The sequence below is a fragment of the Candidatus Omnitrophota bacterium genome, assembly GCA_028707125.1.
Lineage (GTDB): Bacteria > Omnitrophota > Gorgyraeia > Gygaellales > JAQTUX01 > JAQTUX01.
In genome coordinates, this window is sequence record JAQTUX010000001.1 from 541,126 (window position 1) to 596,492 (window position 55,367).

Here is a 55,367-nt window from a genome sequence, read left to right on the forward strand (position 1 = left end):
AGCGTGGGCGGGAAGGTCAAGTTCAGCTGCGTTGACGGGCCGGAGTTTGACGCCGGACAGGTTGATTGGCAGGAGTTATCAAGCCGCAACAGTATATATAACGAAAAAGAGAAACATATTTGCCGCCTTAGAAACGCGGGGTAAAAGCGCGATGAAAAAAGAACCGGTCAAGGCAAAAGAGAGAGACAGCGCCGCCAGGGTCAGGGATTTTGAAGAGGTTGTTCAGGTTTTCTCTGAGGCAGAGGCCCTGCGAGAGGCGGCGCGGTGTATCCAGTGCAAGGAGCCGAAATGCGTCTCGGGCTGTCCGGTGGGGATCGACATCAAGACATTCATAGGCCAGATGGCGAAGAAAGATTATGACGGGGCATATTTTACTATACGCCGGAAGAACAATTTTCCGTCTATATGCGGAAGGGTCTGCCCTGCCGAATATCAGTGCCGTAAGGCGTGCGTCTTTACTAAAAAAGGAGAGCCCTTCGCGTCCCGCGAGGCCATCGGCATTCATTTTCTTGAGAGGTTTATCGGAGATTACGGGGCCGGTAAGGCGCTGCGGGTAAAGGCGGCCGGCGATGATGCTCTCTCCCGGGTTAAGGTGGCCGTTGTCGGGTCAGGCCCGGCAGGATTGTGCTGCGCCGGAGAACTGGCGCGGCGCGGCATTAAGGTCGTGGTCTTCGAAGGGCTGCATAAAACAGGCGGTGTCTTGCGCTACGGCATCCCTCCTTTCAGGCTTCCCAGGGATATCCTGGACCTTGAGATCGACTCTCTGAAAAAACTCGGCGTTGAGATCAGGACGAATACCATTATAGGCAGGGTAAAGGCGGTTGACGAGCTTTTCGCCGAAGGGTTTTCCGCCATATTCCTCGGCCTGGGGGCCGGCATACCGTCATTTTTAGGGATACCCGGTGAAAATCTCTGCAATATCTATTCGGCGAATGAATTTCTCACCAGGGTAAATCTGATGTCCGCGCATAAATATCCCGCGTATCATACGCCGGTCAATATAGGCAGGCATATAGTAATTATCGGCGGCGGCAATACCGCGATGGACGCGGCGCGCGTTGCCATAAGGCTGCAGCATATGAACGGGATCGAGCCGGATACAACGATAGCATACAGGCGCACTGAGATAGAAATGCCGGCGCGCCGGCTGGAAATAGAGCACGCCAGGGAAGAGGGCGTTAAGTTCCGGATGCTGGTGAAGCCGGAGGAGTTTATGGGCGATGAAAAGGGCTTTGTGAAAAAGATGCGCGCCTCGCGGTGTGAGCTTGGCGAACCCGACGCCGGCGGGAGGCGCAGGCCCGTGGTTATCCCCGGGAGTTCTTTTGAGATCGGCTGCGACATGGCGGTAATAGCCGTGGGATTAGGCGCCAACAAAATACTTACCGGCGTTACGCCGCGGCTGAAGACCGATAAATACGGCGATGTAATAGTCGATCCTGAGACCATGCAGACCTCTATCAAGGGTGTTTTCGCCGGAGGCGATATCGTGGGAGGAGAGGGGACTGTTATTGAGGCGATGGGTATGGCTAAAAAGGCCGCCGGCGCCATCATTGATCATCTGGGCAGAAAAGCAGATTAGAAAGGAGAAGGGCATGAAAAGCGGCATTATTAAAGAAATTATGGATGATGTTATAAGCAAGAATCAGGGCGAGCCGGAGTTCCATCAGGCCGTAAGAGAGGTGGTGGAATCGTTGGCCTCTTTTATGGAAAAGAACCCCAGGTATAGAGACGCCAAGATCATTGAAAGAATGGTGGAGCCGGAGAGGGCCATAATCTTCCGCGTGCCGTGGATAGATGACAGGGGAGATATCCGGATCAACAGGGGCTATCGTATTGAAATGAACAGCGCCATAGGCCCCTATAAGGGGGGCATACGGTTTCACCCCAGCGTAAACTTGAGCATTCTCAAGTTCCTCGCCTTTGAGCAGGTCTTAAAGAACAGCCTGACCACGCTTCCCATGGGCGGCGCGAAGGGCGGTTCTGATTTTGACCCGAAGGGCAAGTCGGATAACGAGGCGATGAGGTTCTGCCAGAGTTTCATGAGCGAGCTTTTCAGGCATATCGGCCCTGATACCGATGTCCCGGCCGGAGACATCGGCGTTGGCGGCCGCGAGATCGGCTATATGTTCGGCCAATATAAGAAATTAAGGAATGAATTCACCGGCGTCCTGACCGGTAAAGGTTTATGCTGGGGCGGCAGCCTTATACGGCCGGAGGCCACCGGTTACGGCTGCGTTTATTTTGTTGAGGAGATGTTAAAGACAAAGGGGGAATCGCTCAAGGGCAAGGTGTGCGCGGTGTCCGGTTCAGGCAACGTCGCCCAATATACGGTAGAGAAATTATTGCAGCTTGGCGCCAAGGTCGTCACTATGTCGGATTCGGACGGGTTTATATATGACGAGGGGGGCATTGACCATAAGGAATTGAAGTGCGTGTTCGACCTGAAAAACAACCGCCGCGGCCGCATAAAAGAATGCGCCAGGGAATTCAAGTGCAAGTATTTTGAGAAGCAGAGGCCCTGGCAGGTAGAGTGCGATATAGCCTTTCCTTCGGCGACCCAGAACGAGATCTCCGGCGAAGACGCCAGGTCGCTCGCGAAGAATGGTTGCATAGCGGTAGGTGAAGGCGCTAATATGCCTACGACCCCTGAAGGGATAAGCGTGTTCCAGAAGGCCCGGATATTATATGCCCCCGGAAAGGCGGCGAATGCCGGAGGCGTGGCTACGTCCGGACTTGAAATGACCCAGAACAGCATGAGGCTGTCGTGGCCGCGCGAAGAAGTTGACAGGAGGCTCCACGACATAATGATATCTATTCACGAAAATTGCGTTCGCTACGGCAAGGAAGGCGGCTATGTTGATTACGTAAAAGGCGCCAATATTGCCGGGTTTGTCAAGGTGGCCGACGCCATGATAGCCCAAGGGGTGGTTTGACCTAACAAAGGAGGGTAGAATGCGGAAGAAGATCAGGATTGCGATCCTGGCGGTTGTTTTCCTTTTTGGATTTTGCCTGGTCAGGGACTTTTTCATCAAGTCGTTGATCGGCACCATAGCAAGCAGCGTTACCGGCGCCCCCACCCGGGTAGGCGGCCTTTCGCTAAGCGTAATAACGCAGTCGGTCAAAATATCTAACTTCAGGATGTATAATCCCGAGGGTTTTCCTGAGGAGATACTTGTTGATATACCAAGGATGGGCGTTGCCTGCAATTTGTGGGCGCTCATATTCGGCAAGATCCATATCAGGAATCTGGACTTGCAAATTAAAGAGATAGGCGTGGTGAAGAATAAAGAGGGTAAGCTGAACGTTGATTCATTAAAAATAGCCGAGGCAAAACCCGCGGAAAAAGAGAAAAAGAAGCCGGGCAGGCAGCTGGCCATGCGGATAGACACCGTAAGTTTAGGTATGGGCAGGGTGGTGAGCCGGGATTACAGCGTGGAGGGCCAGCCGGTTGTCAAGGTTTATGATATTAATTTAAATAAGACCTATAAGGATATTAACAGCGCGCAGCAGCTTGCCGCCTTGATGATATCGGAGCCGCTAAAGGCGGCGGGTATCCAGGGGCTTAAAACCTACGGGGCTTCCATGCTTACCGGAGCGGCGGCTTTGCCGGTCGCGGCCGCGTTTGCCTTTGCCGGCAAGGACCACGTTCAGGAGATCTTCAGCGTTACAATGGACAGGGCCTACGATGCCGGATTGCGGGCAGTCAAAATGGCGGGGAATATCATAAAAGAAGATAAGGCCGGCGGGATCATAAGCGCGGAGGTTAACGGGGCGCGGGTAACTTTTAAGTTGAAGAAGCTTTCGGAAAGATCAACCGAGGTCACTATTTCCGCGCGCAAATTAGGGTTTCCTCAGCCCGAGACAGCCTCAGGGATCATGTACCAGTTGAACAAACAGCTTAAATAGTGGCCAGGGCGCGTTAATGACGATAATTACCAAGCACCTCAATCTTAAGACAAAAGGCGCGGGGGACCTGATAGACATCACTGCCCGGATCCAGGATAATTTAGGGGACAGCGGCCTTAAGGAAGGCAATGTCACGGTCTTTGTGATCGGCTCAACCGCGGCTATAACTACACTTGAATATGAACCCGGTTTGATCTCCGATCTGAAAGAGTTATATGAACGGCTTGTGCCGTCCGGTAAAACTTACGCCCATGATGAGGCCTGGGGCGACGCCAATGGTTTCAGCCATTTGCGCGCGGCATTGCAGGGGCCGTCTTTGACGGTCCCTTTTGTTTCTGGCAGGCTTATATTGGGCACCTGGCAGCAGGTGGTCCTGGCGGAGTTTGACCATAAGCCGCGGCAGAGGAAGATAGTCCTGCAATTCGCGGGAGAATAAAAAATGGGGGTAAAAAATGGCAGTGGAAAAAACGGGTGAGAAATACAGGTGCAATGTCTGCGGCAATGAAGTAGTGGTGACAAAGGCGGGCGGCGGAGAACTCGTCTGCTGCGGAGAACCGATGGAGAAGTTAGAAGGGGTTTAAGGAGGCCTTGCCATGAGCGGTATATTCGGGGTTATTTCCAAGAATGATTGCGCGCAAACCTTGTTTTACGGCACGGATTATCATACGCATCTGGGGACGGAGTACGGCGGCATGGCAATACTGGGCGATGGGTTCAGCCGCCATATCCATAATATTTCACAGAGCCAGTTCAAGTCAAAGTTGTACGAAGATTATAAACATATGCATGGCAATAAAGGCATCGGGGCCATAAGCGATTCGGATGAGCAGCCCATATATCTGAATTCTAAATTCGGCCCGTTTTGCATCGTTATGGCCGGCATGATAGATAATAAAGAAGAGCTGGTGCGGGATCTATTGGCCAAAGGGGTGTCCTTTAGCGAGATGAGCAAGGGAAGCGTTAATTCCGTTGAGCTTATCGCGAAATTGATAAACCAGGGGCGGGATATTGTTGACGGGATAGAAAGGATGTTTGAGGCAATAGAAGGCTCCTGTTCGTTATTGCTGCTTAATAAAGACGGCCTTTACGCGGCGCGGGATAGATGGGGTTACACTCCGTTGGTCCTGGGCAAGAGAGGCGATTCCTGGGCAGTGACAGCAGAGACGGCCGCCTTTCTCAATACAGGGTTTTCCATAGAAAAGTTCCTTCTGCCGGGCGAGATCATTTTGCTTAATGAGGACGGCCTGGCCCAGCGGAAGCCGGGCGGCAGCAGGAGCCAGATCTGCGCATTCTTGTGGATCTATACCGGTTTTCCCGCCTCAAGTTACGAAGGCATAAATGTCGAGGCGGCAAGGGAAAGATGCGGCAGGTTTCTGGCTGAACGCGATAACGATATTGAGGTGGATGTTGTTTCGGGCGTCCCTGATTCAGGCATCGCCCATGCCATCGGATACGCGATGGAATCCAAAAAGCCGTACAGGCGGCCTTTGGTCAAATATACTCCCGGTTACGGCAGGAGCTATACCCCGCCTTCGCAGGAGGTGCGCGATCTGATCGCCACAATGAAATTGATCCCCAACAGAGAAATAATTGAAGGCAACAGGATCGTTGTTTGCGAGGACTCAATAGTCAGGGGGACGCAGTTGAAGAATTGTACGGTCAAGAAATTATGGGAGTGCGGGGCTAAAGAGGTGCATGTGCGGCCTGCCTGCCCTCCGTTGATGCATCCCTGTAAGTTCTGCCTTTCTACGCGCAGTATCAATGAGCTTGCGGCGCGCCGGGCCATAAGGGCTTTGGAAGGCAGCGACATTGAAGATGTATCGGAATACATTGACCACACCAGCGATAAATATAAAAAGATGGTGGACTGGATCGCCAGGGAGTTGTCGTTGACCACCTTGAGATATCAGACCATAGACGACATGGTAAAGGCGATCGGTTTACCCAAAGAGAGGCTTTGCCTGTATTGCTGGACCGGAGAATGCCCGCAGCCGAAAGCAGGAAAAGATCCGATATGCCAGGAAGAAAAGATATTAGAAAAGTATTGATCGTAGGGTCCGGCCCCATCATTATCGGCCAGGCCTGCGAGTTTGATTATTCCGGCACCCAGGCCTGCAAGGCCTTGCGCGAAGAAGGTTACGAGATCGTGCTGGTGAACTCCAATCCCGCGACGATCATGACTGACCCGGGCATGGCCGAGCGCACCTATATTGAGCCGTTGACGGTGGAAAGCCTGGCCAGGATCATTGCCAGGGAGAGGCCGGACGCGCTCCTGCCGAACCTGGGAGGCCAGACGGGTTTGAATCTGGCCTCGGCCTTGCATAAGGCAGGGGTGTTGGATAAATACAAAGTAAAGATAATCGGGGTCCAGGCGGACGCGATAGAGCGCGGAGAAGACCGCGAGGCGTTCAAGGGCACCATGAAGAAACTGGGTATCCCGGTGCCGCGGTCAGAGATCTGCGTTTCATTTGAAGAGGCGTTAAAGGTCGCCGGGCGGTTAGGTTACCCGGTAGTGATCCGGCCGGCATATACGCTCGGTGGGACAGGCGGCGGGATCGCTTATAATAATGAAGACCTTGACTTCCTGGTCAACCGCGGGTTAAGCGCGAGCCCGATCCATCAGGTTTTGATCGAGGAAGCGGTTATCGGCTGGGAAGAGCTGGAATTGGAAGTCGTGCGCGATGAAAAAAATCAGAAGATCACCGTATGTTTCATTGAGAACATTGACGCCATGGGCGTGCATACCGGAGACAGTTTTTGCGCCGCGCCGATGTTGACTGTGCCCCAGGGCCTGCAAAAAAGGATGCAGGATCTTTCCTATAAGATAGTCGAGGCCATCGGAGTCGTGGGCGGCACGAATATCCAGTTCGCGCATAACCCGGAAGACGGCCGGCTGGTGGCCATTGAGATCAACCCGCGCACGTCCCGTTCCTCAGCGCTTGCTTCCAAGGCTACCGGCTTTCCCATTGCCAGGATCTCCACCAAATTGGCTGCCGGCATTACCCTTGATGAGATCCCTTATTGGAGAAAAGCGACGCTGGAAAAATATGAGCCGTGGGGTGAATACGTAGTCATCAAGTTCGCCCGCTGGACGTTTGAGAAGTTCCGCCAGGCCAAAGATATCCTTGGCACGCAGATGAAGGCAGTGGGAGAGGTGATGAGCATCGCCAAGACGTTTAAAGAGGCGTTTCAAAAGTCCATACGTTCCCTTGAGACAGGCAGGTACGGATTGGGGTTTATCGGGGATCTTCACGATCTGCCGCTTGAAGAACTGAAATTACGGCTGGCCTTTCCCTCCAGCCAACGCGTCTTCCTGATGTACGAGGCGCTGCGCAAAGGCATTAGCGTGGATGAGCTCCACAACCTTACCTATATAGGCAGCTGGTTTATCAAAGAGATGAAGGAGATGGTGGAATTTGAGGAAGGGCTGCTTAAGCGCGGCTGGGAGAAATGCTCTGACGCCAATTTGAGAAAGGCCAAAGAATGGGGTTTCAGCGATAAGTACCTTGCAGGGATATTCAAGGTAAAGGAATCTGATGTGCGCGGCCGCAGAAAAAAACTGCTCGGCAACGCCCGTTTTGAGCCGGTGCCTGTCAGCGGCGTAAAGGATGCCGCCTATTATTATTCTACTTATACCCCCGGTAAGGACCTGGTGCCGGTTTCCGGCAAAAAGAAGGTGCTTATCCTGGGAGGCGGGCCCAATCGTATAGGGCAGGGTATTGAGTTTGATTATACCTGCGTGCACGCGGCGTTCGCGCTGCGGGATGAGGGTTTTGAGTCGGTCATGATTAACTGCAACCCGGAAACGGTCTCTACCGATTATGATACTTCCGATAAGCTTTATTTTGAGCCGTTGACGGTGGAGGATGTCCTGGCTGTCTGGGAAAAGGAAAAGCCCGTCGGCGCGATCGTGCAGTTTGGAGGGCAGACCCCGCTTAATATCGCGGCAGAACTTGAGCAGAACGGAGTCAGGATACTGGGCACGAGCACCGAAGCGATATCCTTTGCCGAGGACAGGGAGCTCTTCAGGCGGAAGATGATCGAATTGGGCATCCGCCAGACCGAAGGCGCGACAGCGTTTTCCCTGGAAGAGGCGGTAGCGATCGCGAGGCGCGTCGGGTATCCGGTGATGGTCAGGCCGTCGTTTGTTCTGGGCGGGCGCGGCATGGAAGTGATCTATGATGAACAGATGCTGGTCAAATACGCCAAAGAGGCGATCCAGGTAAGCCCCGAATACCCCATGCTCATTGACCGCTTCCTGGAGAACGCCGTTGAGTGCGAAGTGGACGCGCTTTCCGACGGAAATGAGACATTCGTAGCGGCAGTGATGGAGCACATTGAGCACGCGGGGATCCATTCCGGAGATTCCGCCTGCACCATTCCGCCGCGGACCATAAAGAAAGAACATTTAGAAACGATCAGTATATGGACGGAGAAGATCGCCGGGGAATTGAAGGTGTCCGGCCTGATCAATATCCAGTTCGCCATTTGCGAGGATAAGGTCTATATACTTGAGGCGAACCCGCGCGCCTCGCGCACAGTGCCTCTGGTTTCCAAAACCGTCGGCATACCGCTGGCGCGTATCGCCACGCTTTTAATGCTGGGCAGGAAGATCGGCGATTTTCCCCAACTGCGGCACCGGAAGATCCCCTATGTCTCGGTAAAAGAGGCGGTATTTCCGTTTAATATGTTCCCGGAGGTTGACCCTGTGCTCGGGCCTGAGATGCGCGCGACCGGAGAGGTTATGGGTATCGGCCAGGATTTCGGCACGGCCTTTTTTAAGGCGCAGGAATCAGCGGGCACAAAACTGCCCACGGAAGGCACGGTATTGATCACGGTAACGGACGCGGCCAAGCGGGAGCTCTTGCCTATCGCCTTAAACCTTTCGCGCATGTCGTTTAAGATCCTTGCCACGGAAAATACGCACCGTTTTCTGAAAGAGAACGGCGTTGAGTCAAGCTTTATCAAGAAACTGCATGAAGGCAGGCCGAATATAGCCGACGCGGTCAAAAACAAAGAGATAAACCTGATCATAAACACTCCCGCGGGCAGGACCAGCGCCTACGACGACAGCTATATCCGCACTCTGGCCATCCAGTATAAGATCCCCTATGTGACAACTATGGCAGCTGCCCGGGCAACCGTGGACGGGATCGGGTCGGTGAGAAAGGGCCAGGACCAGCCGAGATCGCTGCAGGAATACCACCAGATGTTGAAAGAAGCGCAGAAGGCAAGCGTAAAAAGATAAGGAGGCCGATAATGCCGCAGGTAAAAGAAATCACCGCGAATGAGCTTGACACAAAGGGATTTATTAAAGAAAAGGCCGCGGAGATCGCGCGGGCCGTGGGCAGCGGTGTCGCCATTAACGCCCTTTCCGGAGGGGTGGATTCCGCGGCGGTAACCATGCTCGGGCATAAGGCGCTCGGCGAAAAGTTAAAGACCTATTTTATTGATAACGGTATCATGCGCGAAGGCGAGCCGCAGCAGATCGCCTCCATATTCAAAAAACTGGGGGTTAATGTGGAGGTAGTGGACGCTCAGGATGATTTTTTTAGCGCGCTTAAAGGCATCAGCGATCCCGAGGATAAGCGCGAGGCGATCACCCAGACATTTTATAAGAAGGTTTTCGGCAATTTAGTGAAGAAAAGCGGGGCAAGGCATCTTTTACAGGGGACCATCTTGACGGATATAGACGAGACGGTCGCCGGCATCAAGCGCCAGCACAATGTCTTTGAACAGCTGGGCATTGACCCGCAGGAGGCATTCGGATACAAGATCATTGAACCGCTGGTTCAGCTGCGCAAAGACGGCGTGCGCAAGGTCGCCGAATCACTGGGGCTGCCCCCATCTATTTACAACCGTATGCCGTTCCCCGGGCCGGCGCTTTCCGCGCGCGTCATCGGAGAGGCCACGCGCGAGAGGATCGCCTTGGCGCGTAAGGCCACTTCTATTTTGGAAGAAGAATTGTCTTCGGTGAAGGCATTCCAATACATGGCCATACTGCATAACGACCGCGTTACCGGCACGCGCGATAATAAAAGAGAGTTCGGCCGGCAGATAGAGATACGCTGCTGGGACAGCATTGACGCGCGCCAGGCACGGCCGACGCGGCTGCCTTTCAGCGTGTTAGAGAAATTAGCGCAGAGGATCGTCAGAGAGGTGCCGGGAGTTGTCAGCGTTACCTACAATATCGCCGCCAAGCCGCCTTCCACAATGGAAGCGGTATAAAATAGGAATTCCCCGCCTTGTCTTAATATAATAAAATCGCTGTTATTATTCCTTAAATAGTGCTACAATATCCTTTGAAACATACCCTGCACTACGTTGACAGAGGGATAAAATAGCTATCTCGGTATAAAAGCCGGGAAAAGGAGGATGTATAATGCATAGTGGAAAGATCAAGAAAGTGGTGCGCGAGAGAGGGTTTGGTTTTATCAGCGATACGGACGGAAGAGAGGTGTTCTTTCATCAAAGCGGCCTTATGGGCGGCGCCAGCTTTGATTCCCTGAGCGAAGGCCAGGCAGTTGACTTTGAAGTTGAGAATTCCCCAAAGGGGCCGCGCGCCATCAACATACAGATAACCGCCGCTTCCTAGACCAAAATCCGTTATGTTTGATACAAAGAAGAAAAGATACAGGCTCAGGATCGTGGTGCCTGCTTACCCGGCGTTTAATATCTATTCCCGCATTGCCAAGGGGACTACAGCCCTGGGTCCGGTATGCGTAGCCAGCGTTGTGAACGGAATGGAAAAATGGGATGTTGAGGTTATTGATGAGAATAACCTTCGCAAATACGGGCCTGCCGGCGATTCAGGCGGGGCAGACCATGAATTTCTGCAAAACCTGCGGCCCGCGGATGTAGTCGGGCTCTATGGCGGACTGACCAGTACCATACCGCGGCTGTATAAAATAGCCGGATTTTATAAGGATAAAGGGATCGTGACCATTGCCGGAGGGCAGCATTTTGTGGAAGATAACATAGCCGAGGCGTTAAGTTCCTCCGTTGATTATGTGGTCAGAGGCGAAGGCGAAGAGACCATTAAAGAGCTTTTATCGGCCCTACAGGGCGGGCGCGGCATAGATGAGGTGAAGGGCATTGCCTATTTGCAAGACGGAAAGGTTGTTTGTACTCCGGAGAGAGAGCCCTTGTGTGATTTTGATAGCCTGCCTTTACCGGATTTCTCATTGGTGCGATACGCCAGGATCAAAATGTATCCCGTGGGAAGGATACGGGGCTGCGGAATGGATTGCGAGTTCTGCGCCGTCAAGGGCGCGCCGAGGCACGCGTCTCCCGAACGGCTGCTGGAAAGCATCAGCAGCCTTTTAGAAACGCATGACGCGCGGCATTTTATGATAGTTGACGACCTCTTCGGGCAGCAGCGGGATGAGACGATAAGGTTCTGCAACATGCTCAGGGATTATCAAAAACGCGTAGGCAAGCGGCTGGACCTGGCAGTCCAGATACGGCTGGATAAGGCCAAAGACACAGAACTGCTTTCCGCTATGCGCCAGGCAGGCATTAACACGACAGCCATCGGCTTTGAGTCGCCGATCGAAGGCGAACTTAAGGCGATGAATAAGCGCATAAAGCCCGAAGAGATGGTCTCCCTTGCCAGGGTATTTCATAAATTCGGGTTCCTGGTGCACGGCATGTTCATCTTCGGATACCCCTTGAAAGAAGGCGCGGATTTCAAGATGGGCGCCGCGGAACGCATAAGGCATTTCAGGAATTTTATCAGGAAGGCCAAGATCGATACCATACAGATCTTACTGCCCGGCCCAATACCCGGGACAGAATTAAGGCGCCGGCTGGAGAAACAGAACCGGGTTTATCCGAAGGAAGACGTGGGCTGGGAATATTATGACGGCAACTTTCCTCTGTTCGAGCCGGACGCGCCCCTGAGCGCCGAAGAGATGCAGGCCTCCACAAAAAAGATCATGGGCAAGTTTTATCAGTTCAGATATGTGTTTATGATAGCCCTGAACATACTTTCTTTTCCCGGCTTGATCTTCTTCCTGCATAATATTAAATCGGGCTGGAGAAGATGGTATCGGCCCTGGCGCAATCACCTGATCCGTTTCGGCGGCTGGCTTATTATGCGAGGGTGGGTCTCGCAGTTCAAGAAGAGCGACTTTTCCCGGAAATTACGGCGGGCGAAAGAGCATTTAAAAATAGCGTAAGATCCCATTAAAAAGGACCGGCTATGCAAAAGGTAAAGACGTCGCATAAAAACAGGAAGTGCAAGTTCGCGCATTGTAAGCATATCCTGAGCATTTACAATCACGAGGCGTATTGTCATATTCATCTCGGCCAGTTAGTGCATGAGTGTAAACATAAGGCCTGTAAATCAGCATGAAAGACGAGACAGCAAATAAGGGCGTTGTGCCGCAAGTCCCTGATCAAGAGGGGGCGGGTTTCTACGGATTGGGTATCGCTCCGAAGATACTCGGTATCCTTGAGCACATAAAGTTTAAGGTGCCTACCCCCATTCAGGTAAAGGCCATACCTATGGCGATCCAGGGCAAGGATGTTATCGGTGTTGCCCAGACCGGCACCGGTAAGACGCATTCGTTCGCCATACCTATGGTGCAGCGCCTTGTCCAGGTAAAAGGTGTGGGCCTGGTGATCGCGCCCACGCGCGAGCTGGCGCTTCAGATCGATGAGTCATTTCAGGCGCTGGTGCGCGCCTTCGGTATGAGGACGGCCTGCCTTATAGGCGGGGCGCCGATGGACCCTCAGGTGCAGGCGCTTCGCAAGGGGCCCCGCGTGGTGATCGCCACTCCGGGACGGCTTATTGACCATATGGGCCAGTGGAATTTTATCCCGGAAGAGGTAGTGATGCTTGTGCTTGACGAGGCAGACCGTATGCTGGATATGGGCTTTGCCCCGCAGATCGAAAAGATCCTGCGCCACCTGCCCAGGCAGAGACAGACAATGCTGTTTTCCGCGACTATCCCCAAGGAGATCATGGCGATGGCCGCTAAACATATGAAGCTGCCCGTTTCCGTGGAGATCGCGCCTTCAGGCACTACCGCCGATCGGGTTACCCAGGAGATATTCATCGTTAAGAAAGAGGCCAAGACGCGGCTCCTCGGCAAGCTGCTGGCGCAGTACAAGGGCGCCGTGCTTCTATTTTCCCGCACCAAGCACAACGCCGCGAAGATCAGGCGCTCCATACAGGAGATGGGTTACAGGGCGGCGGAGATCCATTCCAACCGTTCATTAAATCAGCGCCGCGAGGCGCTTGAGGGCTTCAAGTCGGGCAAATACAGGGTGCTTGTCGCCACTGATATCGCCGCCAGGGGTATTGACGTCAGCGGCATTGAACTTGTCATAAATTACGACCTTCCTGATGAGCCGGAAAATTATGTGCACCGCATCGGGCGCACGGCAAGGGCGGGGCATAAGGGCCACGCGATCTCTTTTGCCACGCCCGATCAGGCGCGCGATGTGCGCGATATTGAGAAGGTCATCCGCACTACCTTGCCGATATCGAAACATCCGGATATCTCGGCTGAGCAGTTTGTCCAGTCCTCGCATAAACCTTCGGGGCAGCGCCCCGGCCGCGGCAATTTCTATAAAGGAAAGCACCCAGGTAACCGCCACAAGTTCCATCGTTTTTAAAGGAGGGAATATGCAGATCTCGGAATTAGTGGGGAAGCTGGTGCTTTTTAAGTTCTCCGAAGAAATAAGGCATGGTATGTCGCTCTTTCAGATCTACAAAGACGAGTTGTGGGCAATGGTGACCGGGGTTGATGATATCGGGGTGTGGCTGGAGAACTCCGCCTATGAGTTGGGCGTGTGGTGGGATGAGCAGGGTAACATGGTCCCGCCGGATAAACAGGTTAAGGAAAAGGTCAAATCGCATATCTTTATCCCCTGGCGTTATATAGAAGCGTTGATGAGCGTTGAAGACGAACGCTTCCAGAAGGTAAGGAGTGAACGGCTGCCGGGGTTCAAAGACTACAGGTAGCCGCGCTAGATGCATAAGGCGCAGGGATTGTTACTCAAAGAGAAAAGGCAACACACGTTAATAGTGGAAACCGCGGCAGGCAGCGTTACCGGCGTCCCTACCAGTGTAGGCGGCCTTTCGTTGAACATATAGTAAGGCAGCCCCTTTAATTCCCAGGAGGATAAGATAAATTGAAGAAAAGCCAACTGATCATGGTGTGGCTGCTACCGCTTATCGTGATAGGCGGGTTATTTTTCCCGCTGCTTGGATATCTGGTAGTGGCGATGATGGCGTTTCTTGTTGTCATGGCATTTTTCCGAGGCAGATATTGGTGCTGGAACCTCTGCCCGAGGGGCGCGTTTCTGGACATCGTTATATCTAAAGCGAGTTTAAAGCGGCCTGTGCCGGGGGTTTTCGCGAAGGAGTGGTTCCGTTGGCTGGTATTCGCCCTGTTCATGGCGTTTTTGACCTGGCGTATCCTTAGCGCGGGCGGGAATATTATCGCGGTAGGCGCGGTCTTTGTGTCAATGTGCCTGATCACAACGGTTATTTCAATGGTCCTTGGCGTGGCCACAAGGCACAGGAGTTGGTGCGCTATCTGTCCCATGGGCACGCTCCAGGGCAGGATAGCGAAAAAAGGCAAATGAGCAGCAGTGACAAAGGCAGGCGGCGGGGAGCTTGTCTGCTGCGGACAGCCGATGGAGAAAATAGAGGGATAGGCGGAGGGTTGATGAAAGGGTACTGGAGGTTGTTGCTGGTCTTATTCGCGGTCACCTTCTTATCAGGAGGAGAAATGAAGAGCCCCAAGGATAAGGACAAAAAGATCCCTGTTTTTAATGCTTTGACAGGCAAGGTTGAGGAGGTAGAGAAGGTATATAAGAGCGATGAGGAGTGGAAAAGGATACTTACCCCTCAACAGTATGAGGTGGCCAGGCGCAGGGGCACGGAACAGCCCTTCAGCGGGACCTGCCCCGTACCGCCGAAAGGGGAAAGCGGCATCTACCAATGCGTCGGCTGCGGGACAGACCTGTTCAAGTTTGACGCTAAATATGAGTCCGGCACCGGCTGGCCGAGTTTCTGGGAGCCGGTTTCGGAGTTGAATATACGCCTTGAACCCGACGAGAGTTTAGGCATGCGGCGCACAGAGGCCCTTTGCGCGCGCTGTGACTCGCACCTGGGGCATGTTTTTGACGACGGGCCTCCTCCCACGGGCAAGCGTTACTGCATTAATTCCCTGGCGTTGAAGCTGGCGCCTGTCAAGGCGCAGGATAAGGAAACAGCCGTATTTGCCGCCGGATGCTTCTGGGGCCCGGATGAGGTTTTCCGCACCACGCCCGGAGTGATATCTACGAGGGCCGGTTATACGGGAGGCAGGACAAAAGACCCGGCCTATGAAGATGTGTCTACCGGCCGCACCGGCCACGCCGAATCTGTAGAGGTGGAATTTGATCCGCGGAAGGTCTCTTATGAGCGGCTGCTGGATATATTCTGGTCTATGCATGATCCGACCACGCCCAACAGGCAGGGCCCGGATATCGGCACCCAGTATCGCTCGGTGATCTTCTACCGCGGCCCGCGGCAGAAACTGGCGGCTGAAAAGTCAAAAGAGAAATTGGAGAAGTCGGGTAAATACAAAGATCCGATAGCCACGGAGATCGTTGCCGCCGGAGAATTCTATCCGGCTGAGGAATATCATCAGAAATATTTCCAGAAACGCGGCATGAAGCCGGTTTGCCATATCCCCGCGAAATAGCTGACGGCGGTTCTCAAAGGAGAGCATATGCAGATCTCGGAATTAGTGGGGAAGCTCGTGCTTTTCAAGTTTTCCGAAGAAATAAGGCATGGTATGCCGCCCAAAATATCCTTGATATAGCAAGGTATTACGTATATAATGCGACGATGAAATATAAACACGCTTTATTCCTGAATCCATATATCGAAGGCTCCGCTACGACAGCCATGAAGATGTTCCCTCCCACGGGCCTTGAATATGTCGCTACCAGCGCCAGGGATCTTGTTGATAAGGTGACCCTGCTGGATTTAAGGTATGAGAACGGCCTGTCTGAGCCCGGCAGGCTGATGGATTTTATAAACAGGGAAATAGATATTGTATGCGTTGGTATCGGATGGGACCGCCAGATCAAAGAGATCTTCGGCCTTTTGAACCGGATGCCGGCGGATATACCCCTGGTAGTAGGCGGGTATACGGCGACGGAAAAGGTTGAGGAGATATTCGCGAATTGCCCCGGGGTAGATATTGTCGTCAGGGGAGAGGGTGAAGAGACCATACGGGAGATATTTAAAGACGCGCCCCTTGATAATATCGCGGGCGTTTCCTACAGGGCCAACGGCAGGATAGTCCATAATAAAAACAGGACGCTGCCGGATATAGAGGACATACCTTCGCCGGACCGCGCCTTGAGGCGTAATCAATATCGCCTGACCTTGAACGGCGTTGATATAGCGGGATTGACCTTTGACACGGTCTTGAGTTCCAGGGGCTGTCCCTATAATTGTAAATTCTGCACGTTTACGTTAAACCCCCTGGGCCAGAAGAGGGCCTACTCGGCGCGCAGCGCGGAGTCGGTTGTCAACGAGATAGAAGGCATAAGCGCGAATGTGATACTCTTCAGCGATGAGAATCTCTGCGTTGACGCCAAAAGGGTGGAAGATATCTGCGACCTGATAATAGCCCGCAAGATCAGAAAACGCTTCGCGGCCCAGGTCCGCATTGATATAGCCAAATACCCTTCCTTATTGGAAAAGATGGTTAAGGCGGGGTTTAAGGCGCTTTTGATAGGGATAGAGTCGCCGCATGACTGGATATTGGCCCAGCTGGATAAAGGGTTTGACTCCGACGCCATAAGGAGGGCGTTTGTCGTGCTGAGAAAATACCCTATCTTCTATCACGGGTATTTCATTTATGGCAACATAGGCGAGACCGAAGAGGAGATGCTTGGCATATCAAAGTTCGCCAAGGAGATAGGGATCGACTCTATTACCTTCTTGAAATTGAGGATAGAGAGGTTCTCTCCGCTCAGGGCGATCGCGGAGAAGGCGCCCGGTTATCACGTTACCGAGAGGGGCGAATTATATTCCGACACCTACAGCCACGCGGCGCTGAAAAAGATCGGCAGGAGGATAAAGTTCTCTTTCTATACCCCGTCCAGGTTCCTGAAGATGCTGAAGAGGTGTTTTGAGATAAGGTTTTTTACTTTTAGAGAAATAGCGTCATTATTACTTGTCTTGCCGCTGGTGTTAAAGAATGTCATAGCCAGAGAACTGCAAAAGGGCAGGTTCCTGGATTCCTTAAGGCGCACATTCATACATAACGCGAAATAAAGGGAGAGATATTTTGGCTACACCGCTTCAAAAATGGGTAGAGGAACAGGCGAGGCTGACCAAACCGGACAAGATCTACTGGTGCGACGGTTCGGAAGAGGAGGCGCGCCGGCTCATCGAGATAGGCATAAAAGAAGAGAAGGTCGGAGGCCACCCTGTATTCCGGGAGCTTGATCAGAAAAAATGGCCCAACGCGTATCTGCACTACAGCCATCCGACTGATGTCGCGCGCACGGAACATCTGACCTTTGTCTGTCATCCCGGCAAAGAGATCGCCGGGCCCAATAATAACTGGATGGATCCCAAAGAGGCAAAAAGGATCCTCTCCGGATTATCAGACGGCTGTATGAGGGGCAAGACGATGTACGTGCTTCCTTATATGATGGGCCATCCTGAGTCGCCATACGCGAAGGCCTGCGTTCAACTTACAGATTTATCTTATGTCGCGGCGAGCATGCGCATAATGACGCGCATGAGCAAAACAGTCATAGACAAGATCGGAAACCGCGATGATTTCGTGAAGGGGCTGCATTCCGTCGGGGATTTTAATCCCCAGAAACGTTTTATTATGCATTTCCCGGATGAGCACCTGGTCTGGAGCATCGGTTCCGGCTACGGCGGCAATGCCCTGCTGGGCAAGAAATGCTTTTCCTTGCGGCTTGCCTCCTGGCTGGGGTTCCAGGAGGGCTGGCTTGCCGAACATATGGTGATCATCGGCATCGAAGACCCGAAAGGGAACATAACTTATGTCACGGCGGCAATGCCTTCAGCCTGCGGCAAGACAAACCTGGCGATGCTTGAATCGGTTTTGCCGGGATATAAGATCTGGACGCTGGGCGATGATATCGCCTGGCTCAACGTCGGCGCCGACGGCCGGCTCTACGCGATTAATCCGGAAACAGGGCTTTTCGGGGTAGCGCCCAGCACGTCAATGAAGACCAACCCGAATATGGTGCGCACGCTCAAGGCCAGGAAATTCTACCCGACGTTATTTACCAATGTCGCCTTAAAGCGGGATACCAATGAGCCGTGGTGGGAAGGCGCGGATGAACCGATGTCTTCCGATATGCTGGATTGGCAAGGCAGGCCCTGGGATCAATCCAGCGGTACGAAAGCGGCGCACCCTAACGCGCGCTTTACGGTCTCGGTCTACAATTCTCCGGCCTTATCCAAAGAGTTTGACAACCCCAAAGGCGTGCCTATTTCAGCGATCCTTTTAGGCAGCAGGAGGACGCATTTAATACCGCTTGTAGTTGAAGCGTTCAATTGGCAGCACGGCGTGTTTATGGGCGCCAGGACAGGTTCTGAGACTACTGCCGCGGCCATACACAAGGAAGGCGTATTAAGGCGCGACCCGATGGCGATGCTGCCGTTTTGCGGCTACAATATGGGCGATTACTTTAAACACTGGCTTAATATAGGTAAGCGCCTTACAGATCCGCCCAGGATATATTCGGTCAACTGGTTCAGGACAGATGACAACGGAGAATTCATCTGGCCCGGATTCGGAGATAATATCCGTCTGCTGGAATGGATAATAGACAGGGTGAATAACCGCGTTGACGCGAAAGAGACGCCCCTGGGGTTCATTCCGCGTCTTAATGACCTGAATTTAGGCGGCCTGAAGATCCCGCGGGCAAAACTTGAGAAGCTTTTCCGGATCGATGCTTCCGAATGGAAAGAAGAACTTAAGGATGTAGGCGCCTTTTTTAATAAGTTCTCCGGCCATATGCCCGAGGAGATATGGCGGGAATATAAAACGCTGGTCGATAGATTCACAACCAAATAAAGGAGGGAAGATATGAAGATCCTGATAGCGGTAATAATCATAGTGGTTGTCGCCTTGATCCTGAAGAAGAAAGGCGCCTGTTGCTGCGGGACCAAGAAGCCGGAAGGCCAGAAGTAGATCTACGAGCGCATAGTAACTTTAGCTGTCGGCCCATCAGAAATGATGGGCCTTTTTTTCCATTGTCCGATGAAGGTTATTGAGTTATAATGATTCCCGCGCAGGATAAGGCATGAAAGGGGAAGGCGATGATTAGAAAATTAGTTTTATTGCTTATTTCGGCAGGATTGTCGTTGAATTTGTGCGGCTGCGCTGTCCTGGTAGCCGGCACTGCCGGCGGGGCAGGCACGGCATATTGGCTTACAGGCAGGTTGTCGGAACAGGCAGGCGCGTCAATGGATGAGGCCGCGGCGGCTGTGAAGTCGGCGATGAGGTCTCTTGGGCTTGAAGTGGTCAAGCAGGCCATAAAACAGGACGTTGTGCAGTTTATCGGCAGATACCGCGACGCAAAGACGGTATGGGTGGACCTTCACAGGATCTCGGATACCGTGACCAGGGTGGAAGTGCGCGTGGGGGCGCTCAAGAGAGATAAGGCGGCAGCCGCGGAGATATTAAGCGAGATCAGGGCGAATATCAAAGGCAGAGGGGGCAGGTTATGATCAAAAATATCATGTTATCTTTTATACCGGTATTCGTCGCTGTTGACGCCATAGGCGTCTTACCCCTTTTTATCTCATTTACCCAGGGGATTACGAAAAAGGAGAGGTGGCTGATCATACTTCAGTCGATGTTGACGGCCATATGCCTGGCGGTATTTTTTATCTTTCTCGGCAAGACCATTTTCAAGTTCCTGGGTATCACCATGAGCGACTTTATGATAGCCGGCGGCACTATACTTTTTTGCATAGCCATAATAGATATTGTCAATCCGCAGAAGAAGCGCCGCATACCTAACGGAGAAATGGCGGCCGTTCCCCTGGGCACGCCTTTGATCGTGGGGCCGGCGGTCCTGACAACCTCATTGATCATCATCGGAGAATACGGCCTCATACCTACTCTTGTATCCGTGACGGTCAACGTCTTGCTGGCAGGGCTTATATTCGCTTCTTCGGATGTTTTAATAAGGGCCATAGGCAATTCCGGGGCAAAGGCGCTTTCCAAGGTAATGAGTTTACTTCTGGCCGCCATAGCGGTTATGATGGTTAGAAAAGGTGTATTTCAAATAATACTATCCTTGACATAGAGGGAGGTTGCAGCATGCTTAAGCACAAGAAGATCCTTATTGTGGATGATGAAGAGGAGGCGGTATGGTTTTTTGCCAAATTCCTCAAGAAGAGGGGCTATGAGGTTGTTACCGCCCATACAGGACAGGACGGGATCGCGCTGGCGCAGAAGTTTATACCGCATTTAGCCATTATTGATTTGGGGCTGCCTGATATGGACGGCTCCGATGTCGCCGTAAAGATCATGGAGGCCCCGCTGCTTAAAGAGACCAAGATCATGTTCATCACAGGCACGCTTACGGATGAAGAAGGGGGGAAGATCGATCTCATAGGCAACAGATATGTGTTAACCAAGCCTTGTGAAGTGGATAAGATATTGGAGGTAGTTGAACGGCTCATAGGGGCCGGGCAGGAATAGGATGAATCTGTTATTTTTGGGCATTATTTGCGCCGTGGTAGCTTTGATCGCGGCCGCCTTTATTTCCGCGCCCGCGCCGGGCCGCAAGGCAAAGAAACAAAAGAAGCCGGGCAAGGAGAGGCCGCAGCCGGAAAACTCCCCCGCCCTCGTCCCTGAATATAGAGCCAGGCAGCTGGAAGAAGAATTAAATACCGCGAAGGCGGACGCGTCGGCGGCGAAGGCAGAGCTTGAGGCGCTGAAAAAGGGTTATGAGGACTTGAAGGCGGAGTCAGCCCAGAAAGAAAAATGGGTCAGCAGAGACGATTCCGAACTTGAGAAGACCAAAAAAGAGAATATTTTATTTAAGGAGAAATTGGTGAATAAGGAAAAAGAACTGGAAAAAGAATTCTCCTTGAATTTCAATCTGGACAAGGGGCTCAAAGAGAAAACGCAGCGGCTTGAGGCGTCGGAGAAAGAAAACAAGGCGATGAAGGATGAGATAATGGCGCTGCAGGCGAAGGTATCGGGGTATCAAAAAGAAACACAGGAGCAGAAAAAGATCATTGAGGCCGCGAAAAAGAAAGAAGAGCAGAGCGAGTGGATCTCAAAAAAAGAGTATAATGAACTTAAGCAAAAATTGACTGAGAAAGAGAATGAGATCAAGGGGCCGCGGGAAAAGCCGTAAGCAGGGAGGTTGAGATCATGTGGTATTTTAAATTAAGGATGTATCTTTTACTTATAGCGTTGTTCGGGATCCTGTATATGTTCGCCACTATGATCGGCGTAGGTATGGGCATCAGCAACTTTTATTTCTACCTGGCGCTTTCCATCGGCTTTATGTTCCTGCAGTATATGATCGGGCCGAAGATCGTGGAGTGGTCAATGCGCGTTAAGTATGTTGAGAGAAGCGAGTATCCGCGGCTGCATCAGATGGTGGAAGGCCTGGCGCAAAGGGCGGGTATCCCCAAGCCAAAGATCGGCGTTGCCCGGATACCCATACCCAACGCCTTTGCCTTCGGCAGGGGCAGAGGCGACGGAAGGGTCTGCGTGACAGAGGGTATTATGAACCTGCTTGATGAAAATGAGTTGAGGGCGGTGATGGGCCACGAATTAAGCCATCTTAAGAACCGCGACGTCCTCACCATAACCCTGCTTTCGGTGATCCCCATGATCCTTTACCGCGTTGCCTGGCATTTTATGTTCTTTGGGGGAGGCGGCAGGAGGGACAGGGGCGGGGCGAACACGGCGTTGATAGGAATGGCCGCGTTTTTCTTCTATTTCCTGACCAACCTTCTGGTCTTGTATGCCTCGCGCATCAGGGAGTATTTTGCCGACAGGGGCTCGGTATCTTTGGGCAACAGCCCTCATTCGCTCGCGTCGGCGCTTTACAAACTGGTATACGGCTCAGCCAGGATGAACAGGGAGGCGTTGAGGAGCGCGGAGGGGCTGAAGGCATTCTTCGTTAATGACCCCTCGCGGGCGATGAGGGAGATCAGGGAATTAAGCCAGCTGGATCTGGATAAAAGCGGCACTATCGACAGCCGCGAATTGGAGTCATTGCGCGTAAGGCAGGTAAGATTAGGTTTCGGCGATAAATTGATGGAGGCCTTAAGCACCCATCCCAATATGCTTAAGAGGATACAGCAGCTGTCAACATATTAGATATTACAGCGCCTACATCGCCCTTGATTGAGCGGAAATCTTGTGATATATTAAATACCTTCTTAATCATCAACAACGGAGGCAGCCGATATGGCGTTAGTACATTTAAATGACGGCAATTTTAATGACACAGTCCTTAATTCAGAAGTGCCTTTTCTGGTGGATTTCTGGGCGGAGTGGTGCGGCCCCTGTAAGATGATCTCTCCTGTCATAGATGAAGTGGCAAAGGAGTACAAGGGCAAGCTTAAGGTAGGCAAGGTCAACGTAGACGAGGCCTCCAATACCGCGTCATCTTACGGCGTTATGTCCATACCCACGCTTATATTTTTTAAGGGCGGCAAGGCGCTGACTCAGATCGTAGGGGCGGTAGGCAAGCAGCAGCTGGAAAAGAAGATCAAAGAGATAATCGTGTGAAGAAGGTCTTCATATCAGCCACAAAGCAGAACGACGGCAAGACCACCGTTTCTCTCGGGTTGATCGCCAATCTTCAGAAACGCTTCAAGAACGTGGGGTTTATAAAACCTATCGGGCAGAGATACCTCGAGGAAGACGGGGCGCAGATAGATGAGGACTCCATACTCATAGAGGAGGTCTGCGGCATAAAGGGCGTCTTGAAGGATATGAGCCCGGTTGCCGTTGAGCGCGGGTTCACCGAAAGATATATCGCCTCGCCTGATCGTCAGGCCATCAGCCGCCGCGTAAAAGAGGCGTTCAAGCGGATAGCAAAAGGCAAGAACCTCGTGGTGATCGAGGGCACCGGACACGCGGGCGTCGGCTCTGTCTTTGACCACTCTAATTCCGCGGTAGCCAAACTCCTCGGTTCAAAGGTTATCATAATTTCTTCAGGCGGGGTAGGCAGGCCCATTGATGAGATCCTGCTTAACAAGGCCCTGTTTGAAAGGGACCGCGTAAAGGTCATAGGCGTCATAATCAATAAGATCCTGCCCCAGAAATTCCACAGGATAAGCAAGACCGTCAGGCAGGGCCTTAGCAGGAAGGGCATAGACGTTTTAGGGATAGTGCCGTATGATCCGATGTTGTCGGAGCCGACAATGTCCCAGATACTGGAGGAGACGGGGTTCAAACTTTTTTCCGGAGGGGATAATCTGGGCAATCATATTTCCAACATACTCGTCGGGGCAATGGAGCCGGCTGAGGCAGTGGAGTACGTAAAAGATAAAAGCCTGATAATCACTCCCGGAGACCGCGAAGACCTGATCTCCGCGGTGCTCAAGTCAAAGGCGGGCGGGGTATCCGGCATAGTGCTTACGGGTGAGAAGTCCGTATCTTCAAATATGGCTGATGTCCTGAAGCAGAGCGGGATACCGGTGCTGCTGGCCCCTCAGGATACGTATTCGGTCGTATCCACGATACATGATCTGACAGTAAAGATAAGGCCGCAGGATACGAACAAGATAAACAGGGCGATAGAGGTCATTAAGCAATACGTGGATTTCGAAAAGATATTGGAAAGGATGTAGGTATGGACATAGTGGCAAATTTAAGAGATAAGGCAAAGAGGAGGATGAGGAGGATAATCCTTCCGGAGCCTGATGACCGGCGGGTCGTAGAGGCGGAGAAGATCATCCGTGAAGAGAAGATCGCCGACGTTACCCTGCTAAGCAAGGGCTTGATGGATAAAAAACTCATGGGCCGTTTTACGGAGGAATTTTTTGAATTGAGGCAGTCCAGGGGCATTACCCTGGATGAGGCAAAACAGACGGTTTCCGACCCGCTTTATTATTGCGCGATGATGGTAAGAGACGGCATGGCTGACGGGTTTGTCGCCGGCGCCGCTTACACCACCCCCAGCGTTGCCAGGGCCGCGATATATTGTCTGGGCCTGGATAGAAGGCTGGATACTGTATCAAGCAGTTTTATTATGGTAGTGCCTGACTGCGCTTACGGCGATAATGGTGTTTTCGTGTTCGCCGATTGCGGTATAGTCCCCGACCCCAGCCCGCGGCAGTTGGCCAATATCGCCGTATCCACCGCTGAATTGGCCAAGAGGGTGCTTGATATAACTCCGCGGGTGGCAATGTTGAGTTATTCTACCAAGGGCTCTGCCGAAGGCAGGTTTGTGAATGAGGTAAAAGAGGCGACTGCCCTGGTCAAGGAAATAGAGCCGGGCCTGCTGGTAGAGGGAGAGCTGCAGGTTGACGCCGCCATCATACCGGAGGTTTCTCAGATCAAATATCAGGATTCCGCGATAGGAGGCAGGGCAAACGTGCTGATATTCCCGGATCTGGAGTCCGGTAACATTGCCTATAAGCTGGTCCAGCGCCTCGCCAAGGCGCGGGCAATAGGCCCTCTGTTACAGGGCTTGAATAAGCCCGCGAGCGACCTCTCGCGCGGCTGCGAAGTAGATGATATAGTTGACTGCGTGGCAGTGACGTCGTTGAGGGCAAAGTAGAGAGTAGATGAAGATACTCGTAATCAATTCAGGCAGCTCATCCATAAAATACCGGCTTTATAATATGCCGAGTGAGGAGATCGTACTCAGAGGCATGATTGAACGCATAGGGGAGCGTAATTCAAAGGTAAAGAACCACCATCAGGGCCTGGAATTGATCCTTTCTAAAGTCGGCGAGGTAGATGCCGTGGGCCACAGGGTCGTGCACGGCGGAGAGTTTTTTAAAAGGCCGTCTTTGATAAATAGCCGCGTCGTCAGGGTGATAAAATTATGCTGTAAGCTCGCGCCTCTGCACAATCCCGCTAATCTTGAGGGCATCAATGCCTGCAGGCAGCTGCTGCCCGGGATTAAACAAGCGGCGGTGTTTGACACGGCGTTTCACCAGAGTATTCCCGGCTACGCGTTTATATACGCGCTTCCGTTCAGCTACTATAAAAAGCTTGGTATCCGCAGGTATGGCTTTCACGGCACAAGCCACCAGTACGTGACGAATGAGGCGGCAAAAATACTCAGGAAACCCTTAAACAGGGTGAACATTATCAGCTGCCATCTTGGCAACGGCTGCAGCATTACCGCGGTAAAGTCCGGCAAGTCCGTGGATACGAGCATGGGGTTCACGCCTTTGGAAGGGCTGGTCATGGGCACGCGCTGCGGCGACATTGACCCGGCGCTGGTAACCTTCATAATGCGCAGGAAAAAAATGGGCCGCGAGGAGATGGAGCGGGTGCTCAATAAAGAGAGCGGGCTCAAAGGGCTTTCCGGCATAGGCAATGATATGCGCAGAATAGAGGAGGCGGCGCGCCGCGGCAGTAAGCAAGCGGCCTTAGCGCTGGATGTCTTTATATATCGCATAAGAAAGTATATAGGCGCGTATCTGGCCGCGATAGGAAATACGGACGCGGTAGTGTTTACCGCCGGCATAGGCGAGAATCAGGGTTATATCAGAGCAAGGATCTGCCGGAATCTTTTTGATAATCTTAAAAACAGGCCGCGGGTGCTGGTTATCCCCACGGATGAAGAATTAATGATCGCCAGAGAGACATACAAGATCATAGGAAGTCGCCAGGGAGGTATGGAGAGATGATGAGGACGATGTTGAAGTCAAAGATAAGCCGCGCGCGCATTACGGACGCCAATCTTTATTATGAGGGCTCCATAACCATAGACGAGGCGTTGATGGATGCCGCCGACCTTATAGAAGGGGAGAAGGTCGAGGTTTTTAACTTGAATAACGGGGCGCGGTTTGAAACCTACGTTATAAAGGGCAAGAAGAACAGCGGCCAGATCTGTTTGAACGGCCCGGCGGCAAGGTCAGGCCACGTTAAAGATGATATCATAATCCTTGCCTACGCTTTAGTGGATGATACAAAGGCGGCCGCGGTAAAGCCGAAAAAGGTCTCAGTTGATGAAAGAAACAGAATTAAAGATTAGGGTCATCGGGGAGCATATACTGCGCAAAAAGGCGGGTTTGGTAAAAAAAGGCGAGATCAATGATGAGATGCGCCTGACCTTAAGCAGGATGGCGCGGCTTATGTATAAGACCAAAGGCGTGGGCCTGGCAGCCCAGCAGGCGGGCATTGACAAAAGCATCACCGTTATAGACGCGGGCACAGGCATATACAAACTTATCAACCCGAAGATCGTTTCAAGGTCCGGCTCTGAAAGCATGGAAGAGGGGTGCCTGAGCATTCCCGGGGTCTTTGTGAAGGTGAAGAGGGCCGGGTCTGTCGTGGTGGAGGCGCTTGATGAATACGGCCAGCCGCTTGAGATCAAAGCGCGGGGGCTTCTGGCGCGCGCGCTTCAACATGAGATAGACCACTTAAACGGCAAATTGATAATAGACCACCTGGATCTGTTTAATAGAATGCGGCTGAAAGGCAAAATAAAAGAACTGGCAAAATATGGGAAACTGTCCGAATCAGAAGATTAATATGGCAATGTGCAACTGCAGCTATGAGCCCTGTTCCAGAAAGGGCGTATGCTGCGAGTGCCTGCACTACCACCGCAAAAACGGCCAGCTGCCGGCCTGTTTTTTTTCCTCAGATGTAGAGAAGACGTATGACCGTTCAATTGAGAGGTTCATCAAGGCGCGGTCTGCCTGAGTGGTTCAGGCAGCGTATCCCCGGTGAGGCGGCAGGCGCGCTCAGCGGTTACCTTAAGCGAAAACAGATAAACACGGTTTGCGGGAGCGCGCGTTGCCCCAATATTTCCGAGTGTTACAGCCGCGGCAACGCCGCGTTCATGATATTGGGGGATAAGTGCGGCCGCTCCTGTTCGTTCTGCGCCGTAGAGAAGGCCCAGGGGCCTTTTAGCGTAGACGCGGATGAGCCGCGCAGGGTTGCCGAGGCGGCCAGAGAGTTGGGGCTGCGATACGTTGTTATTACTTCGCCCGCGCGCGATGACCTTCCGGACGGCGGCGCGGGGCATTTTGCCGGAACGATAAAAGAGATAAAGCGGATCAATCCGGGCGTGAAAGTAGAGGCATTGATCCCCGACTTTAAGGGAGACGCCCGTTCGTTAAAGACAGTCCTTGATGCCTCGCCGGCCTGCCTCGCGCACAACATAGAGACAGTGCCGAGATTATACGGCGCGCTGAGGCCGGGCGCGGATTATTCCGTTTCGCTGAAGATACTTTCGGAAACAAAGAGGGTAACGCCGGATATGATGACCAAGTCTTCTCTTATGTTGGGCCTGTCGGAACGCGGCGAAGAAGTTACGCGGGTATTCGAGGACTTAAGGCGCGTTGAATGCGATATTCTCACGCTGGGGCAGTATCTGGCGCCTTCAGATAATAATTTTCCAATACACAGGTTCGTTACGCCGGATGAGTTCAAAGAGTATGAAGAGATCGGCCTGCGCCTTGGTTTCAAGGCGGTATTCTCCGGGCCCAGGGTGCGCAGTTCCTATCTGGCTGAGCAAACGCACAGTTCAGCCGAGGCGTTAAGAATATGACTATAGTCCTGATATTGATCGCGGTTATAATTTTAGTTATTCTGGGGGCGGCGGTTTTCAAAATAAACTCCTCTCTGAATTCCCAGATGTTTAATATTTCGCGCGAGGTCAGCGAGAAGTTAGGGCAGTTAGGGGAGGCGTTGAACAATACACATAAGATCGTGGGCGACCGTTTAGACGGCAGCGCCCAGATCATAAGCAAGGTACATTCCGCGTTAGGCGAGATAAAGGAGTCATACAGGCAGATCAATGAGAAGATGAAAGAGTTTTCTTCGTTTCAGGATATGCTCAAACCCCCGAAGATAAGGGGCGGCGTAGGCGAGACCATGCTTGAGAGCATCATCAGCCAGGTATTCGCGGACAAAAGAGAATTTTACGATTTCCAATATCAGTTTAAGAGCGGAGAGAAGGTGGACGCGGTCATAAAACTGGGCGGCAATGTTGTCAGCATTGACGCGAAGTTCCCCCTGGAGAGCTACAGAAGGATGAAGGACGCGCAGAACGAAGAGGAGAGGCGGCAATACAAGAGAGAGTTCGCCTCTTCCGTTAAATTCAAAATAGACGATATCGCCAAAAAATACATACTGCCGGACGAAGGGACGTTTGATTTCGCGCTTATGTATATACCGGCAGAGGGCATATATTATGAGATCATTCAGGATAATCAGGTCTGGTCTTATTCGTTGGACAAGAAGGTCATCCCCGTATCGCCCAACACCTTTTATCCCTATCTTATGGTTATCTGGAGAGGGCTCAGGGGGATGGCCCTGGAAAAAAATATTGAAGGCGTATTGGTGAATCTGAAGAGGACAGAGGTTGAATTCCTGAAGTTTAAAGATGAGTTCAGGGTCCTGGGCAGCCACCTGAAGAACGCGCGGGAAAAGTTTGACGACGTTGATAAGCGGCTTGAGCGGTTTTCCGATAAGCTGTCCGTTGTCTCGAATATCCCGCTGGAAGACAAGAGATAAATGGACCCCATACTTACGTATGGGGAATAGGAATGCCCCACACGTAAGTGTGGGGATGCAGAAAGAGAATTTGTTGCGGATCAATATTAGAGTAATACCCGGCGCAAGCAGAGATAAGATCGTCAAGGAAAACGGACGATTAAAGGTTTACGTATGCGCTCCAGCCGAATCCGGCAGGGCGAATAAGGCGGTGATCGATCTGCTCGCGGATCATTTTGACAAAAGAAAAAGCGGTATTGAGATAGTGAAGGGCGGGCATTCAAGGGATAAGGTCGTTCAGATCGATTAGGGCATGGAGGGAGACATGAATAAGGTATTGGTCATTTACTATTCCAAAAGCGGAAACACAAAGAAGCTGGCCGAGATCTTTACGGAAGGCCTGAAGAACGAAGGAGTGGGCTTTGACCTGAAGGACGTAGGGTCCGTAAAGGCCGACGACCTGCTCAAATACGGCGGCATTGCCATCGGCTCTCCCACTTATTACGGGACCATGGCCTGGCAGATAAAGCAATTATTTGATGAGTCGGTTAAGTTCCATGGGAAGCTTGATGGTAAGGCGGGATGCGCTTTCTCCTCGAGCCATAATGTAGCCGGCGGCAACGAGACGACGATCGTGGATATGCTTTGCGCCATGCTCATACACGGTATGATAATTCAAGGAGACCCGCAGGGAGACCACTACGGAACGGCCTCTATAGGCGCGCCCGATGCCAGGGCAAGCAAGATGTGCAAGAGGCAAGGGGAGAGATTTGCTAGATTGGTAAAAACTCTAAACACTAAACTCTAAACACTAAACAAACTACAAACTCAAAACCATAAACTACAAACATCAATAATAATTAAGTTTTGGGTTTGGAGTTTGGAACATTTGGGTTTATTTAGAGTTTAGGGTTTTGGGTTTAGTGTTTTATTTGCGGATGGAGAAAGAAAGTGAATATTGTAGTTTTAGTGACCGCTTCCAATAAGGAAGAGGCGCAGATTATTGCGAGGAAGCTTTTAGAAGATAAGCTGGCCGCCTGCGTCAACATAATCGAAGGCGTGAATTCTTTTTTCTGGTGGGAGGGCAAAATAGACAACGCCCAGGAAGCGCTTATGGTCATAAAAAGCAGCAAGGGTAAATTCAAGCGGCTTTGCGCGGCTGTCAAGTCAGCGCATAGTTATGATACCCCTGAGATCATCGCCCTGCCGGTTGTGGCGGGCGAGAAAAAATATCTGGATTGGCTCAATGGATCCATCAGGTAACCCCATAGGTTATATCGCCGCGTTTATAGGCGGCGCTCTGGTAAGTTTCACGCCGTGCACTTATCCGCTTATCCCCGTAATTTTAGGGGTCATAGGCGTTGCCGGTTCTGTTTCGCGTTTAAGAAGTTTTATTTTGAGTTTAGTTTACGCGCTGGGCGTCGCCTTTGTTTATTCGCTGCTGGGAATAGCCGCGGTGCTTAGTGGAAAATTATTCGGCAGTATCAGCGCCAACCCCTGGGTATACATTTTAGTGGGAAATATCTTTGTGTTTTTCGGGTTATCTATGCTGGAGGTGTTTGACCTGCGCGTTACAGTAAGGTCCTTCGCGGCGGGCCCCGACAAAGTCGGGGCAGGCAGGCCGAGAAGAGGATTGCTCTACATATTTATCCTGGGCGCTGCTTCCGGGCTGGTGATCGGCCCCTGCACCACTCCCGCGTTAGGCGCTATTCTTACCTACGCGGCCGCGGGACAGAACCTGTTTTACGGCGCGTCACTGTTGTTTGTTTTCGGTTTAGGCATGTGCTCATTGCTCATCGCCGCCGGTTCCTTCAGCGGCATGCTGGCATCGCTGCCGCGATCCGGAAAGTGGCTGGTATATATCAAGAAGGCCTGCGGGATAATACTGATCCTCGCGGGAGAATATTTTATCATAAAGGCGGGTATGCTATGGCTATGAGAAAGGTAATCTTGTTTTTGTCGTTGTTTTTATTCATCAGCGCTAATCCTGTTTTCTGTCAGGATGATAAGGCGCCGGATTTTACGCTCAATGATCTGGAAGGCAAGGCCTTTGAATTCTCTAAATTCAGCGGCAAACAGGCGGCGCTGCTTTTTTTCTGGACGACCTGGTGCCCTCACTGCAGGTCCGCGATCTCCCGGATAAGCCGGGAGCATGAGGCGCTTGCCAAAGACGGCGTGGCCCTTTTGGCGGTAAATATTGAAGAGCCGAAGGAGCGCGTAGGTAAATTCGTAGATGACTTAAAGGCCGGGGGCCACAAGGTAGATTTCTCCATATTGATGGACGAACAGGGTGGCGTGGCGAGGAGTTATTCCGTGATCGGCATACCTACCTTCATCCTGGTTGACAAACAGGGGAACATCGTATTCAAAAATCACTATTTTCCTGATGATTACAAAGATAAGATATGAAAGGCCCGGCAGTGAATGACTATAATTTTATAGCCACCGGCATAGGAAGCCTTCCCCACAAGGACGCGAAAACGGCGGTGGGCCTGGTCCTGCGCCACTGCCCTGATATGCCTTTCTGGCCGCAGCTGCCCCGGTTAAGCAGGAAAGAAGATATGCTGGCCCAGTTCTCTGAGGGCATACCCTGTATTAAGGAGGTTGAGCCAGGCCTGCTTTTTGATGAGGATGCCTTTAATCAGAGCAAGCCGCTTGAGGATTTTCTTGAGGAGCTGGTGATCCACAATGTTGACTATTTCAAGATAAACCCTTCACACGCCCGCGGGCTGCCGGAGTTTAAGGAGCGGCTGAAGCAGCTGGATCTAAGCGCGGTTCACTCTCTCAAATGCCACGTCACGGGGCCGTTCACCTTTTGCGCGGGCATAAATGATAAAAAGGGCAGGTCCATACTTTATAATGAGGTCATGAGGGACGCCGTTACCAAGGCGCTGGCTATGAAGGCGAGGTGGCAGATAAGGCAGTTTGCCGAGTTCGGCAAACCGATAACCGTCTTTTTTGACGAGCCCTTCCTTGCCTGTTTTGGCTCTGCTTTTACGCCCGTGAACAAAGAGGATGTAAGCAGGGTCCTGGGGGAGGTATTTGAGGAGGCGCGGAAAGAAGGCGCGTCCACGGGCATACATTGCTGCGGCAACACGGACTGGTCAATGCTGCTTGAACTGGGGTCCCTTGACATAGTCAATTTTGACGCCTTCAGTTTTTTTGACAGGTTCTCTCTATATTCCGCGCAGATAGACAGTTTTCTAGAAAGGGGCGGGGCAATATGCTGGGGCATAGTCCCTACTCTGGATTTTAACGACAAGATCAAGGCAGAGGAGCTGGCAGCCCGGCTTAAAGGATACATTGAGGCGCTGGTGAATAAAGGCGTTAACAGGCAACGGCTTACGCGCCAGTCCCTGGTCAGTCCCAGCTGCGGACTTGGCTCTATAGAAGAGAAGAAGGCGGAAAAGATCCTGGCGCTGCTTTCCGAGGTGCCAGGAATTTTAAGAAAAGATTTGACAAAGGCCGGATGAGAAGTTATTATAAGGACCTGCTTTTCTCCAAAATCGTTTTAATCCCGGGAGAAACATAAATGAAAGAGATACGCATACACGCGCGCGCCGGCCAGGGCGCCATTACATCAGCGGTCATTCTGGGCGAGGCCTATGTAGGCGAAGGTAAATTCGCCTATTGCTTTCCCAGTTTCGGAGCGGCGAGGATGGGCGCGCCTATGAACGGCTTCGTGAGAGTGGATACCAGGCCGGTGCGGCTGCGCAGTCAGATATATAACCCGGATTACGTTATAATCGTTGACGCTACCTTGATGAGAGGGTTTAATTGCCTTTCCGGGCTCAAGGACGACGGCATCGCCATCATCAACCAGAGAGAGGACGTGGAGATGCCCAAGCCCAAATCCAAACAAAAGATATATGTCGTGCCTGCCAACGCCATAGCGCAGGAGGCTATAGGCAGGCCGTTGGGAAATACGGCGCTGCTCGGAGCGTACGCGGCGGCAACAGGCCAGATAAAGCTGGACAGCTTAATAGAGGCGGTGAAGAAGAGGATGGCGGGCAAGATCGTGGAAGGCAACATAGCCGCCGTAAGGAAAGGATTTGAATTCGTATGCAAGGCCCAATAAAATCGCGCCCGGGTTCAAGCAAGACAAATAAGACCGGTTCCTGGCGCACAGACATAAAGCCGAAGTTCCTGCGTAAGAACTGCATTGCCTGTCGGTTGTGCGTTCTTGTCTGCCCCGAGGCCTGTATCAGCGGCAAGGAGAAAAATACCTTTTTGCCCGATTATGACTTTTGCAAGGGATGCGGGCTGTGCGCCGTAGTATGCCCGAAGAAAGACATTGAGATGATAAAGGAAAAGGATAAGGAATGAAACAGTTTTTAGAGGGCTCTCAGGCAGTAGCGCATTGCATAAAGGCGGTCAAGCCCGGTGTGATCTCGGCCTATCCCATTACGCCGCAGACGCACATCGTTGAAGAGCTGGCACAGATGGTGGCCAACGGCGAGCTTGACTCTCAGTTCATCAACGTGGAAAGCGAACATTCAGCCGCCTCCGTAGTGCTGGGCGGCTCCGCGACCGGGGTGAGGGTATTTACCGCTACCAGCTCCCAGGGCCTGCTTCTTATGGCGGAGGTCATATTTAACATAGCCGGTATGCGGCTGCCGGTAGTGCTTACCTGCGCCAACCGCGCCATATCCGCGCCCATAAATATCTGGAACGACCAGCAGGACTCCATTTCCCTGCGGGACGCTGGATGGATACAGTTTTACGCCGAGAGCAATCAGGATGTGGTGGACCTGCACCTTATGGCTTACCGCATAGCCGAAGATAACGACGTGATGCTTCCGGTAATGGTCTGTATGGACGGTTTCGCCCTGACGCACGCGGTAGAGGTAGTGGATATCCCCGCGGCGGAACAGGTGAAGAAATTCCTTCCCGACTACAAGGCGCCTTATAAATTAGATATAGATAATCCCATCACCCTTGGATTCCTGGCAGACCCTGGTTGTTACATGGAATGCCGTTACGCTGTTCAGAAGACACTGCGGGAGACCCTGGATCTTATCCCTAAGGTGCAGGCGGAATTCAACGCGGTCTTCGGCCGTTCAGCCGGCGGCCTGGTCGAGGAGTATATGGTAAAGGACGCGGAGAACGTCATCGTAGCAATGGGGTCTGTGTGCGGGACGATCAAAGATGTGGTGGATGAATTAAGGTCCAAGGGTAAAAAGGTCGGGCTGTTAAAGGTAATAACCTACAGGCCGTTCCCTGAACAGGCGATTTATGAGGCGTTGAAGAATACCGGCCGCGTAGCCGTGCTGGATAAGTCGATCTCGCTCGGCGCATACGGCCCGCTATACACGGATCTAAAGGGCGCGTTTTTCGCCAGGAAAAAGGCGCCCAAGGCGATCAGCGGCTTTGTAGCCGGCTTAGGGGGCCGCGACATAACCAGAGAGACGATCAAGGATATTTTTAAAAAACTCTCAGGCAAGCAGGTGAACGCCGAATTTATGGATTTGAAGCCGGAACTTTTAGAGGAGAAGGCATGAGCGTTGAAACGGGCGTGGAAAGGCATTTGTTTAATCCGGGCCACACGGCCTGCGCCGGATGCGGCCAGTCCATGGCGGCGCGCCTGGTAATAGAAGCGGCAGGCAGCAATACCATCATAGCCAACAATACCGGCTGCCTTGAAGTTTTCACCACGCGCTATCCTGAAACCGCCTGGGGCGTGCCCTGGATACATTCTTTGTTTGAGAACTGCGCGGCCGTTGCCTCAGGTATAGAGGCGGCTTTAAAGTATTTAGGAAAGAAAGAAGGGACTAACATCATTGCGCAGGCAGGAGACGGCGGCACAGCGGATATAGGGCTTCAGGCGCTTTCCGGCATGCTTGAGAGGGGCCACGATATACTTTATGTCTGTTATGACAATGAGGCCTACATGAACACGGGTATCCAGCGCAGCGGCCTGACTCCTTTTGGCAGTAACACCACAACCAGCCCTTCCGCGGAGTCCGCTTTTGGCAACCCCAGGCCCAAGAAACCTATGCCCGAGATAGCCAACGCGCACGGCATACCTTATGTCGCGACTTCCACTTCCGCGTTTCCGCAGGATATCCAGCGCAAGGTCAAGAAGGCGTTGAGCATAAAGGGCCCGAAATATATCCAGATCCATGTCCCCTGCCCCTTAGGGTGGCGCCACAGCCCGTCGCTGACAATACCGGTGGCAAAATTAGCCGTCGACACAGGCCTGTATCCCGTTATAGAGTATGAGAACGGCAAGTTGGCCGCGGTGAGAAAGATCGCGCCCCTGCCGGTGGAAGAATATCTTAAAGTCCAGGGCCGTTTCAAACATATCCTGAACAACCCGGAAGAGATCAAAAAGGTCCAGGCAATAGCGGATAATAACATAGAGAAGTACGGATTAAAGCAGTAGTTCAAAACACAGAGGAGGTGGCAAAATGGGCAAGACCGCGCGTGCGATATGTGATGTAAGCTTAAAAGAGTTACTCAAGGACCTGAACAAGGCGTATTGCGACGAATGGCTGGCGTTTTATCTCTATTGGTATATGGCGCAGACGGTTTCCGGCAAGGCCTATGAAGATATGCAGGAGTTTTTGAACAAGATCGCCAAGGATGAGTTGGAGCATGCTCAGGAATTGGCCGATCTGATCACCAAGTTGGGAGATGTGCCTACGGCAAATCCCATGGAATTGGAAAAGAACGCCAATTTCCCCTATCCCGCGCCTCCCAAGAATACCGCCGACATAAACCGGATCATCCGCATTGTGATGGAGGCAGAGGCAGGGGCTATTGAGGTTTACAATAAGATCGCCAGGAAGACGCTGGGCAAGGATAACGTCACTTATCAGTTAGTCACGCACATACTGTCCGAGGAAGTTGACCACGAAGAGATGTTTGAAAACCTGTTGGAGAGGTAATTATGGCTAAAGTAACTGTTGATGCTTCAACTTGTGTGGGATGCGGCTTGTGCGCGCAGGCCTGCCCCGATGTCTTTGAGGTGCAGGCGGACGGCGTGGCGCATGTCAAGGCGTCCGGCTGCTCAAGTTGCGACGTTAAGGAGATCGCGGGACAGTGTCCTGTCAACGCGATCAAGGTAGAGTAGGATTTACCGGCTTAAGATCTGCAGGTTGGCTTTTTTATGCAGCTCGGCGAGCAGGCCCTGAAAGAATTTCTCTTTCTTTTCTTCAAGGAGGCGTTTACTGAACGCCTCCTTTTCTTTCGCGAATTTTCCTTCATCCACGCCGATAAATTCATTTAACTTCAATACATAGAAGCCGGAAGGCGTTTCCAGCAGGGGGCTTATCTCGCCTTTTTTCTTCAGGTTGAACGCCGCCTCCCAGAATCCTTTATAGTTGCCTATCTCCGGTATATAACTGTCGCGGCCAAACGGCTCGGTATTTCCCTTTTTCAGGCCGAATTCATCCGCCATCCGCCCCAGGTCAATATCCTTTTTGCCTTCTTTGAATTTGTCTATCTTCTGAAGGCATTCGGCAAGTTTTTCCCTGGCCTCTTCTTTAGCCAGGTCATATATAAGCGTCTCCCTGACCTTGTTCTTTATTTCCTCAAATGGGGGCAGGTAGTTTTCTTTTCTGTCTTTTATTTTCAGGATATAGACGCCCACGGCCGTGGGTATGGCGCCGCTTACGCGGCCTTTTTTAAGGCGGGAGATCTCCTCAAACACATTAGGGGAGAATCCTATGCCGGGTATGGGCTCCTGCGTGCTGATAAATCCGGTCTCTTTTATCCTCAGGTTATTTTCTTCCGCCGCCTTCTTCAGGTCGTCATTTTCAGAGACCTTGCTTGAGATCTCCCGCATTTTTTTGTGGGCCTGCTCTTTCATCTCTTCCGTGGCATCAGCGGGGTGATCAAGGCCGATATACTCTACATTTACCGCCAGGCCTATGCGGAAGCTTTGCGGGTTCTTATTGAGGAAATCCCTTAATTCTTCGTCGGAGACCTCTATGCCGGCGGTGAAGGAGCCGGGGAGCGCCGCGATATATTCTACCTTTACTTTTTCGTTGCTTTTTTTGTATTCCCGCGCCGCCTCTTCTTCGTTCACGGATATATCCCCGGTGAGCCGCTTGTATAATTCTTCTATCATAAGCGATGACCTGATCTGCTCTTCAAATTTTCTGGGGGAGGCGAGGAAGGAGTAGTGCAGCACGTTCTCGTATCTTTCTTTGTTGAAGCCGCCGTTTTCCTGGAAGAAGGGGAAGGCGCGCACGCTTTCTATGACCTTTGTATCGGATATCTTTATTTTTCTTTTTTTCGCCTCTTCCAGCAGCAGTATCCTTTCCCATGCCTGCGCGTTCAGGTTCAGGTAGTCCTTTATCTTTTCAAATTCTTCGCCGAATCTCATCAAGGCAAGGTTCCTCACGGCGTTTAAGCTGTCCTGGTATTCGCTGAAGGTGATCTTCCTGCCGAAGGCGGTCCCGGCGTGCGTGGGCTCGTTCTTGCTTCTTATCGCGCTGCCCGCGCCCCAGAACACAAAGGCGGGGATGATGATGACGGCCAGCCCGATGAGTATCCTTTTTTGCACCTTTTTCTTGTGTAGTATGCTTAGCATCTGTTACCTCTCTTTCTTATGCAGTTCATTATAGGGAGGAAACTTAAAAAAATCAATCTCTAAATCACTTGCAAATTTTCTTTACAAAGCAGTGGTGTAAATGTATAATAAATCTCTATGAAAAAGAATATTCTAAAACTGGGGCTGCCGAAGGGGAGCTTGCAGGAGGCCACCTTTAAGATGTTCAACAAGGCGGGCTTCAACATCACCGTGGGCTCGCGGTCGTATTTTCCTTCCATAAACGACAGCGAGATAGAGTGCGTGCTCTTGCGCGCGCAGGAGATGTCCCGCTACGTCCAGATGGGGGTGCTTGACTGCGGCATTACCGGAGAGGACTGGATATTGGAGAACGGCTCGGACGTTGTCCGGGTGTCGGAATTGACCTACGCCAAGCAGAGCCTCAACCCCGTAAGGTGGGTTTTAGCCGTGCCCGAAGAGTCATCCATAAGGTCCGTAAAGGACCTTGGGGGCAAGTCCATCGCCACGGAACTGGTGAATTTTACCACGCGCTACCTGAAGAAAAACAAGGTGAACGCCGACGTGGAATTCTCCTGGGGCGCGACCGAGGCAAAGGTGAATGCCGGCCTCGTGGACGCGATCGTGGAACTGACGGAGACCGGCTCGTCTTTGCGCGCGAACAAACTAAGAGAGGTGTGCACCCTATGCACTTCAGTCACGCAATTTATAGCCAATAAAAAGTCATACAAGGACGCCTTCAAGAGGCGCAAGATGGAGCAGATCGCGCTTCTTTTGCGCGGGGCGATAAACGCGGAAGAGAAGGTGGGCTTGAAGATGAACGTCAGGCAGTCAGACCTTAAGAAGGTCATATCCAAACTGCCCGCCTTGAAGAAGCCGACCATTTCTTCATTGAGCAGCGGCGGCTGGTATGCCATAGATACCGTTATAAACGAAAGCGTGGTGCGCTCTATCATACCGGAGTTGAAAAAGGCCGGCGCTGAAGGGATCATAGAGTATCCGTTGAACAAGGTGATTTTATAGAGAAGGAGTTTAGGGCTATGCCTTGCGGCAGAAAAAGGAAGAGAAGAAAGATACGCACGCATAAGAGAAAGAAGGCGCTTCGCAGAAGAAGACATCTTAAGAAACGCGCCTGGGGATCAAAGAGCTGACGGCATCAGATGCGTTTGGGATCTGATCCGCGCAAGGTCTTAGCCACAGCGGCGGCTATCTGTGGGTTGTCCCTGTTTTTTTCCGGTCGGGGTTATGGCGGCCAGTTGAAGGACATAGGCGGGCTGAGCCATTTTATGATGGGCGTTATATACGACCGGCTGGACGACGTAGATAAGGCAATTGAAGAATACCGGAGTTCTATCCGCCTTGAAGAGGGCGTGGCCTATACGCACGTACGCCTCGCCGCCGACTACATAAAACAGAACGATTCCCAAAAGGCCATTGAAGAGCTTAAGGCCGTATCTGAGATCGACCCTGACAACATAGAGTCCCACGCGATACTGGCACTTCTGTATACATCCGAGAAAAAAACGGAAGAAGCGGCGGAGGAATACGAAAAATTCCTGACAGGGGCCTCTAAGCTGGACCCTGATAATACCCAGATCTACCACCAGTTAGCCCAGGTGTATTACATACAGAAAAAGACAGGGCAGGCGATAGAGGCATACAAGAACATTCTGGTGATCTCCCCCGACGATGCTTTGGCCCGTTTTTATCTCGGGTCGCTCTACGAAGAACAGAAGATGCACGCGGAGGCGGAAGAGGAACTTAAAAGGTCGCTCAGCCTGCAGCCGGATTCCCACCAGGCGATGAACGCGTTGAGCTATATGTATGCCGAAAAAGGGGAAAATCTGGATGAGGCAGAGGCGCTTGTGAAGAAGGCGCTGGAATTTGAGCCGGCCGAGGGCGCGTATCTGGATACGCTGGGATGGGTTTATTTCAAGAAAGGCAAGCTCAATGAAGCGGTGGAATACCTTAAGCGCGCCGCTTCTCTTCTTGATGACCCGGTAATATATGACCATCTGGGCGACGCCTATGAGGCAAGCGGCTTAAAGGATATGGCTGATGAGGCCTGGGCCGGGGCGTTGAAACTCAACCCTGAGTTAGAGCGGATAAAGGCCAAAATAGAAGGCAGGCAAATTGAAGCACATTGAAGAGAAGATAGAGTTCCTGGAAGAAAAGGCAAGGCATATCAGGCGGCTGATCATAGATATGCTGTTTAAGGCCGGCAGCGGCCATCCCGGCGGGAGCCTTTCATCGGCGGACTTGATCGCGGCATTATATTTTGAAGTACTCAAGCATGACCCTGAGAATCCCAGGTGGCCTGACAGGGACAGGTTTCATTTATCTAAAGGCCACGCCTGCCCTGTGGTTTATGCCGCCCTTGCCGAGGCAGGTTATTTCAAAAAAGAGGAACTCTGGACATTAAGGGAGTTGGGGTCTATATTGCAGGGGCATCCTGACAGGCGCACGCCCGGTATAGAGGCGGCTTCCGGTTCTCTCGGACAGGGGCTCTCAGTCGCTTTAGGCATGAGCCTCGCCGGCCGTATAGACAAGAGGGGCTACAGGGTCTATGTGCTTATGGGAGATGGAGAGATACAGGAGGGCAATATATGGGAGGCGGCAATGGCCTGCTCCCACTATAAGTGCGATAATCTCTGCGCGGTCCTTGATTATAACGGTTATCAGATAGACGGCAGGGTATGCGATGTCATGGGCATTGAGCCGATCAAGGAGAAGTGGGTAAGCTTCGGCTGGAATGTTTTAGAGATAGACGGGCATAATATGCGCCGGATCGTTTCGGCGTTTGAAAAGGCGGCGCGGCACAAAGGCGCCCCGACGATCATCATCGCCAGGACCACCAAGGGCAAAGGCGTATCCTTTATGGAGAACATCGCCGATTTCCACGGCAGGGCTCCTACCGAAGAAGAGACAAAGAAGGCGTTGGAGGAATTGGGCTGATCATGACTGAATCATTGTACGCGAGAGAGGTTTACGGAAAGACGCTCGTTGAGCTGGGCAGGAAAGACCCCAATATCGTCGTATTTGATTCCGACCTGTCCTGTTCTACAAAGACCGCGCTCTTTAGAAGGGATTTCCCCGAGAGGTTCTTTAATTTCGGCGTGGCTGAGCAGAACATGATGGCAACCGCCGCCGGCCTTGCCAGCTGCGGCAAGATAGTGTTTGCCTCAACCTTCGCCATGTTCGCCACCGGCCGCACATGGGACCAGATAAGAAACAGTATATGCTACAGTAATTTCAACGTTAAGATCGTGGCGACTCACGCGGGTATAACCGTAGGCCCTGACGGCGCCAGCCATCAGGCGCTTGAGGATATAGCGCTTATGCGGTTGATCCCCAATATGAAGGTCATTGTCCCCGCGGACGGGCCGGAAACGCGTGAGGCCGTGATGTATGCCGCGGCCGCGCCCGGGCCGTTTTATATCAGGCTGGGAAGGGTAAAGGTTGAAACGATCGACGGCAAGCCGCCTTACTGTTTCGGCAAGGCATATTCTTTGACCGAGGGCAGCGACATAGCTATAGTTGCCTGCGGCATTATGGTGCAAGAGGCGTTGAAGGCGGGCGCCGCCTTGAGAAAAGAAGGCATTTCCTGCCGCGTGATCAATATGCACACGATCAAACCGATCGATGCCGATATATTGATAAAGGCGGCGAAAGAGACAAAAGGCATAGTCGTTTGTGAAGAGCATTCCGTAATAGGGGGCCTTGCCTCCGCCATAGACGAGGTAGTGGCTGAAAACTTTCCCAGAAAGGTATTGAGAATAGGCGTGAAGCATAGATTCGGCCAGTCAGGCAGCCCGCAGGACCTGCTCAAAGAATATAACCTGACGGCGGAGGATATAGTAAAGACGGCAAAAGCACTGCTTTGATGTCATCATGTTGTCTCTCACCGTAGATTCGCCTGCCAAGTTGAACCTGTTTCTTTCTGTGGGCAACAGAAGGAAGGACTCCTACCATAATATAATCACCCTGTTTGAGCGCATAGACCTTAAAGACCGCGTAACCTTAAGAGTTATCAAAGAGCCCGGTATCGAGATCGTGTCTGAAAACAGCCGGATACCGCGCGATGAGACAAATCTTGCTTACAGGGCTGCCGCGCTTCTTAGGGATGAGTTTAAACCGCGGGCAGGCGTAACGATCAATATAGAGAAGCGCATACCTGTTGCGGCGGGTTTAGGGGGCGGCTCCAGCAATGCCGCGGCGGTGTTGATGGCGCTGCCGCGCATGTGGCGTATCCGGATAAGCAGGGACAGATTAATTAAATTAGGCAGGGCATTGGGGGCGGATGTCGCCTTTTTCCTTTTCCGCGCGCCTTTCGCGCTTGGTGAAGGCGCCGGTGATGAGATAAAAGTCATACGCGATATAAAACACAGGTTCTGGCATGTATTAGTTGTGCCGGATATAGAGGTTTCTACGCGCTCCATTTATGAAAAGTTTGACCTTGTTCGCGGGGAAAAATTAAGCCCCGAAAGGTTGACAAAGGCGCGCTCAGATGTTAAAATATTGCATAATACCTTGAAATTCAAGAGGTTTGCTCTCATCTCAAAAAATCTTAAGAATGAATTGGGCGAGGTCGCCGCGGGGTATATAGACGGCATAGCCAGGGCAAAAAGTATTCTTAGGAAGGCAGGGGTTGGGCCCGTAGCTGTTTCAGGCAGCGGCCCGGCCGTATTTTCAATAGTTAAGTCGAGAAAGGAGGCGGAAGAAATTAAGGGGCGGCTTGATGGGTTAAAAGGCTTAAGGGTGTTCGCGGCGAAGACCTATTAATTTCAAAGGGGGGGCTATGGAGATAACCGAAGTCAGAGTCTTCTTGAAGGACAGTCCGGACAAGAAACTGAAGGCATACGCGACGGTCACATTTGACGACGCGTTCGTGGTCAGGAATATAAAGGTCATTGAGGGTAAGAGCGGTTTGTTCATAGCCATGCCTTCACGCAAGATAAAACAGCCGTGCCCTAAGTGCGGCGCGAGGAACGAATCGCGCTCCAAGTACTGCGGTGAATGCGCCGCTTCCCTTCCTGTGCCGGTAAGGCCGGCCCCGGGGGAGATGGGTAATGCTCAATCAGAGCACAAAGATATAGCCCACCCCATTACGCAATCGTTCAGGGAGCTTTTACAGAAGAAGGTGCTTGAGGCATACGAGCAGCAGAAGAAGAGCCCCGTATCCGCTTCCGTGGTAGATGATATATAATACTGGGACGTCGTCCAATCGGTAGGACACGAGAATTTGGGTCTCGCTATTGTGGTTCGATTCCACACGTCCCAAAGAATGAAAGGCGCCTGTTGAGTTGATATGAATAAAAACATAGCGGTCATAATTTTAGCGGCGGGAAAAGGCACGAGGATGAAGTCGGACACCCCCAAGGTCATGCATCCTTTATGCGGCAGGCCGATGTTGAGCTATGTCTTTGACCTGGCGCGCGGCCTGGGCGCGAAAAAGACGGTTGTCGTATTGGGGCATCAGCATAGAGAGATAAGGAGGATAGTCCCCGCCGGCGTAAAGATCGTCCTGCAGGATAAACTCCTGGGCACAGGAGACGCGGTTAAAAGGGCGCTTGGGGCGCTGGCAGGCTTCAAGGGAAGCGTTTTAATACTTTACGGCGACATCCCCTTATTGAAGAAAGAGAGCGTCAAAGGGCTTCTGAAATTCCATACCGGAAATGCCATAGACGCTACGGTCCTGACGGCGCTGGCCGGCGACCCCTCCGGTTATGGCAGGATCTTAAGGGACAAATGCCGCGCCGTCCGCGGCATAGTGGAAGAGGCGGACGCCAACGACGCCGAAAAGAACATCAATGAGATCAACACCGGCATAATCTGTTTCAGCAAGGAACGGCTATCCGGCGTTTTTAAATACCTCAAGGCCGACAACCGCAAGAAGGAATATTATCTTACCGATATAATCAGTGTCTTTTACGAAAAAGGGCTTTTGGTTGAGGCGATAAGGATAAAAGACGCTGAAGAGGCGATGGGGATCAATTCGCGCCTTGATCTAAGCCGCGCGAGCGCGGCCATGCGGCGCAGGATAAACCACGATTTAATGGATAAGGGCGTGACGATCGCCTCCCCGGAGCACACATTTATCAATTACGGCGTTAAGATAGGCAAGGGGAGCGTAATTTATCCCTTTACAGTAATAGAGAACAATGTTATAATTGGACGCAATTGCTCAATAGGGCCTTTCTGTCATTTAAGGGACTCTGTAACGCTCAAAGATGGAACGTCGGCAGGCAATTTCGCCGAACTCGTCCGCACGCGGGTAGGCAAAAATACCCTGATAAAACATTTTAGTTACTTAGGAGACGCCGATATAGGGGCGGGAGTAAATATCGGGGCCGGATGCGTTGTTGCCAATTTTGACGGCGCGGGGAAGCATAATACGAAGATCGGCAGCCGCGCGTTTATCGGCTCTGATTCGGTCCTGGTGGCGCCGGTAGAGATAGGCAGGGGCGCCAGGACAGGCGCCGGATGCGTGGTCACCAGGGACGTGGCCGCGGACAGCGTAGTGGTGGGAGTGCCCGCGCGGCCTTATACCCCAAGGAGTAAAAAAAGATGAAGGATCATATTTCGGTTTTCAGCGGCAATGCCAACAGAAAACTGGCGGAGGACATCTGTGGTTATTTGAAGGTCCCGCTCGCGAAGGCGCTGGTAGGCAGGTTCAGCGAAGGCGAGATAAGGGTAAAGATAGAGGACAATGTGCGGGGCAAGGATGTCTTTGTTGTCCAGCCCACGTGTTCTCCTCCCAATGATAATTTAATGGAGCTGCTTATAATGATCGACGCCTTAAAGCGGGCTTCCGCCAGCAGGATAACGGCGGTGATGCCCTATTTCGGCTACGCCCGCCAGGACAGGAAAGATCAGCCGCGCGTGCCCATAACCGCCAAGCTGATCGCCAATCTTCTGACGGTGGCCGGCAGCGACAGGGTGTTGACTATGGACCTGCACGCCGGGCAGATCCAGGGTTTTTTTGACATACCGGTAGACCACCTCTTCGCCGTGGGCGTGCTCATAGAGGAATTCAAGGCCATGGGCCTGGAGAACGTCGTAGTCGTATCGCCGGACGTAGGCAGCATTAAAATGTCGCGCGCCTACGCCAAGCGCCTGAATTCCCGTTTAGCCATAATCGACAAAAGGCGCATTGACCCCGAGGATACAGAGGCGATGCATATTATGGGTGAGGTCAAGGGCAGCGATGCCATTATTGTTGACGATCTTATCGCTACAGGCAGTTCCCTGCTTGAGGCGGTAACCAAGCTGAAAGAGGAGGGCGCCAGGGACGTATATGCCGCGGTAACCCACGGTGTTTTGTCGGGGCCGGCGATAGAAAAAATAGATAAATGCCAGGCGTTAAAGCAACTCATGATCACCGACAGCATTCCTCTTGAGAACCATAAGAGGCATTCCAAGATAAAGGTGTTAAGCGTGGCCCCTCTTCTGGGCGAGGCGATAAAGCGTATTTACAATGAGGAGTCCATAAGCTGTTTATTCGATTGAGAAAAGGAGAATGTGAACCGCGATGGAAGAATTAATACTGCAGATAGAACCACGTAAGGAAGTCGGCAAAAGCGACGTAGGCAAGATGAGGCGCGAGGGCTTTGTGCCCGCCGTAGTGTACGGAGAAGGCAAGAAGACCGAGCCGGTCAAGATATCGTCTCATGAACTGTTCAAGTTTATACACGCGCACCGCCTTGAGAACGTCATAATAAACCTCATGCCTAAGGGCGCCTCCGGCAAGGAAAAAGGCAAACAGGTGATAATAAAAGAGATACAGTATCACCCCGTGGACGGCGATATCGTGCACATAGATTTTCACCAGTTGTCCCTCACAAAGGCGATCCAGGTCAAGGTCAGCGTTGAGGCCAGGGGCGACGCGGTAGGCGTTAAGGCGGAGGGCGGCGTGCTTGAACATAATCTCTGGGACATAGAGATCGAATGCCTTCCTACGCAGATCCCGCCTAAGTTTGAAGTGGATGTGAGCAATATGAAGATAGGTGATGTAGTGCATATAAAGGATATGGCCTTTTCTCCGGATATAAAGGTATTGCATGACCCTGATACAATAGTGTTGTCTATCGTGCATCCGGTCAAGGTGGAAGAGGCGGCCGCGCCTGAAGAGGCGGCTGCCGAGGCGCAGGAACCGGAAGTCATAAAGAAGGAAAAGAAGGAAGGGGAAGAGGGAGAGGCCGCGCCTGAAGAAAAGAAGGAAGAGAAGAAGCCGCAGAAAGAAGAGAAAAAGGGCGCTTAAAGTTGAAGCTTATTGTGGGTCTGGGCAATCCCGGGCCGAGATACGCGAACACCAGGCATAATTTCGGCTCCATAGTAGTAAAGGCGCTGGCAAAGGAATACAAGGCGGCATTCGCGGCCGACAGTCGCAGCCATAGCCGTAAGGCAAAGATCAACACCGAGGCAGGGCCGGCCTTGATCGCGCTGCCCGATACTTATATGAACCTTTCCGGCGTGGCAGTTGCCTCGCTCGTTAAGAGATACACGGATGAACTGGATGAGCTTTTGGTAGTGGCGGATGATGTGAGTATCCCCTTTGGCGATATGCGCCTCAGGAAAAAGGGAGGCGCCGGGGGCCACAAGGGGCTTGGATCCGTAATAGAGGCGTTGGGTTCTAAAGAGTTCGCGCGGCTGCGCCTCGGGATCTTGCCTGAGAAGGAAACGGGCGGGGATCTGAGCGATTTTGTGCTGGCGGGTTTTAACAGGCAGGAATGGAAGAATATAGGGGCGGTAATTGATAACGCCGTTATGTGTATCCAGGAATGGATGGACAAGGGCGTTGATTCCGCCATGAACAAATACAACGGGAAGACGCCCGCTGTATAAAAAGGAAAGGGCATTGCCGGTATGAATAAATACGAAACAATGTTGATCTTGAAGCCGGATTCTCCGGCCCAGGAGCGCGAGGCGCTCATGAAGTCCCTGACGGATTTATTCTCCAAGAACGGGGCGACGGTCATATCTTCGGCCGTATGGTCTGAGAAAAGAAAGCTCGCCTATCCCATAAAGAAACAGAAGGAAGGCGTGTATCACCTGATGGTCTTTGAATCGGCGCCTGAGGCCGTAGTCAAGATACGGCACGCGCTGTCGCTTAACGATTCGGTGATAAGGGCTTCTATTTTAAAAATCTGAGGAGGTACGCGGTTATGGCGAGCTTGAATAAGGTGTTGCTTATCGGCAATCTTACCAAAGATCCTGAATTGCGCTACACCCCTCAGGGTACGGCGGTTGTGAACTTGAGGATGGCGGTTAACAGGCGTTTTAAGGACAAGACCGGCGCGCAGAAAGACGAGGCGTGTTTTATCACCGTGGTGGTCTGGGATAAGCAGGCCGAGATATGCAACCAGTATCTTCAGAAAGGCCGCCCGGTATTTATTGAAGGCAGGCTTCAGTCGCGTTCTTGGCAGGACAATGCCGGTCAGAAAAGAAACGTGGTAGAGGTCAGGGCCGAGCGCGTGCAGTTCCTCGGCTATTCGCAGCAGGGCAAGGTGGCGGCAGCGGATATGGGCGCGGAAAAGAAAGAAATGCCCGCCGAGGAAGCGATAGATTCCACGGGCAGCGCCTGGCTTGAGGACGGCGCCGAAGACGCTTTAGATACTAACAGTTGAGGATGAAAGGAAGGATATGGCTAAATTTCCCGCTTTGCAGGTAAGAAAGAAGTTTTGCAGATTTTGCGCGGACAAGGTAAGCGCGATCGATTACAAGGACACTAAACGGCTGGAGAGGATAGTGAGCGAAAGAGGCAAGATACTATCCGTGCGCGTCACAGGGACCTGCGCGAGGCACCAGAGGATGCTCCGGCGGGCAGTGAATAAGGCGAGGTTTCTGGCTCTTCTGCCGCACATAAAGTAATCCTAAGGAGAATAAAGGTAATGAAGGTCATACTGTGCAAGGATATGCCGAAGATGGGCAAGGCAGGGGATATCGTAAGCGTGAAGGACGGCTACGCCAGGAATTGTCTTATACCTCAAGGTGCGGCCCTGCGCGCTACCGATGCCAACATAAAAAAGATAGAACTTGCCGGCGAGAGGCAGATCAAAGAACTGAACGCGAAAAAACAGGAATTAACCCTTGTGGCGGAGAAGATGTCCGGCGCCTCGGTTAATATAGAGGCGGAGGCCACCGATGACGATAAGCTGTATGGGGCGGTAGGCCCCGCGCAGATCGCCGCCGCCTTAAAGAATGAGGGATTCCCGGCAGAGGAGGATCAGATAGACCTGCCGGAACCGATAAAGGCGCTGGGGATATACGAGGCCTCGGTAAAACTGTCCTCCGATATATCGGCGAAGATCAAGGTCTGGGTCGTCAGGAGATAAGTTTATGGAAACGGGCGGATTGACGGCGATGGGCAAGGTGCCGCCGCAGAACCTGGAAGCGGAAATGGCGGTGCTGGGCTCTATGCTGCTTTCCGAAGAGGCCATAATGGTCTCCATTGAAATACTGGACAGGGGGATATTCTACGATTCAAAACACCAGAAGGTCTACGAAGCGATAATAGAACTGTTCAATCAGGAGAAGGCGGCCGACGTAGTCACGGTATGCGACGAACTGAAACGTAAAGGCATGCTGGAAGACATAGGGGGCGCCTCTTATATAGCGGAGCTTGCCAATTCAGTGCCTACCGCCGCCAACGTAGCGCACTACGCGAAGATCGTCAAGGATAAAGGCATACTTCGCGAGCTTATCAACCGCGGCACACAGATAGTAAATGAGGCCACTGAGGCGCAGGAAAACACGGACCAGATAGTCGACCACGCCGAGCGGCTTATTTATGAGATAAGCGAGCGCAGGATAACCGGCGGCTCCCTGCCGATAAGAAGCATAATACACGATACGATCGAGAAGATAGATACTCTTTATCAGAAAAAAGAGCACGTTACAGGCATACCCACCGGATTTATTCACCTTGACCGGCAGACCGCCGGTATGCAGCCCTCGGACCTGATCGTTATCGCCGCGCGCCCATCCATGGGCAAAAGCGCCCTTGCCATAAGCATGGCTGATCATATCGGGGTGGAAAAGAAGATGCCCCTGGTTATCTTCAGCCTGGAAATGTCCCGCGAACAGCTGGTACAGCGTCTGCTTTGCGCCCACGCGAGGGTAGACGCCCACAATGTGCGCACAGGATATCTCTCTACCTCTGATTGGCCTAAGCTTACCGCTGCCGCGGGAAAGCTTTCCCAGTCGCCGATATACATTGACGATACGCCGGCGATGTCGGTGATAGAAATAAGGGCCAAGGCAAGGAGGATGAAGCTCCATCACGATATAAAGTTTGTCATAGTGGATTATCTCCAGTTGATGCGCGGCTCAGCCGGTTCCGAGAACAGGCAGCAGGAGATCTCCGATATCTCGCGTTCGCTTAAGGCGCTGGCGCGCGAGTTGAGCATACCCGTTGTCGCCATCAGCCAGCTTTCACGGGCTGTGGAGGCGCGGCCGGGCCACCGCCCGCAGTTATCGGACCTGCGCGAGTCAGGCGCCATTGAGCAGGACGCGGATGTGGTGATCCTGTTATACCGCGAGGACTATTATTCACAGGAAACAGAAAACAAAGGCGTCACCGAGATCAACATAGCAAAACAGAGGAACGGCCCGGTGGGCACGATAAAACTTACTTTTATAAAAGAGTATATGAAGTTTGAAAGCCTGGCTGTTCAGCAGGTTTGATCCCAGAGGGGGCTATGCGTAAGAAAAAAATCAGCGGTGTAATGGCGTTATTGACTTTCTGCCTTTGTATCTTTCTTGCCTCGGGTTTTAACTTAAGAGCGGAAGAGGAGAGCGCGCAGCAGGCAGAGGCAGCGGCTGAGGAGCCGCGGACGATCACCGCCATAGAAGTCAGGGGCAACCAGTCGGTTTCCGGCAACAGCATCCTTTCCAAGATGAAGGCAAAGACCGGAACACCCTTTAGCGAGAATATAATCAGCGATGACGTAAAAAGGCTGTACCTGCTGGGTTACTTTGAGGACGTAAATACCGAGACAGAGGCCTACAAGGACGGGGTCAAGGTGATAGTAAATGTCAAAGAAAGGCCTGTCATATCCGGCATAGGATTTTCGGGGGTGAGGCACCACCTTGAGGAGAGGGTAAAGGGGCTGATCGGATCAAAAGAAGGGCAGTACCTTGATTTTGCCAAACTGCAGAACGACATAGAGGCCATAAAGGAGTTTTATAGAAAGAGAGGGTTTGGCGATATAGAGGCGGAATATAAGGCCGATACGGATAGCGCGGCTAATAAATCCAAAGTAACCTTCGCCATAAAAGAAGGCCGGCGCATCAGGATCAGGTTCCTGAGCTTCTCCGGCAATAAGGCGTTTTCCTACAAGCGGCTGATGAAGATCGTCAAGACCCGGCCGGCATCTTTGATCGGCTCCGGGGTATTGAATGACGAGGTGATAGAGCAGGATATGGAGCGGCTGAGCTCTTTTTACCGCCGCGAGGGGTTCGCCGACGTAAAGGTTGATTATTCGGTGGATTTCGGCACATACAGGAGGGGCGCCTTTGTTACTATCGCGATAGAGGAAGGCGTAAAGTACACCGTGGAGGGCGTTAAGGTAAAGGGGAACAAGGTATTCACCGGCGATGAGATACTCAAGAAACTGGAGTCCTGCCTGCCTGGTAAGGTATACAGCCAGGAGGCGATGAAGGAAGACGCCGCGCGCATACAGGGGATGTATTTTGATGTGGGCTATATTTTCGCCAGGGTGGAAGACGTTGCCAGCGTTGACGAGAAAAGCGGCCGCGTTAATATAGCGTATAATATTATTGAGAGTGAGATCGCCTATGTCGGCAAGATCAATATAAAGGGTAACGTCAAGACCAAGGACACGGTAATAAGGAGAGAGCTGAGGATAAAGCCCGGGGATAAGTTTGACGGCGAGAAACTGCGCCGCAGCAAAGAGCGCCTGCATAACCTCGGTTTCTTTGAGGATATTTCTTACGATACCGAAGATACGGGCGAACCGAACAAGGAGGACCTGGTGGTTGAGGTGAAAGAGGCCAAGACCGGCTCCTTTAGTTTCGGCGGCGGCTATTCCACGGTTGAGGAGTTCGTCGGGTTCTTTGAGATAGAGCAGAAAAACTTCGACTGGAAGAATTTTCCTTATTTTACCGGCGACGGCCAGGACCTGACTTTGCGCGCGGAAATGGGCTCCATAAGCAATCTTTTTGACCTGAGTTTCACCGAGCCCTGGCTTTTTGATTATCCCGTATCATTCGGCTTTGATTTATACAGGAGGGAGCAGGACCGCGAGTCAGACGTGGGTTACGGTTACGACGAAAGCAGGCAGGGCGGCAGGCTGCGGCTGGGTAAAGAATTTTCAGAATACCTGAAAGGCAGCCTGACCTACAGGATAGACCAGATCGATATTACCGATATAACCACCAACGCGTCGGCAGACCTGAAGGCGGAGGAAGGCGAGAACACGATAAGCAGCTTTACCTTCGGCCTGACAAGAGATACGCGGGACAGCGTGTTCGAGCCGACCAGGGGATATACGATATCTGAAAGTCTTGAGGTGGCAGGAGGCCCGTTCGCGGGAGACAAGGATTTTATGAAGCTTAACGCGCTGGGCAGCAAGTATTTTCTCCTTCCGCTTAAGGCGGTGCTTGAGTTGAGGCTGAGGGCGGGTATTGCCGATGCCTATGGGGATTCTGAGAAGATACCTATATATGAACGTTTCTTCGCCGGGGGCGCTAATTCGATCAGGGGTTATAACGAGAGGAAGGTAGGCCCCATAGATACCGCCTCGGAAGACCCCCTCGGAGGAGAGGCGCTTTTGGTCGGCAATGTAGAATATGTTTATCCGTTCCTGGATTTTCTTAAGGGGGCGGTTTTCTATGATATAGGCAATGTGTGGCAGAAGGTGGACAAGATCGGCAGCGGCGAGTTTAAGTCCAGCTTAGGGTTTGGCGTCAGGATAAAGACGCCCCTCGGGCCGCTTAAACTTGATTACGGCTTTCCCTTGAACCTTGAGGCAGGGGAAGAGGATAAGGAAGGTAAATTCCATTTCAGCGTAAGTCATGGGTTTTAGATAAACAAAAAGAAGGAGGCAATATGCGCAGGTTAGTGGCAGCGGTAGCAACGGCGGCATTCTTGTTCTTATCTTTGCAGACGGCGGCATACGCGGCAGACAAGATCGGTTATGTCGACCTGAATAAGTTGTTTGAAGGCCATCCGCGGACAAAGGACTATGATAAGGCATTAGAAGAAAAGCAGGGTAAATACGAAAAAGAGAGGGAAAAGAAGGTTGAAGATATAAAGGCCATTCAGGATAAGATGGGGCTTTTGAGCGATAAAGAAAAGGAAGCAAGCAAGGGCAAGCTTGATGAGAATGTAAATACCCTTAGAGAGTTTGACAGGGAACAGCAGACCGACCTGAGGAAGGAAAGGGACGAGAAGCTCGCGGAGATATTGAAAGACATAGAAGCGGCGATAGCCGAATACGCCCAGAAAGACGGCTACGCGCTGATACTCAACGACAAGGTCCTTATGTATCAGGATAAAGGCCTTAACGTTACGGATAAGGTGCTGGAGATACTGAAGAAAGGTACGCCCGCGAAGAAATAGATGAATAAGACCCTGAAAGAGATAGCCGATATAATTGAGGGAAATATAGTCGGGGACCAAAGCACGGTTATTACCGGCGTATGCGGCATAGAAGACGCGCTTGAAGGGGATATAACCTTTCTTGCCAATTCAAAGTATGCCCCCCTTATAAATACGACCAGGGCATCGGCTATCATCACTTCCAGGGAGATAAAGTCCGCCCCCAAGCCGATCATCCAGACGGAAAATCCATCTTTTGCCTTTGCCAGGATAGTGGAGATGGTTTCCGCGTCTGAGATAAAACACCCAAAGGGCATACACAAAACAGCGGTCGTCGGGAAAGAAGTAAAATTAGGCAAGGGTGTTTCTTTAGGCGCTTACGTAGTTATTGATGACGGCGCCAGCGTGGGGGATGACAGCGTAATATACGCGGGCAGTTTTATCGGCCGCGATACATCCATAGGCAAGGGCGCGCTTATATACCCCAATGTTTCCATAAGGGAGCGCGTAACGATCGGCGACAGGGTAATAATACACAGCGGCTCTGTCATAGGCTCCGACGGGTTCGGATTTGTGCAGATCAAGGGCGTCCACCACAAGATACCGCAGCGCGGTACCGTGGTCATTGAAGACGATGTGGAGATCGGGGCGAACGTGGCCATAGACAGGGCGCGTTTTGACAAGACCATCATCGGCAAAGGCACAAAGATAGACAATCTGGTCCAGATCGCCCACAACGTAGCCATAGGAGAAAACTCCATTGTCGTTTCTCAGGCAGGCATTTCCGGAAGCACGCGCGTAGGCAAGGGAGTGACTATAGCCGGACAGGCGGGCCTGGTAGGGCACATCACCGTAGGGGACAAGGCCGTAATAGCCGCGCAGGCAGGCGTTACGAAATCGGTCCCTGCCGATGCCATGGTGTCGGGATACCCGGCCAGGGATCATAAGGAAGCAAAGCGGGTGAACGCCTGCGTACAGATGCTGCCCGGACTTTACGAGACGGTAAAGGCGCTTAAAAAGAAGATCGAAGATCTGGAAACGCGCCTGAAAAAGTAGGAGAGGGATGGAATTACAGCATACGATAAAGAAGAAGGTGGATCTGCGCGGCAAGGGCCTGCATACAGGCAAAAAAGTTGAGATGAGCTTTAAGCCGGCGCCGGAAAATACGGGGATCGTGTTCATAAGGACAGACCTTCCCGGTTCGCCTCAGCTGCGGGCAGAGCCGGAGTCGCTGCTTCCCTCCGGGAGCAGCCTGAGAAGGACCTCCATAGGCAAGGGCAATGTCGAGATACATACCATTGAGCACGTTATGGCGGTATTCGCCGGGCTCAATATAGACAATATATACGTGGAATTGGACGCCAGCGAGGTCGGCGGTTTTGACGGCAGCGGCGAGGTTTTCCTGGACGCGCTTATGCGCGCGGGGGTAAAAGAGCAGGAAGCGGAGAGGAAATGTTTTTCTCTTAAGGAGCCCATATTTGTGGAAGAGAAAGACGCGATGGTCGCGGCGCTTCCATCTTCGGACTTCAGGGTATCCTATACTTTAAGCTACAATCATCCTTTGCTGCGGGCGCAGTTTCTGGACGTGGTGGTAAGCCCCAATGAATTCCGCCTGCAGATCGCCTCTTCCCGCACTTTCTGCCTTCAGGAGGAGTCCGATGAATTGCGCAAGCAGGGCCTGGGCAAAGGCGCCAATTACGACAACACGCTTGTCGTGGGAAAACAGGGGGTAATAAAAAACCGCCTGAGGTACGAGGATGAGTTTGTCAGGCACAAGGTTTTAGACCTTATCGGCGACCTGTACCTGCTGGGCATGCCGGTCAAAGGCCACATATTCGCGGTGAAAAGCGGCCATTCCTTGAACCTGAAACTCTTAAGGCGCGTACACCAGCAGAAGGAGCGTTATTCTTTAGGCGGCATCAGCGCCGGATATCAGCCGGTCGAAGGCGAGCAATTAGATTCCAGGATGATAATGAAGATACTGCCGCACCGCTACCCGTTCCTGCTTGTTGACAAGATAGTCCAGATGGAGAAGGGCAAGCGCGCGGTCGGGGTAAAGAACGTTACCATCAACGACTATTTCTTTAAGGGGCATTTTCCCGGCAGGCCGATCATGCCCGGTGTCTTGATCGTAGAGGCAATGGCCCAGGTCGGCGGGGTAATGATGCTTTCCCCGGAAGAGAACAGGGGCAAGCTGGCATATTTTATGGCCGTTAATAACGTGAAGTTCAGGAAGACCGTCGTGCCCGGAGACGTGCTTGTCCTGGAGGTCCATGTCGGCAGGATCAAATCCAAGACCGGCCAGGTGCACGGCAAGGCGTTTGTCGACGGCAAAGAGGTCGCGGAGGCCGACCTTATGTTCGCGTTAGTTGAGGATCAATGAGCAAGATACATCCTACGGCAATAATCTCCAGGAAGGCAAAACTGGCTGACGATGTGGAAATCAGCCAGTTTGTTTCTGTGGCCGACGGCGCCGTCATAAAAGAAGGCGTCAATATCGGCCCCTTCGCCGTTATCGGCGGTAATACGACCATAGGCAGGAACTGCAGGATATTCACCGGGGCCGTCGTGGGAAGCATCCCTCAGGACCTGAAATACGGCGGCGAGCAAAGCTTCCTGGAAATTGGAGACAATAATGTTATAAGAGAATACTGCACCTTGAACCTGGGAACAGGCGAGGGCGGCAGGACTGTTGTGGGCAACGACAATTTGATCATGGCTTATTCTCATATCGCCCACGACTGCCGCGTAGGCAATGATTGCGTTATCGCCAATAACGGCACATTGGCAGGGCACGTTACAATTGAAGATAAGGTAGTTATAGGCGGTTTGTCTGCCGTGCATCAGTTTGTCAGGGTGGGAGAACTCTCAATCATCGGCGGCTGCTCCAAGGCTGTCCAGGACATACCTCCGTTTTCAACCTGCGACGGCCATCCCGCGAGGGTCTACGGGCTTAACTCATTAGGTTTGAGACGGGCCAAATTTTCTTCGGATACGATAAAGGCGCTAAGCCACGCATTTAAGGTCATTTTCGCTTCCGGCCTTAGCCCTCAACACGCCGCGGCAGAGATAGATACCAAAGGCATTCCGGAATTATCCCGCCTCGTGGATTTTATCAAGGGGTCAAAAAGAGGCATCAGCCGTTCCGCGCGTAAATATAACGTATGAAACGCATAGGCCTGATAGCAGGAAGGGGAAGGTTTCCTTTGATCTTTGCCGCTGAGGCGAAGAAGAGGGGGTATTATGTGGTCGCTTTGGGCATAAGGGGCGATACGTTAGCTTCCCTGAAGCGGTTGGTCGATAAGATCTACTGGCTTAATTTCAACGAATTATCCAGCGTCAACGGGATATTCAGCCGCGAGGGCGTAGGCGAGGCAGTGATGGCGGGCCAGGTAAACCCGGCGCATCTTTTCAGCAGGAAACTCTACGAAGACGCCCAGCTTAAAAAGGTCATAGAAAATATAGAGAACAAAAAGGCGGATACCATTTTCAGGGCGATAATAGGGCATATAGAGTCAGGCGGCATAAAATTCCTTGATTCCAACATATTCCTTGACGATCATCTCCCTAAGCAGGGCGTATTGACCAGCCGGCAGCCTGATGAGCCGCAGTGGCAGGACCTGCGCTTCGGCTATGATATTGCCAAGGATGTGGCAGGCCTTGACATAGGGCAGACCGTCTGCGTAAAAAATAAGGCGATAGTAGCTGT

General features: G+C 52.1%; 66 protein-coding genes and 1 tRNA gene (2 of these 67 only partly in view). 66 read left to right on the top strand and 1 reads right to left on the bottom strand.

The window, feature by feature from the left end; all coding sequences use genetic code 11:
• The 44 genes from PHR44_02495 to PHR44_02710 all read left to right on the top strand — a co-directional run.
• Positions 1-144: the final stretch of a sulfide/dihydroorotate dehydrogenase-like FAD/NAD-binding protein gene (locus tag PHR44_02495; protein ID MDD4909538.1), read on the top strand. It extends 687 nt beyond the left edge of the window; only the last 144 of its 831 coding nucleotides appear in the window; the start codon falls outside the window, past its left edge; the stop codon is at positions 142-144.
• Positions 145-151: 7 nt separating this feature from the next.
• Positions 152-1,579 (top strand): NADPH-dependent glutamate synthase, encoded by a 1,428-nt coding sequence (gltA, locus tag PHR44_02500; GenBank protein MDD4909539.1) that lies wholly within the window; start codon positions 152-154, stop codon positions 1,577-1,579.
• A 13-nt stretch (positions 1,580-1,592) separates the two neighbouring features.
• Positions 1,593-2,933 carry an NADP-specific glutamate dehydrogenase gene (gdhA, locus tag PHR44_02505; GenBank protein MDD4909540.1) on the top strand — a complete coding sequence of 447 codons (1,341 nt, stop codon included), beginning with the start codon at positions 1,593-1,595 and terminating at the stop codon, positions 2,931-2,933.
• Between the two features lie 19 nt (positions 2,934-2,952).
• Positions 2,953-3,906 carry a hypothetical protein gene (locus tag PHR44_02510; GenBank protein MDD4909541.1) on the top strand — a complete coding sequence of 318 codons (954 nt, stop codon included), beginning with the start codon at positions 2,953-2,955 and terminating at the stop codon, positions 3,904-3,906.
• Positions 3,907-3,922: 16 nt separating this feature from the next.
• Complete coding sequence (locus PHR44_02515; protein ID MDD4909542.1) at positions 3,923-4,342, top strand: secondary thiamine-phosphate synthase enzyme YjbQ; 420 nt, start codon at positions 3,923-3,925, stop codon at positions 4,340-4,342.
• Positions 4,343-4,358: 16 nt separating this feature from the next.
• Complete coding sequence (locus PHR44_02520; protein MDD4909543.1) at positions 4,359-4,487, top strand: desulfoferrodoxin FeS4 iron-binding domain-containing protein; 129 nt, start codon at positions 4,359-4,361, stop codon at positions 4,485-4,487.
• A 12-nt stretch (positions 4,488-4,499) separates the two neighbouring features.
• Entirely contained in the window at positions 4,500-5,954 is a 1,455-nt protein-coding gene (locus tag PHR44_02525; protein ID MDD4909544.1) for an amidophosphoribosyltransferase, read from the top strand.
• Positions 5,921-9,154, top strand: a complete 3,234-nt coding sequence (carB, locus tag PHR44_02530) for a carbamoyl-phosphate synthase large subunit (GenBank protein ID MDD4909545.1) — start codon at positions 5,921-5,923, stop codon at positions 9,152-9,154. The genes PHR44_02525 and carB overlap by 34 nt, the downstream gene beginning before the upstream one ends.
• An 11-nt stretch (positions 9,155-9,165) precedes the next feature.
• Positions 9,166-10,134, top strand: coding sequence for an ATP-binding protein (locus tag PHR44_02535; protein MDD4909546.1), 969 nt, complete (start codon positions 9,166-9,168; stop codon positions 10,132-10,134).
• A gap of 154 nt (positions 10,135-10,288) precedes the next feature.
• A complete protein-coding gene (locus PHR44_02540) occupies positions 10,289-10,501 on the top strand; it encodes a cold shock domain-containing protein (protein ID MDD4909547.1) in 213 nt (70 codons plus the stop codon).
• 13 nt (positions 10,502-10,514) lie between these two features.
• Positions 10,515-12,086, top strand: coding sequence for a radical SAM protein (locus PHR44_02545; GenBank protein MDD4909548.1), 1,572 nt, complete (start codon positions 10,515-10,517; stop codon positions 12,084-12,086).
• 172 nt (positions 12,087-12,258) lie between these two features.
• Positions 12,259-13,530 (top strand): DEAD/DEAH box helicase, encoded by a 1,272-nt coding sequence (locus PHR44_02550; GenBank protein MDD4909549.1) that lies wholly within the window; start codon positions 12,259-12,261, stop codon positions 13,528-13,530.
• 10 nt (positions 13,531-13,540) lie between these two features.
• The gene (locus PHR44_02555) at positions 13,541-13,879 is read left to right on the top strand and encodes a hypothetical protein (GenBank protein MDD4909550.1); all 339 of its coding nucleotides are present in this window, start codon (positions 13,541-13,543) and stop codon (positions 13,877-13,879) included.
• Between the two features lie 170 nt (positions 13,880-14,049).
• Entirely contained in the window at positions 14,050-14,505 is a 456-nt protein-coding gene (locus tag PHR44_02560; protein ID MDD4909551.1) for a 4Fe-4S binding protein, read from the top strand.
• Between the two features lie 6 nt (positions 14,506-14,511).
• Positions 14,512-14,577, top strand: a complete 66-nt coding sequence (locus PHR44_02565; protein ID MDD4909552.1) for a hypothetical protein — start codon at positions 14,512-14,514, stop codon at positions 14,575-14,577.
• A gap of 11 nt (positions 14,578-14,588) precedes the next feature.
• Positions 14,589-15,611: a bifunctional methionine sulfoxide reductase B/A protein gene (locus PHR44_02570; GenBank protein MDD4909553.1), complete on the top strand. Its 1,023-nt coding sequence runs from the start codon at positions 14,589-14,591 to the stop codon at positions 15,609-15,611.
• Between the two features lie 146 nt (positions 15,612-15,757).
• Complete coding sequence (locus PHR44_02575) at positions 15,758-17,200, top strand: radical SAM protein (GenBank protein ID MDD4909554.1); 1,443 nt, start codon at positions 15,758-15,760, stop codon at positions 17,198-17,200.
• A gap of 13 nt (positions 17,201-17,213) precedes the next feature.
• Positions 17,214-18,989 (top strand): phosphoenolpyruvate carboxykinase (GTP), encoded by a 1,776-nt coding sequence (locus PHR44_02580; protein MDD4909555.1) that lies wholly within the window; start codon positions 17,214-17,216, stop codon positions 18,987-18,989.
• Positions 18,990-19,234: 245 nt separating this feature from the next.
• Positions 19,235-19,645 (top strand): DUF3568 family protein, encoded by a 411-nt coding sequence (locus PHR44_02585; protein ID MDD4909556.1) that lies wholly within the window; start codon positions 19,235-19,237, stop codon positions 19,643-19,645.
• Complete coding sequence (locus PHR44_02590; protein ID MDD4909557.1) at positions 19,642-20,229, top strand: MarC family protein; 588 nt, start codon at positions 19,642-19,644, stop codon at positions 20,227-20,229. The genes PHR44_02585 and PHR44_02590 overlap by 4 nt, the downstream gene beginning before the upstream one ends.
• 14 nt (positions 20,230-20,243) lie before the next feature.
• Positions 20,244-20,627 (top strand): response regulator, encoded by a 384-nt coding sequence (locus PHR44_02595; GenBank protein MDD4909558.1) that lies wholly within the window; start codon positions 20,244-20,246, stop codon positions 20,625-20,627.
• Position 20,628: 1 nt separating this feature from the next.
• Complete coding sequence (locus PHR44_02600; GenBank protein ID MDD4909559.1) at positions 20,629-21,291, top strand: hypothetical protein; 663 nt, start codon at positions 20,629-20,631, stop codon at positions 21,289-21,291.
• A gap of 17 nt (positions 21,292-21,308) precedes the next feature.
• A complete protein-coding gene (locus tag PHR44_02605; protein MDD4909560.1) occupies positions 21,309-22,268 on the top strand; it encodes a zinc metalloprotease HtpX in 960 nt (319 codons plus the stop codon).
• 90 nt (positions 22,269-22,358) lie between these two features.
• A complete protein-coding gene (trxA, locus tag PHR44_02610; protein ID MDD4909561.1) occupies positions 22,359-22,682 on the top strand; it encodes a thioredoxin in 324 nt (107 codons plus the stop codon).
• Positions 22,679-23,749 (top strand): AAA family ATPase, encoded by a 1,071-nt coding sequence (locus PHR44_02615; GenBank protein MDD4909562.1) that lies wholly within the window; start codon positions 22,679-22,681, stop codon positions 23,747-23,749. The genes trxA and PHR44_02615 overlap by 4 nt, the downstream gene beginning before the upstream one ends.
• A 2-nt stretch (positions 23,750-23,751) precedes the next feature.
• Complete coding sequence (locus PHR44_02620) at positions 23,752-24,681, top strand: phosphate acyltransferase (GenBank protein MDD4909563.1); 930 nt, start codon at positions 23,752-23,754, stop codon at positions 24,679-24,681.
• A 7-nt stretch (positions 24,682-24,688) separates the two neighbouring features.
• Positions 24,689-25,765, top strand: coding sequence for an acetate kinase (locus tag PHR44_02625; GenBank protein ID MDD4909564.1), 1,077 nt, complete (start codon positions 24,689-24,691; stop codon positions 25,763-25,765).
• Entirely contained in the window at positions 25,762-26,112 is a 351-nt protein-coding gene (locus PHR44_02630; GenBank protein ID MDD4909565.1) for an aspartate 1-decarboxylase, read from the top strand. The genes PHR44_02625 and PHR44_02630 overlap by 4 nt, the downstream gene beginning before the upstream one ends.
• The gene (gene def, locus PHR44_02635; GenBank protein ID MDD4909566.1) at positions 26,087-26,611 is read left to right on the top strand and encodes a peptide deformylase; all 525 of its coding nucleotides are present in this window, start codon (positions 26,087-26,089) and stop codon (positions 26,609-26,611) included. The genes PHR44_02630 and def overlap by 26 nt, the downstream gene beginning before the upstream one ends.
• Positions 26,583-26,783: a DUF6485 family protein gene (locus tag PHR44_02640; GenBank protein MDD4909567.1), complete on the top strand. Its 201-nt coding sequence runs from the start codon at positions 26,583-26,585 to the stop codon at positions 26,781-26,783. The genes def and PHR44_02640 overlap by 29 nt, the downstream gene beginning before the upstream one ends.
• Positions 26,740-27,633, top strand: a complete 894-nt coding sequence (lipA, locus tag PHR44_02645) for a lipoyl synthase (GenBank protein ID MDD4909568.1) — start codon at positions 26,740-26,742, stop codon at positions 27,631-27,633. The genes PHR44_02640 and lipA overlap by 44 nt, the downstream gene beginning before the upstream one ends.
• Positions 27,630-28,601, top strand: a complete 972-nt coding sequence (locus tag PHR44_02650) for a DNA recombination protein RmuC (GenBank protein ID MDD4909569.1) — start codon at positions 27,630-27,632, stop codon at positions 28,599-28,601. The genes lipA and PHR44_02650 overlap by 4 nt, the downstream gene beginning before the upstream one ends.
• 55 nt (positions 28,602-28,656) lie before the next feature.
• A complete protein-coding gene (locus PHR44_02655) occupies positions 28,657-28,890 on the top strand; it encodes a DUF167 domain-containing protein (protein MDD4909570.1) in 234 nt (77 codons plus the stop codon).
• 15 nt (positions 28,891-28,905) lie between these two features.
• Positions 28,906-29,388: a flavodoxin domain-containing protein gene (locus PHR44_02660; protein ID MDD4909571.1), complete on the top strand. Its 483-nt coding sequence runs from the start codon at positions 28,906-28,908 to the stop codon at positions 29,386-29,388.
• A gap of 143 nt (positions 29,389-29,531) precedes the next feature.
• The gene (locus PHR44_02665; protein ID MDD4909572.1) at positions 29,532-29,843 is read left to right on the top strand and encodes a divalent-cation tolerance protein CutA; all 312 of its coding nucleotides are present in this window, start codon (positions 29,532-29,534) and stop codon (positions 29,841-29,843) included.
• On the top strand, positions 29,827-30,519 hold the full coding sequence (locus tag PHR44_02670; protein MDD4909573.1) for a cytochrome c biogenesis protein CcdA: 693 nt from the start codon (positions 29,827-29,829) through the stop codon (positions 30,517-30,519). The genes PHR44_02665 and PHR44_02670 overlap by 17 nt, the downstream gene beginning before the upstream one ends.
• Positions 30,516-30,989 (top strand): TlpA disulfide reductase family protein, encoded by a 474-nt coding sequence (locus PHR44_02675; GenBank protein MDD4909574.1) that lies wholly within the window; start codon positions 30,516-30,518, stop codon positions 30,987-30,989. The genes PHR44_02670 and PHR44_02675 overlap by 4 nt, the downstream gene beginning before the upstream one ends.
• On the top strand, positions 30,986-32,053 hold the full coding sequence (locus PHR44_02680) for a hypothetical protein (GenBank protein ID MDD4909575.1): 1,068 nt from the start codon (positions 30,986-30,988) through the stop codon (positions 32,051-32,053). Before PHR44_02675 ends, PHR44_02680 begins: the two co-directional genes overlap by 4 nt.
• Before the next feature lie 59 nt (positions 32,054-32,112).
• Positions 32,113-32,658: a 2-oxoacid:acceptor oxidoreductase family protein gene (locus PHR44_02685; protein ID MDD4909576.1), complete on the top strand. Its 546-nt coding sequence runs from the start codon at positions 32,113-32,115 to the stop codon at positions 32,656-32,658.
• Positions 32,643-32,906 (top strand): 4Fe-4S binding protein, encoded by a 264-nt coding sequence (locus PHR44_02690; protein ID MDD4909577.1) that lies wholly within the window; start codon positions 32,643-32,645, stop codon positions 32,904-32,906. The genes PHR44_02685 and PHR44_02690 overlap by 16 nt, the downstream gene beginning before the upstream one ends.
• Complete coding sequence (locus tag PHR44_02695; protein ID MDD4909578.1) at positions 32,903-34,081, top strand: transketolase C-terminal domain-containing protein; 1,179 nt, start codon at positions 32,903-32,905, stop codon at positions 34,079-34,081. Before PHR44_02690 ends, PHR44_02695 begins: the two co-directional genes overlap by 4 nt.
• A complete protein-coding gene (locus PHR44_02700; protein MDD4909579.1) occupies positions 34,078-34,965 on the top strand; it encodes a thiamine pyrophosphate-dependent enzyme in 888 nt (295 codons plus the stop codon). The genes PHR44_02695 and PHR44_02700 overlap by 4 nt, the downstream gene beginning before the upstream one ends.
• A gap of 25 nt (positions 34,966-34,990) precedes the next feature.
• Positions 34,991-35,470, top strand: a complete 480-nt coding sequence (locus PHR44_02705; protein ID MDD4909580.1) for a ferritin-like domain-containing protein — start codon at positions 34,991-34,993, stop codon at positions 35,468-35,470.
• A gap of 2 nt (positions 35,471-35,472) precedes the next feature.
• On the top strand, positions 35,473-35,655 hold the full coding sequence (locus tag PHR44_02710) for a ferredoxin (protein ID MDD4909581.1): 183 nt from the start codon (positions 35,473-35,475) through the stop codon (positions 35,653-35,655).
• 3 nt (positions 35,656-35,658) lie between these two features.
• Here the strand turns inward: PHR44_02710 and PHR44_02715 are convergent, their stop codons facing one another.
• Positions 35,659-37,119 (bottom strand): SurA N-terminal domain-containing protein, encoded by a 1,461-nt coding sequence (locus PHR44_02715; protein ID MDD4909582.1) that lies wholly within the window; start codon positions 37,117-37,119, stop codon positions 35,659-35,661.
• 117 nt (positions 37,120-37,236) lie between these two features.
• On the opposite strand from PHR44_02715, the gene hisG reads away from it, so the two are divergent.
• The 22 genes from hisG to lpxI all read left to right on the top strand — a co-directional run.
• Complete coding sequence (hisG, locus tag PHR44_02720; protein ID MDD4909583.1) at positions 37,237-38,118, top strand: ATP phosphoribosyltransferase; 882 nt, start codon at positions 37,237-37,239, stop codon at positions 38,116-38,118.
• 137 nt (positions 38,119-38,255) lie between these two features.
• A complete protein-coding gene (locus PHR44_02725; GenBank protein ID MDD4909584.1) occupies positions 38,256-39,242 on the top strand; it encodes a tetratricopeptide repeat protein in 987 nt (328 codons plus the stop codon).
• The gene (locus tag PHR44_02730) at positions 39,229-40,050 is read left to right on the top strand and encodes a transketolase (GenBank protein ID MDD4909585.1); all 822 of its coding nucleotides are present in this window, start codon (positions 39,229-39,231) and stop codon (positions 40,048-40,050) included. Before PHR44_02725 ends, PHR44_02730 begins: the two co-directional genes overlap by 14 nt.
• 2 nt (positions 40,051-40,052) lie before the next feature.
• Complete coding sequence (locus PHR44_02735) at positions 40,053-40,979, top strand: transketolase family protein (GenBank protein MDD4909586.1); 927 nt, start codon at positions 40,053-40,055, stop codon at positions 40,977-40,979.
• Between the two features lie 7 nt (positions 40,980-40,986).
• Positions 40,987-41,877 carry a 4-(cytidine 5'-diphospho)-2-C-methyl-D-erythritol kinase gene (gene ispE, locus PHR44_02740; protein MDD4909587.1) on the top strand — a complete coding sequence of 297 codons (891 nt, stop codon included), beginning with the start codon at positions 40,987-40,989 and terminating at the stop codon, positions 41,875-41,877.
• A gap of 16 nt (positions 41,878-41,893) precedes the next feature.
• Positions 41,894-42,301, top strand: coding sequence for a septation protein SpoVG family protein (locus PHR44_02745; protein MDD4909588.1), 408 nt, complete (start codon positions 41,894-41,896; stop codon positions 42,299-42,301).
• Positions 42,302-42,304: 3 nt separating this feature from the next.
• Positions 42,305-42,376 (top strand) — tRNA-Gln (locus PHR44_02750).
• 27 nt (positions 42,377-42,403) lie between these two features.
• Positions 42,404-43,666, top strand: coding sequence for an NTP transferase domain-containing protein (locus PHR44_02755; GenBank protein ID MDD4909589.1), 1,263 nt, complete (start codon positions 42,404-42,406; stop codon positions 43,664-43,666).
• Positions 43,663-44,604 carry a ribose-phosphate pyrophosphokinase gene (locus PHR44_02760; GenBank protein MDD4909590.1) on the top strand — a complete coding sequence of 314 codons (942 nt, stop codon included), beginning with the start codon at positions 43,663-43,665 and terminating at the stop codon, positions 44,602-44,604. Before PHR44_02755 ends, PHR44_02760 begins: the two co-directional genes overlap by 4 nt.
• 22 nt (positions 44,605-44,626) lie before the next feature.
• On the top strand, positions 44,627-45,355 hold the full coding sequence (locus PHR44_02765) for a 50S ribosomal protein L25 (GenBank protein ID MDD4909591.1): 729 nt from the start codon (positions 44,627-44,629) through the stop codon (positions 45,353-45,355).
• A 2-nt stretch (positions 45,356-45,357) separates the two neighbouring features.
• Entirely contained in the window at positions 45,358-45,939 is a 582-nt protein-coding gene (gene pth, locus PHR44_02770) for an aminoacyl-tRNA hydrolase (GenBank protein MDD4909592.1), read from the top strand.
• 21 nt (positions 45,940-45,960) lie between these two features.
• Positions 45,961-46,245 carry a 30S ribosomal protein S6 gene (gene rpsF, locus PHR44_02775; protein MDD4909593.1) on the top strand — a complete coding sequence of 95 codons (285 nt, stop codon included), beginning with the start codon at positions 45,961-45,963 and terminating at the stop codon, positions 46,243-46,245.
• A 14-nt stretch (positions 46,246-46,259) separates the two neighbouring features.
• Positions 46,260-46,721: a single-stranded DNA-binding protein gene (gene ssb / locus PHR44_02780; GenBank protein ID MDD4909594.1), complete on the top strand. Its 462-nt coding sequence runs from the start codon at positions 46,260-46,262 to the stop codon at positions 46,719-46,721.
• Positions 46,722-46,737: 16 nt separating this feature from the next.
• The gene (gene rpsR / locus PHR44_02785) at positions 46,738-46,965 is read left to right on the top strand and encodes a 30S ribosomal protein S18 (GenBank protein MDD4909595.1); all 228 of its coding nucleotides are present in this window, start codon (positions 46,738-46,740) and stop codon (positions 46,963-46,965) included.
• A gap of 20 nt (positions 46,966-46,985) precedes the next feature.
• A complete protein-coding gene (gene rplI, locus PHR44_02790) occupies positions 46,986-47,429 on the top strand; it encodes a 50S ribosomal protein L9 (GenBank protein MDD4909596.1) in 444 nt (147 codons plus the stop codon).
• Positions 47,430-47,433: 4 nt separating this feature from the next.
• Positions 47,434-48,780, top strand: coding sequence for a replicative DNA helicase (dnaB, locus tag PHR44_02795; GenBank protein MDD4909597.1), 1,347 nt, complete (start codon positions 47,434-47,436; stop codon positions 48,778-48,780).
• A 14-nt stretch (positions 48,781-48,794) separates the two neighbouring features.
• The gene (bamA, locus tag PHR44_02800) at positions 48,795-51,143 is read left to right on the top strand and encodes an outer membrane protein assembly factor BamA (protein ID MDD4909598.1); all 2,349 of its coding nucleotides are present in this window, start codon (positions 48,795-48,797) and stop codon (positions 51,141-51,143) included.
• 23 nt (positions 51,144-51,166) lie between these two features.
• Entirely contained in the window at positions 51,167-51,679 is a 513-nt protein-coding gene (locus tag PHR44_02805; GenBank protein ID MDD4909599.1) for an OmpH family outer membrane protein, read from the top strand.
• Positions 51,680-52,714 (top strand): UDP-3-O-(3-hydroxymyristoyl)glucosamine N-acyltransferase, encoded by a 1,035-nt coding sequence (lpxD, locus tag PHR44_02810; GenBank protein MDD4909600.1) that lies wholly within the window; start codon positions 51,680-51,682, stop codon positions 52,712-52,714.
• A gap of 7 nt (positions 52,715-52,721) precedes the next feature.
• A complete protein-coding gene (locus PHR44_02815; protein MDD4909601.1) occupies positions 52,722-54,041 on the top strand; it encodes a bifunctional UDP-3-O-[3-hydroxymyristoyl] N-acetylglucosamine deacetylase/3-hydroxyacyl-ACP dehydratase in 1,320 nt (439 codons plus the stop codon).
• Positions 54,038-54,826: an acyl-ACP--UDP-N-acetylglucosamine O-acyltransferase gene (gene lpxA / locus PHR44_02820; GenBank protein ID MDD4909602.1), complete on the top strand. Its 789-nt coding sequence runs from the start codon at positions 54,038-54,040 to the stop codon at positions 54,824-54,826. The genes PHR44_02815 and lpxA overlap by 4 nt, the downstream gene beginning before the upstream one ends.
• Positions 54,823-55,367, top strand: partial view of a UDP-2,3-diacylglucosamine diphosphatase LpxI gene (lpxI, locus tag PHR44_02825; GenBank protein MDD4909603.1) — the 5' portion only. 259 nt of this gene lie beyond the right edge of the window; the window shows 545 of its 804 coding nt (coding positions 1-545); its start codon is at positions 54,823-54,825; its stop codon lies beyond the right edge, outside the window. Before lpxA ends, lpxI begins: the two co-directional genes overlap by 4 nt.

Excerpts from the sequence above, each read along its gene's own strand:
- gltA (MDD4909539.1), top strand. The coding sequence starts at position 152 with ATGAAAAAAGAACCGGTCAAGGCAAAAGAGAGAGACAGCGCCGCCAGG.
- gdhA (MDD4909540.1), top strand. The coding sequence starts at position 1,593 with ATGAAAAGCGGCATTATTAAAGAAATTATGGATGATGTTATAAGCAAG.
- PHR44_02510 (MDD4909541.1), top strand. The coding sequence starts at position 2,953 with ATGCGGAAGAAGATCAGGATTGCGATCCTGGCGGTTGTTTTCCTTTTT.
- PHR44_02515 (MDD4909542.1), top strand. The coding sequence starts at position 3,923 with ATGACGATAATTACCAAGCACCTCAATCTTAAGACAAAAGGCGCGGGG.
- PHR44_02520 (MDD4909543.1), top strand. The coding sequence starts at position 4,359 with ATGGCAGTGGAAAAAACGGGTGAGAAATACAGGTGCAATGTCTGCGGC.
- PHR44_02525 (MDD4909544.1), top strand. The coding sequence starts at position 4,500 with ATGAGCGGTATATTCGGGGTTATTTCCAAGAATGATTGCGCGCAAACC.
- carB (MDD4909545.1), top strand. The coding sequence starts at position 5,921 with ATGCCAGGAAGAAAAGATATTAGAAAAGTATTGATCGTAGGGTCCGGC.
- PHR44_02535 (MDD4909546.1), top strand. The coding sequence starts at position 9,166 with ATGCCGCAGGTAAAAGAAATCACCGCGAATGAGCTTGACACAAAGGGA.
- PHR44_02540 (MDD4909547.1), top strand. The coding sequence starts at position 10,289 with ATGCATAGTGGAAAGATCAAGAAAGTGGTGCGCGAGAGAGGGTTTGGT.
- PHR44_02545 (MDD4909548.1), top strand. The coding sequence starts at position 10,515 with ATGTTTGATACAAAGAAGAAAAGATACAGGCTCAGGATCGTGGTGCCT.
- PHR44_02550 (MDD4909549.1), top strand. The coding sequence starts at position 12,259 with ATGAAAGACGAGACAGCAAATAAGGGCGTTGTGCCGCAAGTCCCTGAT.
- PHR44_02555 (MDD4909550.1), top strand. The coding sequence starts at position 13,541 with ATGCAGATCTCGGAATTAGTGGGGAAGCTGGTGCTTTTTAAGTTCTCC.
- PHR44_02570 (MDD4909553.1), top strand. The coding sequence starts at position 14,589 with ATGAAAGGGTACTGGAGGTTGTTGCTGGTCTTATTCGCGGTCACCTTC.
- PHR44_02575 (MDD4909554.1), top strand. The coding sequence starts at position 15,758 with ATGAAATATAAACACGCTTTATTCCTGAATCCATATATCGAAGGCTCC.
- PHR44_02585 (MDD4909556.1), top strand. The coding sequence starts at position 19,235 with ATGATTAGAAAATTAGTTTTATTGCTTATTTCGGCAGGATTGTCGTTG.
- PHR44_02590 (MDD4909557.1), top strand. The coding sequence starts at position 19,642 with ATGATCAAAAATATCATGTTATCTTTTATACCGGTATTCGTCGCTGTT.
- PHR44_02595 (MDD4909558.1), top strand. The coding sequence starts at position 20,244 with ATGCTTAAGCACAAGAAGATCCTTATTGTGGATGATGAAGAGGAGGCG.
- PHR44_02600 (MDD4909559.1), top strand. The coding sequence starts at position 20,629 with ATGAATCTGTTATTTTTGGGCATTATTTGCGCCGTGGTAGCTTTGATC.
- PHR44_02605 (MDD4909560.1), top strand. The coding sequence starts at position 21,309 with ATGTGGTATTTTAAATTAAGGATGTATCTTTTACTTATAGCGTTGTTC.
- trxA (MDD4909561.1), top strand. The coding sequence starts at position 22,359 with ATGGCGTTAGTACATTTAAATGACGGCAATTTTAATGACACAGTCCTT.
- PHR44_02620 (MDD4909563.1), top strand. The coding sequence starts at position 23,752 with ATGGACATAGTGGCAAATTTAAGAGATAAGGCAAAGAGGAGGATGAGG.
- PHR44_02625 (MDD4909564.1), top strand. The coding sequence starts at position 24,689 with ATGAAGATACTCGTAATCAATTCAGGCAGCTCATCCATAAAATACCGG.
- PHR44_02630 (MDD4909565.1), top strand. The coding sequence starts at position 25,762 with ATGATGAGGACGATGTTGAAGTCAAAGATAAGCCGCGCGCGCATTACG.
- def (MDD4909566.1), top strand. The coding sequence starts at position 26,087 with ATGAAAGAAACAGAATTAAAGATTAGGGTCATCGGGGAGCATATACTG.
- PHR44_02640 (MDD4909567.1), top strand. The coding sequence starts at position 26,583 with ATGGGAAACTGTCCGAATCAGAAGATTAATATGGCAATGTGCAACTGC.
- lipA (MDD4909568.1), top strand. The coding sequence starts at position 26,740 with ATGACCGTTCAATTGAGAGGTTCATCAAGGCGCGGTCTGCCTGAGTGG.
- PHR44_02650 (MDD4909569.1), top strand. The coding sequence starts at position 27,630 with ATGACTATAGTCCTGATATTGATCGCGGTTATAATTTTAGTTATTCTG.
- PHR44_02655 (MDD4909570.1), top strand. The coding sequence starts at position 28,657 with ATGCAGAAAGAGAATTTGTTGCGGATCAATATTAGAGTAATACCCGGC.
- PHR44_02660 (MDD4909571.1), top strand. The coding sequence starts at position 28,906 with ATGAATAAGGTATTGGTCATTTACTATTCCAAAAGCGGAAACACAAAG.
- PHR44_02670 (MDD4909573.1), top strand. The coding sequence starts at position 29,827 with ATGGATCCATCAGGTAACCCCATAGGTTATATCGCCGCGTTTATAGGC.
- PHR44_02675 (MDD4909574.1), top strand. The coding sequence starts at position 30,516 with ATGAGAAAGGTAATCTTGTTTTTGTCGTTGTTTTTATTCATCAGCGCT.
- PHR44_02680 (MDD4909575.1), top strand. The coding sequence starts at position 30,986 with ATGAAAGGCCCGGCAGTGAATGACTATAATTTTATAGCCACCGGCATA.
- PHR44_02685 (MDD4909576.1), top strand. The coding sequence starts at position 32,113 with ATGAAAGAGATACGCATACACGCGCGCGCCGGCCAGGGCGCCATTACA.
- PHR44_02690 (MDD4909577.1), top strand. The coding sequence starts at position 32,643 with ATGCAAGGCCCAATAAAATCGCGCCCGGGTTCAAGCAAGACAAATAAG.
- PHR44_02695 (MDD4909578.1), top strand. The coding sequence starts at position 32,903 with ATGAAACAGTTTTTAGAGGGCTCTCAGGCAGTAGCGCATTGCATAAAG.
- PHR44_02700 (MDD4909579.1), top strand. The coding sequence starts at position 34,078 with ATGAGCGTTGAAACGGGCGTGGAAAGGCATTTGTTTAATCCGGGCCAC.
- PHR44_02705 (MDD4909580.1), top strand. The coding sequence starts at position 34,991 with ATGGGCAAGACCGCGCGTGCGATATGTGATGTAAGCTTAAAAGAGTTA.
- PHR44_02710 (MDD4909581.1), top strand. The coding sequence starts at position 35,473 with ATGGCTAAAGTAACTGTTGATGCTTCAACTTGTGTGGGATGCGGCTTG.
- PHR44_02715 (MDD4909582.1), bottom strand. The coding sequence starts at position 37,119 with ATGCTAAGCATACTACACAAGAAAAAGGTGCAAAAAAGGATACTCATC.
- hisG (MDD4909583.1), top strand. The coding sequence starts at position 37,237 with ATGAAAAAGAATATTCTAAAACTGGGGCTGCCGAAGGGGAGCTTGCAG.
- PHR44_02725 (MDD4909584.1), top strand. The coding sequence starts at position 38,256 with ATGCGTTTGGGATCTGATCCGCGCAAGGTCTTAGCCACAGCGGCGGCT.
- PHR44_02735 (MDD4909586.1), top strand. The coding sequence starts at position 40,053 with ATGACTGAATCATTGTACGCGAGAGAGGTTTACGGAAAGACGCTCGTT.
- ispE (MDD4909587.1), top strand. The coding sequence starts at position 40,987 with ATGTTGTCTCTCACCGTAGATTCGCCTGCCAAGTTGAACCTGTTTCTT.
- PHR44_02745 (MDD4909588.1), top strand. The coding sequence starts at position 41,894 with ATGGAGATAACCGAAGTCAGAGTCTTCTTGAAGGACAGTCCGGACAAG.
- PHR44_02755 (MDD4909589.1), top strand. The coding sequence starts at position 42,404 with ATGAATAAAAACATAGCGGTCATAATTTTAGCGGCGGGAAAAGGCACG.
- PHR44_02760 (MDD4909590.1), top strand. The coding sequence starts at position 43,663 with ATGAAGGATCATATTTCGGTTTTCAGCGGCAATGCCAACAGAAAACTG.
- PHR44_02765 (MDD4909591.1), top strand. The coding sequence starts at position 44,627 with ATGGAAGAATTAATACTGCAGATAGAACCACGTAAGGAAGTCGGCAAA.
- rpsF (MDD4909593.1), top strand. The coding sequence starts at position 45,961 with ATGAATAAATACGAAACAATGTTGATCTTGAAGCCGGATTCTCCGGCC.
- ssb (MDD4909594.1), top strand. The coding sequence starts at position 46,260 with ATGGCGAGCTTGAATAAGGTGTTGCTTATCGGCAATCTTACCAAAGAT.
- rpsR (MDD4909595.1), top strand. The coding sequence starts at position 46,738 with ATGGCTAAATTTCCCGCTTTGCAGGTAAGAAAGAAGTTTTGCAGATTT.
- rplI (MDD4909596.1), top strand. The coding sequence starts at position 46,986 with ATGAAGGTCATACTGTGCAAGGATATGCCGAAGATGGGCAAGGCAGGG.
- dnaB (MDD4909597.1), top strand. The coding sequence starts at position 47,434 with ATGGAAACGGGCGGATTGACGGCGATGGGCAAGGTGCCGCCGCAGAAC.
- bamA (MDD4909598.1), top strand. The coding sequence starts at position 48,795 with ATGCGTAAGAAAAAAATCAGCGGTGTAATGGCGTTATTGACTTTCTGC.
- PHR44_02805 (MDD4909599.1), top strand. The coding sequence starts at position 51,167 with ATGCGCAGGTTAGTGGCAGCGGTAGCAACGGCGGCATTCTTGTTCTTA.
- lpxD (MDD4909600.1), top strand. The coding sequence starts at position 51,680 with ATGAATAAGACCCTGAAAGAGATAGCCGATATAATTGAGGGAAATATA.
- PHR44_02815 (MDD4909601.1), top strand. The coding sequence starts at position 52,722 with ATGGAATTACAGCATACGATAAAGAAGAAGGTGGATCTGCGCGGCAAG.
- lpxA (MDD4909602.1), top strand. The coding sequence starts at position 54,038 with ATGAGCAAGATACATCCTACGGCAATAATCTCCAGGAAGGCAAAACTG.